The sequence below is a fragment of the Rhodobacter maris genome (assembly GCF_900217815.1).
In the GTDB taxonomy this organism is placed as follows: domain Bacteria; phylum Pseudomonadota; class Alphaproteobacteria; order Rhodobacterales; family Rhodobacteraceae; genus Rhodobacter; species Rhodobacter maris.
The window spans coordinates 113,696-154,431 of the sequence record NZ_OBMT01000009.1 but is presented as its reverse complement, the minus strand read 5'-3'; the positions used below and the strand labels follow the sequence as shown (position 1 = coordinate 154,431).

Sequence of the window (40,736 nt, the reverse complement as noted above, 5' to 3'; positions counted from 1 at the left end):
CTCGTCCGTGCCCCGCATCATGATCCCCTCTCGCCGTGAGAAGGGGTGAATCATGTTCTGCATCCAAGGTCGAGGCCGACTATTTCAGCGACCTGCTAATACAAGCACTCCTCAGTTCTGAATGCACCCATAGTGCCAATTAGGACGTCAACTGCAACACATGACTTTCGTGAGACGCAGAAAATGGGAGGTGTCAACGTCCTTATGGCAGCAATAGTGGACGGCTTGACGGGCCGTGATGCTGCACCCGTGTCCTGCGTCTGTTTCGGGGAAGCTGCGCTGCAGCGCATCATCAACGCCGACGGACAGTGAAGGGCCGGGGATGTGGATTTGCGCTGCTCGTCACCGGAGCTCCGCAAGGGCAGCAAACTGCGCATTGCAGTGGCTTCCGTACGGCTCACGAAGGTCCGCAATGCTCCGTTTCATCGGGCGCAATGTCACGGCATCAGGTGCGTCTTTCAGCCCGTGGCAGTGCGGCCAAGGTCTCCTACAGCTCTTAGCCTGCTTTCGAGAACGTCAGTGAGGTGCTGTAGCTCAGGGCATCCCGAAACGAAGGCATCTGTTGAAGTCTTCAAGCGTTCTCACGGCAAAGAGATGGGGCACAAACATGTGTGGGAGACATGTATGGAAAACATGTGTGGGAAGGGCGAGCACGATTCCCCTAAGTCATTGATTTTAAGAAAAAATCTATGTGGCGAGGGGAGTGGCGGAGAGACAGGGATTCGAACCCTGGGTCGGCTCACACCGACAACGGTTTTCGAGACCGCCGCATTCGACCACTCTGCCACCTCTCCGCGTCAGGGGTCTTCGTGAGGCGGGGATTTATCGTGCTGCTTCGGGGCTTGCAACCGCTTTTTTCAACATTTTGCGACAGCCCGTCCGGAAGTCGCAGCAAAGCCTGCGGCAGGAGGGCCTTTCGGGGGGCGACACGGAATATTTCCGGTTTTGATCCCCTGAACGGCCCGAGTTCCGCGATCTGTCCGGTGCTGCAAAAATTCCCCTTGAATGCCCGCTGGTGGCGGACATGATCCGGCCAGTGACACAATTAGCCGGCTTGAAATCGATGATCGACGATATAGACAGAAAGATTTGTGCCCTTCTGAGCGCCGATGCGCGCCAGTCGATGGCGCAGATCGGTGCGCAGGTGGGGCTCTCCACCTCCGCGGTGAACGACCGGCTCAGGCGGCTCTCGGAGCGCGGCATCCTGCGCCGGATGCGCGCCGATCTCGATGCGGCGGCGCTCGGGCTGCCGGTCACCGCCTTCGTCTGGGTCGCGCTCGCCGATGCGGCAGACGAGGCAGGGTTTCGCGCCGCCATCGCCGCGCGCCCCGAGGTGACCGCCTGCCATCATGTCACCGGCCCTTGGTCTTACCTCGTGCAGGTGCGGATGGGCTCGCTGGCCGCCGTCGAGGCGTTTCTGGGCTGGCTGAAAGCGGCAGGCTGGATTGCGCGGTCCGAAACCATGCTGGCGCTTTCGACCGTGGTCGAACCGTCGTTTCAGCTGCGGGAGTGACAGATGCTGGGGGTGATACTGTTTTTCAAAGGGATGGCGATCGGTCTTGCGATTGCCGCGCCGGTCGGGCCGATCGGCGTGCTGTGCATCCAGCGCACCCTGGCGCGCGGTTTCTGGGCCGGGCTCGCGGGCGGGCTCGGCACGGCGCTGGCCGATCTCACCTTCGCCACGGCGGCGGCGGCGGGCTTTGCGGTGTTTCGGGATCTGGTGGCGCGGATCGCGCTGCCGCTCGGGCTGATCGGGGGTGCCTTCCTGATCTATCTCGCGGTGACGGGCTGGCCGCGTGGCCCTGCCGCGTCCCCGCGCGCGGCAACGGCACCCGAGGTGCGCAGCCTCTGGCGCACCACGCTCGTCACCTACGGGCTCACCATCACCAACCCGCCGACGATCCTGCTCTTTGCCGCGATCTTCGCCGGGCTCGGTCTGGCCGAAGGCTCGGCCCCCCTTGCCACCGCGGCGCTGGTAGTCGGCGTTTTTCTGGGTTCGATGGGCTGGTGGGCCTTCCTCTCGGGCCTCGTGGCGGCGCTCCATCACCGCCTGCCGCCCGCCTTCGCGCTCTGGACCGCGCGGGTCTCGAGCCTGACGATGGCAGGCTTCGGGCTCTGGGCTTTTGCCACGGCGCTCCTTTAATCGGGCGCGATCAGCCCGAGCCCGCGCAGATAGACGCCGATGCCGCTTTCCAGAAGGTCTTCGGGCGAGAAGGGGGACTGGCCACCGGGCGTGCCGCGGGCGTAAAGCTCGACCACGCCATGGGAGAGCGCGCGGATATGCGCGGCCACCATCGAGGGCGGCGGGCGACGCGCCTCGGCGATATGGGCGGAGAGCGCCTGGGTGGCGCGCAGCACCACCGCCTCGGCGCGCGCGGCTCCGCTTGCAAGCTCGGGCGAGCGGTTGGGCGAGAGGCCGCTTTCAAACATCGCCATGTAATGGCCGGGAAATTTTTTCGCAAAGGCAAGATAGGCACGACCGATGGCGCCAAAGGCTGCGAGCGCCGAGGGTTGGCCTCCGTTCCAGGCATGCTCCATCAGATCGGCATAGATCGCATAGCCCTGGCGCGCGCATTCCGCGATCAGGTCTTCGCGGCCGGCAAAATGGCGATAGACAGCGGCGGGGGTCACGCCCGCCTCCTTTGCCGCCTCCGAGAGCGTGAACCCCTGCGGCCCGCGCGCGGCGATGAGCTCAAGCGCAGCCGAAACCAGCGCCTGCCGCAGGTTGCCGTGGTGATAGCCCTGTTTAGCCATCGACGAGGTTGATCCCGCCGCAGATCTCGGGATCCACATCGCCGATCGCAGCCGCATCCTTGCCCGGGTAGTCGACCCGGAGCAGCACGGTGCGGATCGCGGCGAGGCGCGCGCGGTCCTTGTCATCGGAGCGCACCACCGTCCAGGGAGCATGCACCGTGTCGGAGCGCTCGAGCGTTTCCGCGATCGCCATCGTGTATTCGTCCCATTTCTTCAGCCCCTCGACATCGATCCAGCTCAGCTTCCATTGCTTGAGCGGATCCTTTTCGCGGTCAAGAAAGCGTTTGAGCTGCTCGGCCCGGTCGACCGAAAGCCAGAGTTTGATAAGCACGATCCCCTCGTCGACGAGCATTTTTTCGAAGCCCGGGAGCTGGTTGAAAAAATGGCCGCGCTGCTCGGGTGTGCAAAAGCCGAACACATGTTCCACCACGCCGCGGTTATACCAGGAGCGGTCGAACAGCGTGATCTCGCCCGCGGCGGGGAGACGCTCGACATAGCGCTGGAAATACCATTGCGTCGCCTGCCGCTCGGTGGGTTTGGGCAGCGCGACGATGGAACATTGCCGCGGGTTGAGGTTCTCGCGCAGCCGCTCGATCGTGCCGCCCTTGCCGGCCGCGTCGCGCCCCTCGAACAACACAACGAGCCGCTGCCCGGTCTTTTGCAGCCCCCAGCTCATTTTCACGAGCTCGACCTGCAGCTTTTCCATCGCCGCCTCGTAATCCTTCTTCTTCATCTCCGCACGATAGGGATAGGAGGGAGAGAGGATTTCGTCCTTCTTCGCCCCTTCGATCGCCTTGCGGACCGCCTCGGGGGCCGCGTCGCGCAGATATGCGGAGATCGCACCGAGATAGGGAATGTCGAGCACGTCCGGATTCTTCGCTTCGGCCTTGTCCTTGCTCATGCGTGCCCTCCGGGTCGATGTGATGGGGCTTTACTATAGCCGGAGGCGTGCGGGCGGCAAGCGGGCGGGGGCTCTTACCGTCCGATCTGCGCCAGATCGTAGGGCGTGTCCTGATAGATCGCGTTGATCCAGTTGCCGTAAAGAAGATGCGCGTGGCTGCGCCAGCGGTTTTTCGGCGCGCGGGTCGGGTCGTCCTCGGGATAGTAATTTGCCGGCACTTCGATCGCCTTGCCCGCGGCCACATCGCGGTCGTATTCGTCCTTCAGCGTGGTGCTGTCATATTCGAAATGGTTGAACACATAGAGCGCGCGGTGGCAGGGGTCTTCGACGAGGCAGGGCCCGGTGCGGCGCGAGGCGATCAGCGTTTTCAGCCCCGCAGCGTCAAGCTCGTCCTGCCGCATCTCGGTCCAGCGGCTCACCGGCACCAGCACCTCGTCGGAAAAGCCGCGCAGGAAGGGCGAGGTCGGGGCGAGGTTGCGCTGCCGAAAGCAGCCGAACGCCTTTTCGGCCAGCATGTGCTTGGCAACATTGTGGAAATGATAGGCCATCGCCATGCCGCCCCAGCACACGCCGAAGGTGGAAAACACATGCGTCTGGGTCCAGTCAAAAACGCGCTGTAGCTCGTCCCAATAGGTGACCTCCTCGAAGGCGAGATGCTCGATCGGCGCGCCCGTCACGATCAGCCCGTCGAATTTCTCGCCCGAGGCCTCGACCTCGGCAAAGGGGCGGTAGAAGGTCTCCATATGTTCGGCGGCGGTGTTTTTCGTCTGATGCTCGGTCATCCGGATCAGCTGGAAATCGATCTGGATCGGCGTTGCGCCGATCAGCCGCGCGAACTGGTTTTCGGTCTGGATCTTCTTCGGCATCAGGTTGAGCAGGCCGATCCGCAAGGGCCGGATCTCCTGGCGCGCCGCGCGCTCGGGGCTCATCACCATCACGCCTTCCTTCGACAGGATTTCGAAGGCGGGGAGGGATTCCGGGAGCGTGATGGGCATTTTATTTCCGATACTTGCGAGACGGTCTTGAGGTTGCGGCCTCAGCCGGGCAGGGCCGCGGCTATCAGCGATGTAAGATCTTTCTCGTCGCGCACAAGGGCGATGTCGGAGGCGGTGACCTTTATCCCCCAGTTGCGCGCCATCGCGGCATAACGCGGCTGGCGATGGTCGAGCGCCTGGGCATAGGTCCAGCGGATGAAATCGTCGGGGTTGACCTCGTCTTCTTTCAGCCCGCGTTCGACGCGATATTGCAGCCATTTCTTTTCGAGGAATTGCGGCTGGTAATACATCGGCTTCGGTGCCCGGTCGAAGCGGCGCACAAGCTCGCCCGTATGCGCGTCACTGCCCTCGATCCAGACCATCAGGAGATGCGACGAGAGCTCACGCAGGATCGGGTCGCGCGGGTCGTCCGGCTCCACCACCTCGCAGATCGAGCCGCCCGAGTCGCAGACGAAATGCGGCAGCCCGTAAATGTCACGCGAGCGCTCGATGAAATGGGTGGTGTCCATCAGCGAGGCTTGCTCGGCGGCGCGGTGCTGGTTTTGCCGGCGCATGTATTCGTCAAACGGCAGGCCGCCTTTCGGCTCGGCGCCGGGCTTGCCGAGATAGGTTGAAAGGGGCGCGAGATTGTCGAAGGTGATGTTGGAGGCGATATAGACGGAATCCGAGAGCAGCAGCGCGGCAAGGAACGGGTTTTTCATCGCCTCGCGCTTGAAATTGTCGGCGATATATTCGCCCATGTAGCGCGTGCCGATGCGGTAATCGACCGAGTAATGGAACCAGCCCGAGGGGGCGGCGCGCAGCATCGAGGAGACATGGGTCTTGCCCAGCCCCGACATGCCGAAGAACAAAAGCCGCTTGCGGCTTGCCGCCAGCCAGTCCGCGCGATTGGCGTAGATCATCGATACCCCCTTGCCACGTCGCGCCGGTTCTAGCGCGGGGGGGCGGCCCCGTCACGCGGTTTTGGCGCGGGGCTTTGGCGCAGCGTTGAGCAGCGCGAGGCCTGCGGCGAGCACGGCAAAGCCCGCCCATTCGCGCAGGCCCAGCCGCTCGCCATAGACGGCCCAGCCGGCGAGGATGGCGACGGGCGGGATGAGCAGCGTGACAAGCGAGAGATTGCCCGCACCGGCGCGCGCGAGGATGCGGTAATAGATCAGATAGGCCAGTGCCGAGCAGCCAAGCGCAAGCCAGAGCATGCCCGCCCAGGCCTCTAGCCCCCAGTCGAAGTTTGGAACGCCCTCGACCAGGAGCATCGCCGGAATGAGCCAGACCATCGCGCCGGTGAGCATTCCGGCGGCGGCAACTTCGGGGGCGAGGCCGTGGATCGCGCGGCGCGCATAGGCGCCCGCGAAGCCATAGGAGAGCGAGGCGCCCACCACCGCCCATTGGCCCGCCGAAGCGAGGGTGAAAGTGGAGAGCGCCTCGGGCCCGATTGCGAGCGCCACCCCCGCAAGCCCGATCAGCACGCCGCCGAGCCGCGTCGCGCTGAGCCGCTCGTCGGCGAAGGCGGCGGCGGCGACGAGCACGCCGAAAAGCGCGGTTGCGGCATTCAGGATCGCGGCGAGGCCGGAGTCGATCTGGGTCTGGCCCCAGACGATGAGCGAGAAGGGGATCGCGTTGTTGAGCGCCCCCATGACAAGGAATGTCCAGAGATAGCGGGGGTTTGCGGGGAGGGGCAGGCGCCGGGCCCAGACCCAGAGCCAGAGCGCCAACGCCCCGAAGCTGACGCGGAAAGTGACCACGGTGAGAAAACCCGCGCCGGAAAGCGCGGCGCGGTTCGACAGGAACGAGGTCCCCCAGACGAGCGCAAGCGCGGCAAGGAGTATCCAGACGAAGGGGGTGATGCGCGGAGAGGAGGCTGTCATGATGGCGCGAGGCTAGCGATGCCGCGCCTGCCCCGCCACCCGGATCTTGTGCCAAGCACAATCCGCCAATGGCGTGCAGCAAAAGGCCCCGCGGAGCGGGGCCTTCGTGATGTTTGACCGGTTCAGAAGTTGATGCCGACGCGCACGCCCGCACCCCAGCCCGAGTTGCCGGTGAAATCGCCGTTGATCGGCAGGTTGGTCCGCGCATCGCCGATATCGACATAGCGCACCGCGCCGGTGACCTTGACATTGTCGCTGACCTTGTAGGTCGCCGCGAGCGCGATGGAGCGGAAGCCGTCGGTCGGGCCGAGGTTGCCGGTGCGGGTGCCGGTGTGCTTCTCGTAGCCGACGATCGCGGCCCCAGACCATTTTTCGCTGAACTTGCGGCCAAGGCCGAGCGAATAGGTGGTGGTGTTCTCGGTGTAATCCACCAGCGCCCCCTGACCCATCGTATTCGCATAGTGATCCGGGGTGATGTCGAACTGCGTCCAGTGCACCCAGCGCACCGAGCCGAACACCAGCGTGTCCTTGGCGACGCCGGTCTGGAATTCGAGGTTCACGGATTCCGGAATCGTCACCGTTTCGACCGTGTTGAGCACCGCGCCGCCGGTAAAGAGGCTCGATTCATGATAGGTGAAATCGTGGTCGATCTTTGAGTTATAGGTCAGCGCCACGCGGGCGGCGATTTCCGGCTTTTCCCAGGCAACGCCGACGAGATAGCCGTAATCGGTCTCTGTCGTGGAATTCATCGAATAGCTTCCCACGCTCGGCAGGCTGACCTTGCCCGAAGTGCGCAGCCCGCGCACGCCGCCGATCACCGAGAAATTCTGCGGCAGCTTGTAGCGCAGCATCGCGGTGAGTTCAGTGTTGGAGATCGTCGCATTGGAGCCTTGCAGGAAATAGCCACTGCCGGAGGGGTAGTGGATATTGGCGCCGATCGCGCTGTCGAGCACGAGGGCGAAATCGAGCTTTTCGTTGATGGCCATTTTCACCGCGATGCTCGGCGCGCCGTAATCACCCGCCATGTCGCCCGAGGCGGTGGTGCCCGTCATCGTGCTGTTCAGTCCGGAGCCTGAAACATCGGGGCGGAATCCGCCGATACTGAATTCGGCGTAATTGCCCTGTTCAAACAGGATCCCCACCGACTGGCTGGAGCGTTCGATCCCGCCTGCGGTTGCGGCGGTGGCGCCGAGCACAAGGGCGCTCGCCGTCAGCATAAACTTTTTCATGTGTGTCTCTTCCCTCGAGTGTACGGAACTCTCTCTCCCGTGATCACCCTAGCATGACGCAAAGGTGAATCAATTCATGCCGCGGCCTTACGTCACGTCCGCGTGAGCGCCGGGTTGTAAGAATGTTGCGCAAAGGTCACGAACGCAAGCAAACTCAACGGTTTGGTTTAGGTAATATGCGCCGACGGCGGCCCGATACCCCGTCTCGGGGCGGGTTGACAGTGCCGTAAACGGGCAGGGGAAGGGTGAGTCGCACCGCGTTTAACCGAGACCGAGAAGCCGCATCCAGCCCCAGATCGCGAAAGCGGTGAGCCCGAACCCGGCCAGCACGATTGCAACCCCGATCCCTGCGAGCCCCCAGGCCCAGAGCCGTCGATTTGGCTCTGATGCGGTAAAATGCGTGTGCACCGCCGAGGTTTGAACCACCGAGGTTTGCGCAAACCGGGGCGGCGCGAAACCGGATGCGGCAAAACGGGGAGACGCGACACAGGCCTGCGCGGCTTGTGGGACCGGGGGGATCATTCTTCACTCCTGCTGCTCGTTTTGCGTCATTAACCAGCGTCAGGGTAAACACAGTCTTAACGGCGAGGCAGTTTGCCGCAACAGAGTGAAGAGCAGGCACAAAAAAACCGGGCCAGGCCCGGAGTGTTCGAATCTTTGGCGCAGGCGAGCCGCCGCCGATCACCCGATCGGCGGCGCAAGCTCAGCCGGGAGCGCTCAGAACCATTGGATCTCTCCGGTGTCCTCTTCCTCGATCACGACGCGCTGAGCATCGGGGTCAAGGTTCTGGGCCAGCTCGTGCAACCGCAGCCGCGACAGGATCGGCACCGCATGCAGTTTTACATCCTGGGGCATCTCTGTGGACACGGCCGCCATCAACCGGCCCAGATCCTCGAGCGCCTGGGTGATCCGGTCGATCCCCTGCAGGCCGCGGATCGCCTCGATATCGGTGTGCTCGGCGAAATGGCACATCGAAAGCGCGCGCTGCACCTCGGCCGAGAGCCGCGCCAGCGTGTCGAGCTCGTCGCCGATCCGCCCGGCCAGCGCATCGAGCGGCAGATCGCGATGCTCGAGCGCATGGGACATCATCTCGGGGGAGAGGTTCATCACAGCCGTCCCACCACCGCTTCGATACAGGCCTTGAGCTCCTGCGGCGTGAAGGGTTTCTTGAGGAAGTTGTTCATCCCCAGACGCTTACCGTTTTCGATGATCTCGCGATCAGCGCGGCCGGTGATCAGGATGAAGCCCAGCCCCTTGGTCTTGGCGTTGGTGCGCAGCGCATGCAGCAGTTGCAACCCGTCCATGCCCGGCATGTTGTAATCCGAGATCACAAGATGCACCGGCGTTTTGTCCAGGATTTGCAGCGCGCCGGGGCCGTCGGTGGCATAGCCGACCTGACGGATCCCCATCGCGTCAAGCGCCTGGGTGATCAGGCCGCGCGAGGTGGACATGTCGTCCACCACCATGATTCGCAATTGGTCTCTCAGTGCCATTTCGGGCCTCCGTTCGGGCTGACCGTTTCGGGCAGCCGATAGGTTGTGATGCCGGCTGTCCCGAGTGCGGTGCCGCCATCGAGTGGCACCCGTTCGGAATGGCCGACGAACAGCCAGCCCCCAGGGGCAAGCACGGATTCGAAACGCCGCCAGAGCTTGAGCTGGTCTTCCGGGCTGAAATAGATCACGACGTTACGGCAGAAGATGATGTCGAAACGGCCTTTCATCGGCCATTTCTCGTGCAGGTTCAGTTCGTTGAAGCTGACGATCCCACGCAGCGCGGGCGCGATGCGCACCCCGCCCGCCTCCACCGAAATGAACCGCTGCATCGGCTGCGGGATCGTGTTCAGCGTGGCCGCATCATACAGCGCCTCACGGCCACGCTCAACCATCCGCGGGTCGATATCGGTGGCGAGGATCTTGATGTCGAGCCGCGCCAGATCCTGCGCCATGTCAGCGAGCACCATGGCGATGGTAAAGGCTTCCTGCCCGTTCGAGCTGCCCGCCGACCAGATCCGCACCTTGCCGCCCGCCCGCGCCTTTGCCAGCAAAGGCGGCAGCGCGTCCTTGCGCAGGGTCTCGAAGTGATGATTCTCGCGAAAGAACTGCGTCACGTTGGTGGTGAGCGCCGAGATCATCTCGCGCCGTTCGTCGAGCCCGGCGTCCGAGGTGACGAGCCGGATGTAGCTTTCATAGTCCTTCAGGCCAAGCGCGCGCAGCCGTTTGCCAAGCCGCGATTGCACCATCGAGGCCTTGCCCGGCGCGAGCACGATCCCGGCGTGTTCATAAAGAACCCGCGCGATCGTCGAGAGCTCGTTCGCCGTCGGGGCCATGGCCCCGCTGATGGGAAGCGGACTGTTCATGCGGCCTCGGCATTGTCATCGGGGAGGACGGCCGCCAGATCGAGCACGCGGATCATCCGCCCGTCGACGATGGTGAGCGCCTCGATGAAGCTGTGGGCGCAATCAGCGGCCAGCTCCGGCGGCGGTTGCAGCTCGGTGCGCGGCAGCGCAAGAATGTCGGAGACGGCGTTGACGAGCAGACCAGCTGTCTGGGTGCCGACCTGCACAACGATGATGACGTTGCGCGCATCGCCTTCGACCGGCTCCATGCCGAGCCGCACCGAAAGGTCGACCACCGGCAGCACGGTGCCGCGCAGGTTGATCACGCCGCGCACATGATGAGGCGCATGGGGCAGCGGTGTCGCGCGGGTCCAGCCGCGGATCTCGCGCACTGACATGATGTCGACGCTGTATTCTTCTTCCGCAAGCCGGAACGACAGGAGTTCGAGTTCGGACGAGTTTTGCGAGCTTTTTTCCAGTGCCATGGCGGTTATCCTGCAAGAGCGAAGCTTTGGCTCCGGGTGCGACCGGAGGCGTTTGAGACAAGATCGGCGGGGTCGAGGATCAGGGCGATCTGACCATCGCCGAGGATGGTGGCGGCGGCAACGCCGGGGATATGGCCGTAGCTGCGTTGCAGCCCCTTGATGACGACCTGACGCTGTTCGAGGATCGAGTCGACGACAAGCGCGGAGCGGGTGCCGTTCTCCTGTGCCGTGAGCAGCACGATGCCGCCCGCATAGCTCGATTTCGGTGCCCGGTAGCCCAGTTCGGCGCCCAGGTCATAGAGCGGCACGAAGGCACCTCGGACATGGATCACGTTGGTATTGGGACCAAGCGCGCGGATGTCCTCGTCGGTCAATGTCGCGGTCTCGAGGATCGAGGAGAGCGGCACCACGAGGGTTTCGTTGGCCACATTCACCACCATGCCATCGAGCACGGCGAGCGTGAGCGGCAGCGAGATCGAGAAGCGCGTGCCCTTGCCGGGCTCCGAGTGGATCGTGATCCGGCCGCCAAGGCCCTGGATCGCCTGCCGCACCACATCCATGCCGACACCGCGGCCGGAGAGGGCGGAGACCTGATCCGCGGTCGAGAAACCGGGCAGGAACAGCAGGTTGTCGATCTCGCCGTCGGAAAGCTGGGCGTCGGGGGCAATCAGCCCCTTCTCGATCGCTTTCGCACGGACCTTCGGGCGGTTGATGCCGGCGCCGTCGTCGGTGATCTCGATCACCACGCGACCCGAGCGATGCTGTGCCGAGAGGGTGATCACACCTTCGGGCGACTTGCCCGCGGCCACCCGTTTTTCCGGAGTCTCAAGACCATGGTCAACCGAGTTGCGGATCATGTGGGTGAGCGGATCGGCAAGCCGTTCGATCACCGTCTTGTCGACTTCGGTCGCTTCGCCCTCGGTTTTCAGTCGCACTTCCTTGCCGACCGCGGCCGAGGCTTCGCGCACGATCCGGGCCATGCGCTGGAACAGCGGCTTGACCGGCTGGGCACGGATCATCATCACCGAGTCCTGGATGTCGCGGGTCAACATCATGAAGGCTTCGAGCCCGGTCATAACTGCAGAATTCGGCGGCAGCCCGGCTTCGGCCACGCTTTGTGCAAGCATCGCCTGGTTGATCACCAGCTCGCCCACAAGGTTGACGAGCCGGTCGATACGGTCGAGATCGACGCGCACGGTCGCCTGCGGTTCGGCGCCGCCCCCACTTTCGCGGGCTTCGCGCCCACCGCCGCCTGTCGCAGCCGCTGCGACCGGAGCCGCAGGTTCGGGCGTCGGTGCGAGCGCGCTCGGCGCAGGCAGCGGGGCCTGTTCGACCGGCGCAGGCTCATCCACTCGCGTCATCGGCGCCGCCTCGGCCATCGGCATCACGACCTGCGGCGCTTCCGGGAAAGGGGAGCTATCTGCCCCTTCCAGCGCCGCCAGCCCGGACATGTCGAGCGTCGCCTGCGCGGTGTTGGCGCTGGTGATCTCGATTTCGCAGACATCCTCGACGAAGTCGAACACTTCGCGGATGTCGAAATCGGTCACATCGCCGCTGATTTCGCTGATCCATTCAAAATAAGACGCTTCAGGTTCAAGCGTGTCGAGATCGGGCAGGGCGCCCATCTCGCAGCGGGTCTTGCACTCGCCGAGCTTGCCGAGGGCGCGCAACAAATGCAGCGGTTCGTTGCCCGAGGCGTAAAGCGCGGCGGAAGGCTTGAAGCGCACGGTCCAGGCCGGGCGGGCCGGAGGCGCTTCATCATCAACCGGGCCGAAATCGAAAGCGAGCCCCATCGGCTGGAAATCTGAAACATCCTCTTCTTCTTCCGCCGCCTTGGGGGCGCCGCCCATCAGCGCCTCAAGCGCGACAAGGCAAGGCTCCGAGCCGTCGGGCGGCGGCGCGCCGTCGCGGGCGGCGCGCACCTGGTCTTGCAGCAGGTCGGCGGCCTGGAAGAACAGCTTCATCGCATCGGGGGTGATCGACAGCCGACCCGAGCGGAGTTCGTCAAGCACGGTCTCGTAGCGGTGCGCAAATCCCACCAGCGCGTTCAGACCGAACGCCCCGGCGCCACCCTTGATGGAATGGACCGCACGGAAGACGACGTTGATCGTCTCATTGTCTTGGTTGCCCTCGTCCATGTCGGAGAGCGCATCTTGCAGACTTTCGAGCAGTTCTTCACATTCGATGAAGAAACTTGCCCGGATTTCCGCCATCGGGTCCGTTGCCATTCCTGCCTCCTCAGCCCGCAACCATCTGCAAAGCCTTGACCAGCTTCGGCGGGTCGAAAGGCTTCACGATCCAGCCCGTGGCGCCGGCGGCACGGGCGCGCGCCTTCAGCTCGGGGGCGGATTCGGTGGTGAGCACCAGAATCGGGGTGCCGCGGTGCTTGTCTTGCTGGCGCACAGCCTCGATGAAGCCGAACCCGTCGAGGCGCGGCATGTTGATGTCGGAGATGATCGCATCCGGGGCGATCCCTTCGAGCACTTCAAGCCCGTGCACGCCGTCTTCGGCCAGATGGAGGGTGATGCCCGCTTCAGTCAGGGCGAGTTTCAGCATGTCGCGAATCGTGCGGCTGTCGTCGACGGCCAGGACAGTCAGGCTCATTCGGCCTCTCCGGTTTGCAAATCCGCGGGCACGAGGCCGAAGGTTTCGAGCGCCTCGTCGAAGGCTTCGGACCGCGGAGTGATGGTGAAGGAGGTGCCTGCGGTGCGCGCGCCCTGCGCGGCCGAGGCGAGTACTTGCAACGCGAGCCCACCGAGATGAGTGACCGCGGAGGCATCGAGAACGAGATCGGTCCCTCCGGCCTGCCGCAGCGCGGTGGCGAGCGGGGAGGCCTGCGAAAGATCGAGGCGGGGGGCAAGGGCAATGGACTGCATCACGGCCTCGCAAAAAGTTGGTTGTGAAGAAGGATCACGCGTTCCCCTTTCATTCCTGCATGCAAAAGACTTAGCCTGTGCGGGTTAAGATTGACTTGACAGGAAACCGAATTTCGCGGCCGGGGCACAGCCATGCAAAACCGCCCGAAACCGGGGGAAACGGGGCTTTCGGGCTTGGGGCAGGGGCCGGGCGCGGGCTTACAATTGTGGCGCGCGGGCGTGGATATAAGCGGCGCAGCCGACGAGCGCCGCGTAATCGTCCTCGATCACCGAAACCGGAAAGGCGCGCAGGAAATCACCAAAGCGCCCCTTGGCGCAAAAGGCCTCGGCAAAGCCGAATTCGGCAAACAGCGGCGTGAAGGCGCGCGCCACGCCGCCGCACAGATGGATGCCGCCGAAGGGCAGGTGGGTGAGCGCGAGATCTCCCGCCACCGCGCCCAGATGGCGCACGAAGATCCGCGCGGTCTCGCGCCCCGCCGCCGTGCGCGCCGTGATCTCTGCCATCACATCCGCGGCGGCGCGCCGCTCGGGAGCGCCTGCGCGCGTGGTGACAAAGGCATGCACCCGTTCAAGCCCACGCCCCGAGAGCACATCCTCGACCGCGGCGAACCCGTGCACCTCTTCGACAAACCGCATCAGGGCGATGTCCTCGTCGCTTACAGTTGGCAAGGTGATGTGGCCACATTCGGAGGCGGCGACGATCCGACCCCCGGGGCCTTCGTGCACGGGCGCCGCGTTGAAGCCCGTGCCGACGCCGATCACAAGCTGGCTCGATCCGGGACGGGCTTCGGCGCCGGGCAGAAGCCCGCGCACGGCATCGGGGGCGAGATACCCCAGCGCATGACCCTGCGCCTGCAGATCGTTGAGCACCGCCACCGTCTCGGCCTTCGTTACATTGGCAATCGCGTGATCCTCGATCACCCAGGAGAGGTTCGTCATATGCGCCACCCCGTCGCGTACCGGCCCGGCCGCCGCAACACAGGCGCCCGCGAGATCGCTCACGCCCTCGGTCTGCATGTAATCGACGAGGATCGGTTCCAGCGCCGGGCGCCCTGCATTGGCATAACGGCGGATCGTTTCCGGCAGCAGCCGCCCCGCCTCGGCCAGCGCCACACGGGTATTGGTGCCGCCGATATCGGCCAGAAGCGTGTAGCGGTCGGGGGTGGACGAGATCATCTAGCGCTCCAGAGCTTGCCTGAAGGCGTGATAGGATGCCTTCGGGGTCCGCTGCAAGCTTTCGAAATCGACATGGACCAGCCCGAAACGTTTTGAGTAGCCCTCGGCCCATTCGAAATTGTCGAGCGCCGACCAGGCGATGTAGCCCGCCAGCGGCACGCCCGCCGCGATTGCGGCGCGGCAGGCCTCGAGATGCGCGGCATGATAGGCGATGCGGGGGCTGTCGTCACAGGCGCCCTCGCGCGTCACATCCGCAGTAGCAATGCCGTTTTCGGTGATCAGCAAGGGCAGCGCACCGGTATAGTCGCGCGCAAGCCCGATCAGCAGATCGCGCAATCCTTCGGGGCGGATCTCCCAGCCCATCGCGGTTTTCTCGCCCGGCCCGGCGATCTCCTGCCATGCGGGCCAGGGGCCGGTTGCGGCGGCGATGCGCTTGCAGGTGTAGTAATTCACGCCGAGCCAGTCGAGCGGCGCGGCAATTCCGTTCATGTCCTCGGCCCAGCCGCGCGGCAGATGGGCTTCGAGTCGCTCAAGCGCATCTTCGGGGTAGCGTCCCTTCAGCATCCCCTCGATAAAGAAACGGTTGAAGATCGCATCGTAACGCTTTGCTGCAAAAAGGGAAGATGGCGCAGGATCGGCCGGGATGGCAGGTTCGAAATTGCACACGGCGCCAAGGTTGGTCATCCCTTCCGCGCGCCAGGACGCAATCGCGTGGCCATGGGCGAGCCCGGTGTGATGCATGGCCCGCGCGGCGGCGCGGATGTCGCGCAGACCCGGTGCATGCAGGCCGAGAAAATGGCTCAGCCAGCTCACGCACCACGGCTCGTTGATCGGTGCAGCCGACCAGATCCGGTCACCGAGCCGGCGCGCGATCACCTGCGCGAAATCGGCGAGCCAACCCGCAATGTCGCGGTTGCACCAGCCGCCAAGGTCGGCAAGCGCGGCGGGCAGTTCCCAATGGTAGAGGGTCAACGCCGGCTTCAGCCCGCGGGCCAGCATGCCATCCACCAGCCGGTCGTAAAAATCTAGCCCCTGCGCGTTAACTGCGCCGCGCCCCTCCGGCATCACCCGGGCCCAGGAGGTAGAAAAACGATAGATATCAAAGCCTGCCGCGGCGACGAGATCGAGATCCTGCGCCCAGAGATGATAATGTTCGCAGGCGCGCGCGCCGTTTTCCGCGTGCAGCACATTGCCGGGCGTGGCGGCGAATGTGTCCCAATGCGTCGGCCCGGCGGCGCCGAGCCCGTGCCCCTCGATCTGATAGGCCGAGGTCGCAAGCCCGAACAGAAAGCCGGGCGGGAAGGCGGATCTTGCGGGCAGGGCGCTCACGGGGGGGCGCCCGGGGCGGGGCCCGTCGAGGCGCCGACAACCAGCACCGCCTCGATCAGCTCGGCCACCGGTGGCGCGCCCGGGGTTGCGATCTGCGCGAGCAACAATTCGGCGCAACGCCGCCCCGCAATGCGGACGGAGGCGCGGGTGGCGGTGAAAATCGGTTCCTCGGCCCCGTTGCGGAAATAGCCCAGCTCGTCGTCATGGGTGAGGATCGAGACATCGCGCCCCATCTCGAGCCCGAGATCCCAGAGTGCGCGCCGCACACCCATTGCCGACAGAAGCGAGCTTGTCAGGAAGGCGGAGGGGGGATCAGCGCGCGCCAGCAGGCGGCGCGCGGCATCATAGCCCTGTGCTTCGGTCATCTCCCCGGAAATCAGGAGCCGCGGATCGGGCACGATTGCGCGCTCCACCAATGCGCGCTCATAGCCGCGCCGCCTGCGCAAGGCGAAATCCATCTCCTCTAGCCCGTTGACAAGTGCGATCCGCCGGTGCCCGAGGTCGAGCAGGAACCGCGTCGCCCGCTCGAAGGCACGGGCACTGTTCACATCGACATGGGCATAAGGCAGATCCACCCCCGAGGCGCGCCCGTGCACGACAAAGGGCAGGCCGAGATCGGTGAGCAGCGCGATGCGCGGGTCGCCCGCACGTGGCCCGTGCACGATCACCCCGTCAACATTGCCCTGCGCGCGCAGGGCCCGATAGGCGCGCGTCTGGTCGGCATCGGCGACAGCGATCAGCACCATGTCATAGCCCGCCCGGGCATAAACCGCGCTCGCCCCGGCGATGAAATCGGCAAAGACCGGGTTCACCATCTCGTGCTGGGTCGAGAGCGGGATCACATGGCCGATCGCCATCGCCCGCCCGGTGGCCAGCCGCCGGGCCTGGCTGTTGGGCCGGTAGCCTTGCGCGGCGGCCGCGGCCTCGACCCGCCGCCGCGTCGCCTCGGCCACTTCGGGAAAGCCGTTGAGCGCCCGGCTCACGGTCGTCGGCGAAAGGCCAAGGAGCTGGGCGAGATCCTTCAGAGTCATGAGGCCGGTCCGGCAGTCGTTTCAAAGCGCTTTGACAAAACAGAGGCTACTCTCGCGTCCCGGAAGCGTCAATTCCCGTGCGGTCTTCGCCAGAATTGCTGCGGATGCAGCATTTTCAGGGAAATCTGGTGGCTTGCCTCGGGGCTGGTTGACATTGAACCGGGGCTGGAGGAGGCTTCGCGTGTCAAAGCGCTTTGGGGCAGAACCGCTGCGCAGGCGATCCGACCCCGGCCCCTGACTCGGGAGGACGGCATGAAAAACAATATTCTTTGTGCGCTGATGGGGGGGATCTGTGCCGCCTCCGGAGCGCTCGCGCAGGATCTGAAATTTCCGCCGGGCGTGGATGACCGTTTCGACTGGGCCTCTTACGACGCGCTCAAACAGATCGATCTGAGGGGACAGCGCCTCACGCTTCTTGGCCCCTGGCTCGGCCCGGACAAGGCGCTGGTGGAAAGCGTGCTCGCCTATTTCGAAGCCGCGACCGGCGCGGAAGTGGTCTATTCCGGCTCCGACAGTTTCGAGCAGCAGATCGTGATCGATGCAGAGGGAGGCTCACCCCCCGATATTGCGATCTTTCCCCAGCCCGGCCTGGCTGCCGATCTGGCGAAAAAGGGGCGGCTCGTGCCCTTGCCGGAGGGCACACGCGACTGGATCAAAGCGCATTACGCGGCCGGAGAAAGCTGGGCCGCCTATGGCAATTATGAGGGGCCGGAGGGCGCCCGGCATCAATATGCCTTCCCCTTCAAGGCCGATGTGAAATCGCTTGTCTGGTATGTGCCTGAAAACTTTGAGGACGCAGGCTATGATGTGCCGCAGACGATGGAGGAGCTGAAAGCGCTCACCGAACAGATCGTGGCGGATGGCGGCACACCCTGGTGCATCGGGCTCGGCTCGGGGGGGGCAACCGGCTGGCCCGCGACCGATTGGGTCGAGGACTTCATGCTGCGGCTGAACCCGCCCGGGGATTATGACGCCTGGGTCGCAAACCGGCTCCGGTTCGACGACCCGAAAGTGATCGCGGCAATCGAGGATTTCGGCTGGTTCGCCCGCGATGACGCCTTCGTTGCAGGGGGGGCGGGGGCCGTCGCCACCACCGATTTCCGCGACAGCCCGAAAGGCCTCTTCAGCGCCCCGCCGCAATGCTACCTGCACCGGCAGGCGAGCTTCATTCCCTCCTTCTTCCCCGAGGGCGTGGTAGTTGGGCAGGATGCCGATTTCTTCTATTTTCCGGCCTATGCAGACAAGGATCTTGGCCAGCCCGTACTCGGTGCGGGCACAATGTTTGCCAAGCTCACCCGGAACCCTGCCGCCGATGCGTTTCTGAAATTCCTCGAAAGCCCGATCGCGCATGAGGTCTGGATGGCGCAAACGGGCTTTGTTACGCCCTTCAAATCTGTCAATACCGATCTCTATGGCGATGAAACCCTTCATAAAATGGGGGATATTCTGCTCAATGCCACGACCTTCCGGTTTGATGGATCCGACCTGATGCCGGGGGCGATCGGTGCGGGCGCTTTCTGGACCGGCATGGTCGATTACGTGGGCGGCAAACCGGCCGAGGCGGTCGCGCATCAGATCCAGACCACTTGGGACACGCTGAAGTGAGCCGCCGCGGGGGGACAGGATGGAGGCGTTGATCCTAGCCGGGGGCACGATCCTTGCCGGGGTCTTTGCCTGCACCGCCTGGTTCTGGGGCGCAAACCTCGCGCTTGACCTGATCTGCCCGGCCCGTGGCCCCCAGGCGGGGCGCAACATCTTGCGCGCGAACATGGTCCGCCCCTGGCTCTTCATTGGCCCCGCCGTGCTGTTTCTGGGCCTCTATCTGGTTTACCCGGTGCTCAAATCCACGCTGATGAGTTTTCAGGACGCGAGCGGCGCGCGTTTTGTCGGCCTTGCGAATTATCGCTGGCTCGCGGGCGATGCCAAATTCCGCGAGGCGATCCTCAACAACTTCCTTTGGCTTCTCGTCGTGCCCGCGACCGCGACTTTCATCGGCCTTGTCGCCGCCCAGATCACCGACCGCATCCGCTGGGGGAAGTTCGCGAAATCGATGATTTTCATGCCGATGGCGATCTCCTTTGTGGGTGCCGGGGTGATCTGGAAATTCATCTATGATTTCCGTGCCGAAGGGCTCGCGCAGATCGGGCTTCTCAACGCTTTCTGGGTCTGGCTCGGACACAGCCCCCAGACCTGGCTCACGCTGCCCTTCTGGAACAATTTTCTGCTGATGGCGGTGCTGATCTGGATCCAGACCGGCTTTGCGATGGTGATCCTCTCGGCGGCGCTCCGCGGCATCCCGGAAGAGACGGTGGAGGCGGCGATCCTCGACGGGGCAAACCCGTGGCAGCTCTTCTTTCGCATCAAGGTGCCGCAGATCTGGGGCACGATCGCAGTGGTCTGGACCACGATCACCATCACCGTTCTCAAGGTTTTCGACATCGTCTTTGTCATGACCAACGGCGAATGGGGCACGCAAGTACTCGCCAACATGATGTATAACTGGATGTTTCGCGGCGCGCCCGATTATGGCCGGGGGTCTGCGATCGCGCTGGTGATCATGGCACTCGTGACGCCGATGATGATCTGGAATATCCGCGCGGCACGCCGGGAGACGGGCTGATGGAGGGGATGGCGGGCAGGAGCGCACGGCTCACCTGGGCCGTCAATCTCGCGGCAGCCTTGCTCGTGGTGCTCTGGGTGGTGCCGACGCTGGGGCTGCTCGTCTCGTCCTTCCGTGACCGCGACCAGATCGCCGCCTCGGGCTGGTGGCGTGCGGCTTTTCCGGCGACGGCGTCCAGCTTCGTACGCGCGGGCACCGCCGCCGATCAGGTCGAGATGAACGGTCTCTGGGTGATTGCCGGCTCTGTTCTTGCGCCGGGGCAGGGGTTGCAGGCATGGGGCACTTCCGCGCGCGCGCCAGAGGCTTATGCGCCGGGGGACGTGGCGGATCTGAAGGCGGGCGCGGCGCTCACAGTGGCCGCCGATGGCCGCTACCAGCTGACATCGCCGACCCCCTTCACCGAAAAACGCGGGCTGCGGATCTTTGTAACCACCATTGCGCCGCCGCGTGCCACATTTGAAAACTACGCGCGGGTGATTGGCGCCGAGGGGCTGGGGCGGGCATTTCTGAACACGATGACGGTGACGATTCCGGCCACCGTCATTCCCATCCTGATCGCCGCCTTCGCTGCCTATGCGTTGGCCTGGATGCAGTTTGCCGGCCGCGCGCTCCTTCTTGCCGCCGTGGTCGGCCTTCTGGTCGTGCCGCTGCAACTCGCGCTGATCCCGCTTTTGCGCCTTCATAACGAGATCGGGCTCGGCAAGGGGTATCTTGGCATCTGGCTTGCGCATACCGGCTTTGGCCTGCCGCTCGCCATCTATTTGCTGCGCAACTACATGGCAGGCTTGCCAAAAGAAATCATCGAGAGCGCCCGCGTCGATGGCGCCACCGAGTTCCAGATCTTCATCCGCATCATCCTGCCGCTCTCCTTCCCGGCACTGGCGAGCTTTGCGATCTTCCAGTTTCTCTGGGTATGGAACGATCTGCTTGTCGCCACCGTTTTTCTGGGCAACCGCCCCGATCAGCTGGTGATGACCGGGGTCTTGCGCGAACTTCTGGGCTCGCGCGGAGGCGACTGGGAGATCCTCGCGGCCTCGGCTTTCATCTCGATCGCCGTGCCGCTTCTCGTCTTCTTCGCGCTGCAAAAATACCTCGTGCGCGGCCTTCTGGCCGGCTCGGTGAAAGGAGGCTGACCGATGAACCTGCTCAACAAGGCGCCGGACTGGTGGCGCGGTGCGGTGATCTACCAGATCTATCCGCGCAGCTTTCAGGACACCAACGGCGACGGGGTGGGCGACCTTCTGGGCATCGTGCAGCGCCTGCCGCATGTGGCCTCGCTTGGCGCCGATGCGGTCTGGATCTCGCCCTTCTTCACCTCGCCGATGAAGGATTTCGGCTATGACGTCTCGGATTACTGCGATGTCGATCCGATGTTTGGCTCCTTGGCCGATTTCGATCAGGTGATCGCCACTGCCCATGCTCTGGGGCTGAAGGTGCTGATCGACCTTGTGCTGAGCCACACCTCCGACCAGCATTCCTGGTTCAAGGAAAGCCGTTCAGGCCGGGAGAATGCGAAGGCCGACTGGTATGTCTGGGCTGACCCCAAACCCGATGGCACGCCCCCCAACAACTGGCTCTCGATCTTCGGCGGGCCTGCCTGGCAATGGGATTCGCGCCGCGAGCAATATTACCTGCACAATTTCCTCACCGCGCAGCCCGACCTCAATTTCCATTCGATGGAGGTGCAGCGGGAATTGCTCGGAGTGGCCAAGTTCTGGCTCGACCGCGGGGTGGATGGCTTCCGCCTCGATACGATCAATTTCTACATGCATGACGACGAGTTGCGCGACAATCCGGCGCTGCCGCCCGCCGAGCGCAACGACCAGACCGCGCCGAAGGTGAACCCCTACAACCACCAGCGCCACATCCACGACAAGAACCACCCGCGCAATGTGGAATTCCTGCGCAAGCTGCGCACGCTGATGAACGGCTACAATGCCGCCGCCGTGGGCGAGGTGGGCGACAGCCAGCGCGGGCTCGAAATCCTTGGCGAATATACCTCGGGCGAGGACAAGATGCAGATGTCCTATGCCTTCGAGCTTCTGTCGGGCCATGCGCCACTGAAGGCAAGCTTCATCAAGGAGACCTTTGACCATCTGGAGCGCGTTGCCGCCGAGGGTTGGGCCTGCTGGGCCTATTCCAACCACGATGTTGTCCGTCACATCACGCGCTGGGGTCTTAACCCAGCGTCTTCAAGGCTCTATGCGACGCTTTTGATGTGCCTCAAGGGCTCGATCTGCCTGTATCAGGGCGAGGAACTCGGCCTGCCCGAGGCGGATCTTGCCTATGAAGATCTGCAAGACCCCTATGGCAAGGAATTCTGGCCAGAGTTCAAGGGCCGCGACGGCTGCCGCACGCCGATGGTCTGGCGCAAGGATGCCGCCTATGGCGGCTTCACCTCTTCGAAACCCTGGCTGCCGGTTCCGCCCGGCCATTACAACCTCGCCCCGGATGCGGCCGAGGCCGATCCGGCAGCGCTGATCCATCATTACCGCCGTGCCATCGCCTTTCGCCATCACCACGGCGCGCTCAAGGCGGGCGCAATGACCCAGGTGCTGGCGCAGGACGATGTGCTGAGTTTCCACCGGATCAATGAGGCGGAGGAACTCCTGTGCATTTTCAACCTCTCCGACCATCCGGTCGACACGACCGTGCCCGCGGGCGACTGGGTAACGATCGGCGGAGAGCTGGGTTCGATCCGGCCGCAGCCCGACCACACGCTCCATCTCGGCCCCTGGCAGCCCTCGCTTCTGCTTCTGAACCGCGGGGGCCGCAATGGCTGACCTGACCCTCGCCGGGCTGACGAAACGCTACGGCGAGGTCACCGTGCTCTCGGGCATCGACCTTGAGATCAGGGCAGGCGAGCTGATCGTTTTCGTCGGCCCGTCGGGCTGCGGGAAATCGACGCTTCTGCGCATGATCGCGGGGCTTGAGCGGATCAGTTCGGGCGATCTGATCATTGACGGGCTCAGGGTGAACGACATGCCGCCCGCGCAGCGCGGCATCGCGATGGTGTTTCAGAGCTACGCGCTCTATCCGCATATGACGGTGCGCCAGAACATGGAATTCGCACTGAAAATCGCCAAAAAGCCACGCGCCGAGATCACTGCCGCGGTCGAAAAGGCGGCGCGGATCCTGCAGCTCACCCCCTATCTCGACCGGCTGCCCAAAGCGCTCTCGGGCGGGCAGCGCCAGCGCGTGGCGATCGGCCGGGCGATCGTGCGCGACCCGAAAGTCTATCTCTTCGACGAGCCCCTTTCCAATCTCGATGCGGCTTTGCGTGTGGCCACCCGGATCGAGATTGCCCAACTCAAGGAAGCGATGCCGGGGCGGACGATGATCTATGTCACCCATGATCAGGTCGAGGCGATGACGCTGGCAAGCCGCATCGTCGTGCTCGCAAACGGCGGCATTGCCCAGGTTGGCACGCCGCTCGCGCTTTATGAACGACCCGAGAGCGAATTCGTCGCGCAGTTCATCGGCTCGCCGCAGATGAACCTGCTGGCAGGCAAGGTGGTGGAGACCGGCGCACGGACGCGGGTGCAGCTCGAAGCGGGCGGCACCGCCTGCTCGACCGTGCCCACGGCCCCGGCCGATCTCGGCCTTGCCGTCAATATCGGCGTGCGGCCCGAGGATCTGACCCTCACGGAGGGGCCGGGCCTCTTTACTGGCACGGTGGAGATCGTTGAGGCGCTCGGTGAAGTGACGTTGCTCTATTTCGGTCGCGCGCCGGGGGCTGGTCAGATCATCGCGAAACTCCCGGGGGGCCATGCCGATCTGCGCCACGCCCGTGTGACCCTGACGACAGCACCCGAAAAGGTGCATCTCTTTCATGCCGGACAGTCGCTTCTTTATCGCTGATGTCGCAATCCGCGCACGCGCGGGGCTTGCCATGGGCTAGAAGCGGGGAAAGCCAGAGTTAGGTCCAGTCGGAGGCCGCGATGAACGAGACAGTGGAACAGGCGAGCAGCGGGCGTCGCGCACGGGGTGGTGGCGGCGCGGCGCGGCGCGCCGAACGCACCGCGGTGCGGGTCGAATTTGCCAAATACATCGAGCGCAACATTCCCAACCTCGAGATCCTGAACGAGGAAGCGCTGTCGATCATCGAGGCCAATGCCGAGACGGTGCTCGAAGAGATCGGCGTGAACTTCGTCGACAACCCGGCAGCGCTGGCGCGCTGGCGCGAGGCGGGCGCCGATGTGCAGGGTGAGCGGGTGCGCCTGCCCAAGGGGCTGGCGCGGAAGCTTTGTGCGACTGCTCCTTCCAGCTTCGTGCAACATGCCCGCAACCCTGAGCGCAATGTGACGATTGGCGGAAAAAGTCTTGTTCTTGCACCGGTTTATGGCCCGCCCTTCGTGCGCGACATCCATGGCGGGCGGCGCTATGCGACGATTGCCGACTTCCGCAATTTCGTCAAACTCGGGCAGATGTCGAAATGGCTGCACCATTCGGGCGGCACCGTCTGCGAGCCGACCGATGTGGCGGTGAACAAGCGCCATCTCGACATGCTCCACGCCCATATGACGCTTTCCGACAAGCCCTATATGGGCTCGGTCACCGAACGCTCGCGCTGCGTCGATTCGATCGAGATGTCGAAGATCCTGTTTGGCGACGCGTTCGTCGACCAGAACACGGTGATGACCTCGCTTGTCAACATCAACTCGCCGCTGACCTTCGACCCGATCATGATGGATGCGCTCGAGGTTTATGCGGCGGCGAACCAGGCCTGCATCATCTCGCCCTTCATCGTCGGCGGCGCGATGGCGCCCGTCACCGTGGCGGGCACGCTCACGCAGGTTCTGGCCGAGGTGCTGGTGGGCGTGGCCTACAGTCAGCTCATCCGCCCCGGCGCGCCGGTGATCTTTGGCGCCTTCGTCACCTCGATCGACATGAATTCGGGCGCGCCCACCTTCGGGACGCCGGAAGCCGCGCAGATCACGCTTGGCGCGGGGCAACTCGCCCGGCGGCTTGGGCTGCCCTACCGTTCGGCTGGCGCCTTCTGCGGCTCGAAGCTTCCTGATGCGCAAGCGGCTTACGAGACCGCGAACACGCTCAACATCGGGCTTCTGTCGGGCGTGAACTTCATGCTCCACGCCTGCGGCTGGCTCGAAGGCGGGCTCGTGTCCTCCTACGAGAAATATGTGATGGATGCCGATCAGCTCGGCGTGTTGCACCGCCTTGCTGCCGGCGTCGACATGAGCGCGAACGGGCAGGGGATGGAGGCCTTGCGCGAAGTGGGGCCGGGCGGGCATTTTCTCGGCTGCGATCACACGCAGGCGAACTTCAAGAGCGCGTTCTGGAAAACCGATCTCTTCGATTACAAGCCCTTCGAGACCTGGGACGAAGAGGGCGCGCGCGACACCTCGCAACTCGCGGCGCGCCGGGTCGAGAAGATGCTGGGCGAGTATCAGGCCCCCGCGCTTGACCCCGGTATCAATGAGGCGCTCGCCGACTATATCGCGAAAAAGAAAGCCTCCGTGCCGGACGCGTTTCTCTGAGCGTGCAAGGGGGGCCGCGCCCCCCTACTCCTGTGCCAGAAGCGGGCGAATTTTAAGCTGGGTGATGCGGTTGTCCTTGCGGCCCGCGACCTCGAAGCGAAAGCCGTGGAAGGCAAAGACCTGCCCCACCTCGGGGATCGTCTGCGCCTCATGGATCACCAGCCCCGCGACGGTATTGGCCTCATCATCCGGCAACGCCCAGTCGGTTTCGCGGTTGAGGTCACGGATTGTCATCGCACCTTCCACCAGATAATCGCCGTTGCCGGTGGGCTTCAGTTGCCGCTCGCCCTTCGGATCGAATTCATCGGTGATCTCGCCGACGATCTCTTCGAGAATATCTTCGAGCGTGAGCAGCCCCTTCAGATCGCCATATTCATCGACCACGAGCGCAAAATGCGTGCGGCGCTTGAGAAACTCGCGCATCTGCTCGTCGAGCGGCGTGGTTTCGGGGATGAAATAGGGCTTCATCGCCACTTTCATGATGTCGAGATCGGAGACGGAATCAAGCGTCCCGTCACCGGTGCGCAAAAACCGCTCGACCGCGCGCAAAAGATCTTTGGAATGCAGGATCCCCACCACATTCTCCCGCTCGCCCCTGTAGAGCGGCAGCCGGGTGTGGGACGAGGCCAGCACCTGCGCGAGCAATTCGTTCGGGTTCTCGTCGGCGTCGATCATCTCGATCTGGCTGCGGTGGCGCATGATCTCCTCGACCGTGCGGTTGCCCAGATCGAGCGCGCCCAGAAGCCGGTCGCGATCATCCTTGTCGACCGTCCCTTCCGAGGCCCCGAGCGCGATCGCGCCCGCAATCTCGTCCTGAAAGGAGAACATGTTCTGGCTGGCATCGGTGCGCAGCCCGAAGACCCAAAGGATCGCGCGCACGATCACGCGCACCACAGTGACGATCGGCGCAAGGATCTTGGTCAAAATCCCGACCGGCCGCGCCACGCGCGCTGCAAAGCTCTCGGCGTTGGTGATGGCATAAGTCTTTGGCAAGACTTCCGAAAAAATCAGGACAAGGGCAGTCATCACCAGGGTCGCGAGCGCCACGCCGGATTGCCCGAAAAGCCGGGTCAGCAGGGCCGTGGCGAGCGAGGCGGAGAGAATGTTGACGACATTGTTGCCCAAGAGCAGAGCGCCGATCAGCCGTTCGGTATCCTCGGTGATGTCGAGCGCGCGTTCGGCGCCCGTTTCGCCCTTGTCGGCGCGGGCACGCAGTTTCGGGCGCGACGCGGCGGTGAGCGCGGTCTCCGACCCCGAGAAGAAGGCCGAGAGCATAAGCAGGATGATGATGGCCGCGGCGTTGAGCCAGAAGGCAGTATCGAGAAGGGCTGTGATGTCGCTCATGATGTCAGATAATGGGCTGTTGCCGGGCAGGCTTCAAGGCTTGTGGGCAAGCGGGTGATGGCCCAGCACCAGCTCCTTGAGCCGGATGTCGAGCACATGGGTATAGATCTCGGTGGTGGAAAGGTCGGCATGGCCCAGAAGCGTCTGGATCACCCGCAGATCGGCGCCGCGTTGCAGCAGATGGGTCGCAAAGGCATGGCGCAAAACGTGCGGCGTGACGCGGGCAGGCGAGATCCCGGCCGCAATCGCGATGTCTTTTAAAAGCGCATGAAAGCCCTGGCGGGTGAGGTGGCCTTCTTTGGCGCAGGACGGAAAGAGGTAGCGCGACGGGGGCGTGCGGCGTTCGATCCGCGCCGCCTCCTCGGCCGCATCGCGGGTCTTGAGCCAGAGCGCGAGTGCTTCGCGCGCGGGCGGAGAAAGCGGCACCATGCGCTCCTTGCCGCCCTTGCCGCGCACCAGAAGCATTGCCGGATTGCCGCGGGCAGCGGCGACGGGAAGGCCGACGAGTTCGCTCACCCGCATGCCGGTGGCATAGATCAGCTCCATCAGGGCGCGATTGCGGATCTGCTCGGCCGCCGTGCGGCCCTGGTCCCGCCCGGCCTCCAAAAGCGCCTCGACCTCTTCGATGGTGAGCGTTTTCGGCAGACGTTTGGCCTTGCCCGGCCCGGAGATCTGCAGCGCCGGATTGTCTGCCCGCCAGCCCTCCTCATAGGCGAAACGGAAGAACTGCCGGATCGCCGAGAGCCGACGCGCGCGGGTCGATTTGGCGAGCCCCTCAGCCTCGAGCCGGATCAGGAAGCTTTCAATATCGTCCCGCGTGAGGCTGAGGACATCGAGTGCCTTTGCTTGAAGAAAGCCGGCGAAGTCATTCAGATCACGCTCATAAGCGGCGATGGTGTTTCTGGCGGCACCGGCCTCGGCAGCTTCGGCTTCAAGAAAGACGGCAATCCGCTCTTTGAGGGAAAGCCGGATCATCCTCGCCGCTCCAGGATCATCAGCTCAAGCGCGGTGCGCCGTGCGAGGCTCTCCATCCCCACCTTGCGCAGCAAGCTCAGCCCCGCCTCGACCCGGCGCGGATCGCCCTTCGCGCCCTCGGAAATATCGTCGATCGCGCTCAGGATCGCCTCGCCCAGCCGATCGGGCAACAGGGCGGCATAGGCCTCGGGAACGGGCTGATCGGCTGGGGGCGTGTCAAAAACGCGCTTGAGCATCATCCCCTGCGCGTCCGAGGAGGCTGCCGCAGCGGTATTTCCCCGCGCGAGCGCTGCCAGAAACAGCGTCTCGGGCGCGCGGTCGGGGGGGGTGAGGGCGGCAGTCTCAAAGTCGGAGGTCAGCAGAGCGAGGCGGAAAGCGAGCGGTGCCGCGCTGCCCAGATCGAGGCCGGCAAGCCGCGGTGCGGCCAGGGCCGCGAACGGGGCCTCGAGTTCCTGCGCCTGCATCGCCTCCCAGGCCTGCGGGAGAAGTTGGGCAACGCGCGCGCTGCGCCCCGAGGTGAGCGCCGCATCCAGATCCGAGATCAGCGACACGCGGTCCCACACCCCGCCCGAGGCGGAGGCGCGCTCCTGTGTATAAAGGCCGAACAGCTGGTTCGGATCGAGCACACCCATTTTCGCCAGCCGCTCGGCCGCCTCGAGCTGCGCCTTCCAGCCGGAATTGGAACGCAGATCGGCCTGGGCGAAGGCGACGGGCAGGGTCGTGGTGGCCATCGGCTGGCCGATTGCTTCCATCAGCCGGAAAGTGAGTGGCGAGGGGCGGCTGGGCAGCGGCAGGTCGGGCACATCTTCGGCCAGAGCCGGATCGAGGAAGCGCTCGAGCAGATCGGCCTTGTCGGGCTCGATCTGGCCGAGCGCGCGCCCGGTCGAGAGCGCGAGCGCCGCCGCCTCCCAGTCGCCGCGCCGCGCAAGGCAAAAGATCCGCGCCGGAAAGGAGGGCGCAACCGTAGGGCTTTTTTCCATGATCTCGCAGGCGTGGTCTTCCTGCCCCAGAAGCAGCGCCACGTCGAAGCGGCGTCGGAAGATCTCCGCATCATCGGCATCGGCCTCCTCGAGAAGGGCCATCGCCTGTTCGAGCGCGCCAAGATCGAGCAACCGGTCGATCCGCGCCAGAAACAGCATCTCGTTCCCCCCCGGCGCCCGGTTTTGCGGCGGGTCCAGTTCGGCGAGCATGAGTTCGAGCAGGAAGCCCTGCACCGAGGGCAAAGTGTCGAGCCGCTCCTTGCGCAGCGCCGCGGCCAGCACAAGCTCGGGCGTCGCCCCCCAGAGCGCAGGTGGCAGGCCAAGCCGGGCTGCGGGGATCAGCCCCAAAGCATCGGCGGTGGGGCGGTCGAGCGAGTCGATCGCCACTTGTTCGACCGGGCCGGTGCCGGTTGCGGGGGTCTCGCCGGGCACGGGCGGGAGCACGGCATCCGAGCCGCGTTGATAGCCCACCGAGACCGAGGAAGAAAGCCAGTCGATCGCCGACATCGGCGCCTCTGCCCGCGCGGGACCGGCTGCGATGCCGCCGGCAAGCAGAGCCGCCGCAAGGGCGCGATCAATTGCCACCCGCGGCCTCCGCAGGGGCGGCAGGCGTGCCGCCAAAGACCGGTGCGCTTTCGGGTACCGAAGGGGCCGCAGGCGCGGCGGGGAGCGCCGCGGCCGGCGCCTCGGGCACCAGCCCGGGCAGGGTGACGGGCGCGCGGGTCTGGACCGGATCGGCTTCCATATCGCCAAAATAGGCATAGCCCAGCACGCCCAGCGCCGCGAGCGCCACAAGAACGATGACAGCCTGAAGGATACGCCCCATAGTCTCGCTTTCTGCTTGTTGGTCTCTTTTTGCTCGAGTCTTCGTGCGCTAAGAGGCTCCAGAACCGCCCCTGCCGAGGCTGTTTCCTGAAGCCGAAACGTCGCGCGTGCAAGATTATATATGGCTTTTCGGGAAACTTCACGCCATTGAGGGGCGCGAAGATCACGATTGCGCAAGGGCCTGCCGCGCGGCGGCGGGGCGAGGGAGGATCGCGTGGAGGGCGAGCAAGGCACGACACAGCGGCTGCGCAAGACGGTCGTGCTCGTGGGCATGATGGGCGCGGGCAAGACCGCTGTCGGCACCGCGCTTGCGCGTGCGCTCGCCGTACCGTTTCAGGACAGCGACGAAGAGATTGTGCGCGCGGCGCAGATGTCGGTCGCGGAGATTTTCGAACGCGACGGCGAGCCGTTTTTTCGGGCTCGCGAATCGGAGGTGATCGAGCGGTTGCTCACGGGGCATCCTTCGGTGGTTTCGACGGGGGGCGGGGCCTTCATGTCGGAAGCGAACCGGGAGATGATCGCGCGGCTCGGTGTGTCATGCTGGCTCAAGGCCGATCTTGAGCTGTTGTGGAGTCGGGTGAAAGGCAAGAACACAAGGCCGCTTCTGCGCACTGCCGACCCGCGCGCGACCCTCGCCGGGCTGATCGAGAAGCGCTATCCGGTCTATGGGCTGGCGCAGGTGACGGTGACGGCCGAGCCGGGGCTGAGCATCGAGGCGATGGCGCAAAAGGTGATCGCGGCGCTCAAACCCCGACCGGGGCTCTTTGCGGAGGAAGCATGAAAGAGGTGGTGAAGGTTGAACTCGGCGCGCGCGCCTATGAGGTGCGCATTGGCACCGGGCTTCTGGCACAGTCGGGGGCCGAGATCGCGCCTTTGCTGCGCCGCCCGCGCGTTGCTGTGGTGGCCGACGAGACGGTGGCCGGTCTGCACCTTGATGCGCTCCGCGCCGGGCTTGGCGCTATCGAGATGGTGGCGCTGCGGCTGCCGCCGGGGGAAGGCACGAAATGCTGGACGCATTTTGAGCGCACCGTGGAATGGCTGCTTGAGCAAAACGTCGAGCGCAAGGACGTCGTGATCGCCTTTGGCGGCGGGGTGATTGGCGATCTGGTGGGGTTTGCGGCGTCGGTGCTGCGCCGCGGGGTGCGGTTCGTGCAGATCCCGACCTCGCTTCTGGCGCAGGTCGACAGTTCGGTCGGCGGCAAGACCGGGATCAACGCGCCACAGGGCAAGAACCTGATTGGCGCCTTCCATCAGCCGAGCCTTGTGCTTGCCGATATCGACCTGCTGGGCACGCTGACGAAGCGCGATTTTCTGGCGGGTTATGGCGAGGTGGTGAAATACGGGCTTCTGGGCGATGTCGATTTCTTTGGCTGGCTTGAGGTGAATGGCCCCGCGCTTGCGGCCGGCGATACGGCGGCGCAGCTCCATGCGGTGAAGCGGTCGGTCGAGATGAAGGCCGAAATCGTCGCGCGCGACGAGACCGAAGAGGGCGACCGCGCGCTACTGAACCTCGGCCACACCTTCTGCCATGCGCTTGAGGCGGCGACGGGCTATGGCGACCGGCTGCTGCACGGAGAGGGCGTGGCGATCGGCTGCGCCTTGGCCTTCGAGCTGTCGCAACGGCTTGGCCTGTGCAGCCAGGAGGCGCCCTCGCGCGTGCGCGCGCATCTGCGTCACATGAAGATGAAGGTCGATCTTGCTGATATAGAAGGTGATCTTCCCGATGCAGACGGGCTGATCGCGCTGATGGGGCAAGACAAGAAGGTGCTCGACGGCAAGCTGAGGTTCATTCTCGCGCGCGGCATCGGCGCAGCTTTCGTGACCTCGGAAGTGCCGCGTGAGTTGCTGCATCGCGTCCTCTCCGACGCGCTCGCGCAAAGATAACTGGCGCGAAAGAGAGCCGGCGGGGGCCATGCCTCTCGCCTGGCCAGAGCGCAACAAGGCGGTTGGAGCGTCAGCGAAACTGCAGCCGCAGATCCGGCTGATGCGGATTGCCGGGACGATCGAGCGGGTGGGGCAGTTGCAGCGCCGGCCCCTCGTGAGGCGCATCCGCGGCGGCAGAGCTTGAAAAGGTCAACTCGACCAGATCCGGCACGCCGTCGGCGGAGATATGGGCGCCGTTTTGCGGGTGCAGATGCACAAGGCGCAACGGAAAGCGGCAGACAAAATCCACCAGCGTTGCGCAGCGCGTTTCCAGATCGTGAAACTCGACAACAAGCCCCGAAATCTGGTCCGCATGGGTGACAAGCGCGTCCAGACACTCGTATTCGAACCCTTCAATATCCATCTTGAGGAAGACCTTCCCGCCAAGGCTGCGGGCCTCGGAAAGGATGGAGTCGAGCGGCATGTAGAGATCGGCCGCACCATGCCCGACGAATTTCCGGATATGCACGCGGTTTCCGGTGAAGAAGGTCTTGTAGGTCTTCCATACCGCGCGGCGCTGCCGAAACCGGCCCGGCCGGTGCAGGTGAAACAGGGAGCGCAGCATCTTGTTGCGGAAATGGCGCTCCCCCATCGAGGCGTCATAAGCCCGGAGCGGGACCGGACGCAAGCGGAGGAAGTCTTCCTCGAAGCTCCAATCGCTGGCGATGCCCATGGCGAGCAGCCCCTCGGAACGCGCCAGATCGCGCATATCGACCAGATAGCCGCCGTCGAAATCGCGCCCGAGCCGGCGCAGATGCGCCGAGGGGCGGGGCCGAAGGGCTTCTGGCAGATGAACGTCGATCGGCTGGGCGTTCAGCAAGGGCTCACTCCCATTCGATCGTGCCCGGCGGTTTTGAGGTGATGTCATAGGTCACCCGGTTGATGCCCTTGACCTCATTGATGATCCGCGTCGCGGTCTCGCCAAGGAAGTCATGGCTGAAGGGGTAGTAATCCGCCGTCATCCCGTCCACGCTCGTCACCGCACGCAAAGCGCAGGCGTAATCATAGGTGCGCCCGTCGCCCATCACGCCCACTGTGCGCACCGGCAGAATTGCCACGAAGGCCTGCCAGATGTCGTCGTAAAGCCCGTGTTTGCGGATCTGGTCGATATAGACCGTATCCGCCTTGCGCAGGATCTCGAGCTTCTCGCGGGTGATCTCGCCCGGGCAGCGGATCGCGAGGCCCGGCCCCGGGAAAGGGTGGCGACCGATGAAGCTTTGCGGCAGGCCAAGCTCGCGCCCCAGCGCGCGGACCTCATCCTTGAAGAGTTCGCGCAGCGGCTCGACAAGCTTGAGGCCCATTTTTTCGGGCAGGCCACCGACATTGTGGTGCGATTTGATCGTGACCGAAGGTCCGCCCGAAAAGCTCACCGATTCAATCACATCCGGGTAGAGCGTGCCCTGGGCGAGGAACTCGGCATTCTCGATTTCATTGGCGTATTTCTGGAACACGTCGATGAAGAGCTTGCCGATTGTCTTGCGCTTCACCTCGGGGTCGGACACGCCCTCAAGCGCGCCGAGGAAGAGGTCGCTCTCATCCGCCGCGATCAGCTTGATGTTGTAATTGTCGCGGAACATCGAGACCACTTGCTCGGCCTCGCCAAGGCGCAAAAGGCCGTGGTCGACAAAAACGCAGGTGAGCTGCTCGCCAATCGCCTCATGGAGCAGGATCGCGGTCACCGAGCTGTCCACGCCGCCCGAGAGGCCGCAGATGACATGGGCATCGCCAACCTGCGCGCGGATCTGTTCGATCGCCTGCTGGCGGTAGCCCGCCATCGTCCAGTCGCCGGTGAAGCCGGCAAGGCGGACGAAATTCTCGTAAAGCTTCGCGCCGCGCGGGGTGTGGTGCACCTCGGGGTGGAACTGCACGGCATAGAAATTGCGCGACACGTCGGCGGTGATCGCGAAAGGCGCGCCGGGCGAGGTGCCATAGACCTCAAAGCCGGGCGCGATCTTGCTGACGTGATCGCCGTGGCTCATCCAGACCTGTTCGCGACCCTCGTCAAACCAGCCTTCCAGCAGCGGCAAGTGCCCCGCGGGCGTCACATAGGCGCGGCCAAATTCGGCGGTGTGGCTCTGGCCCGCCTCAACGCGGCCACCAAGATCCTGCATCATCACCTGCTGGCCATAGCAGATCCCGAGGATCGGCACGCCGAGCGTGTAAGCGGATTGGGGCGGACGGGGCGAGCCCTCCCGGGTGACCGAATCCGGGCCGCCCGAGAAGATGATGGCTTGGGGCGCGAAATCGGCCAGAAACGCATCGGTGACGTTCTGATAGGGGTGGATTTCGCAATAAACATTCAGCTCGCGCAGACGCCGCGCAATGAGCTGCGTCACCTGAGAGCCGAAGTCGATGATGAGAAGGCGCTGATGCTGGGTCATGGCTCGGCAATAGGCGGGGATCTGAATGAAAGCAAGAGGCGAGGGGCGCTGCCCCCGCACCCCCGGGGATATTTTCACAAAGCCGAAGGGGATGGGGCTCTGTGTCCGATTGTCTCGTGACGCTAGGGCAGCACGCGGCGGCGCTTGCGTGCGGCCCGCGCCCGGCTAATTTAACCTTTGTTGACGCGCCCGCCGCGCCGTTTGAGGGCACGATGCATTTCAGAGCTTTGGTATCAGCCGCGCTAGCGGTGGCTTGTCTTTTCTCCCCGGCTTTCGCGCAGGATCAAGGGGCGCTTGACGCGCCGATGCGTGACATCGCGCCTCTGCTTGGTCTGGTTCCTGCGGGGGCAGCGCCCTTGCAGAGTTATGCCTGCTGCAAACATTGCTCGAAAGGCAAGGCCTGCGGCGACAGTTGCATCAGCCGCACGAAAACCTGTCGCAAGGTGCCGGGCTGCGCATGCGACTAAAGCGGGTGCGCGAAAGCGGCTTGCTTTCGACTTTCTCCAAATATTCCGGGGGTGAGGCCGCAGGCCGAGGGGGGGCGCGCCCCCCTCTTGCTCATTTCTCGGGCAGCAACCCGCGCGGGCTGAAGCGCAGCACGAGAAGCAAGATCGCCCCCATGATCACCAGCCGCATCTGCGGGGCGGCATCGAGAAGGTGATCCTTGACGCTGCCCTCGGAGAGCCCGGTCGCCACGATGCCCATCAAAAGCGGCCCCCATTCACCGGCCTTGATCCAGACGAACCAGATCAGGAGCCCGCCGAGCACCGCCCCCCAGTTGTTGCCCGATCCGCCCACGATCACCATCACCCAGATCAGGAAAGTGTAGCGCAGCGGGTTGTAGCTTGAGGGCGTCATTTGCCCGTCGAGCGAGATCATCATCGCGCCCGCCAGCCCCAGCACGGTGCAGCCGAGAATGAAGATCTGCAAATGCCGTCCGGTGACGTTCTTGCCCATGGCGCTCGCGGCCACCTCGTTGTCGCGGATCGCGCGCATCATCCGCCCCCAGGGGGAGTTTAGCGCCAACTGCGCCGCCCACATCAGCACTGCCAGAACCCCGACGAAAAGTCCGATATAAAGCAGCTTGACGAGAAGCGTCGAGCCGACCATCGGATCGAAGCCGAAGTCCGCAACACGCGCGACAAAGCCCGGATCTTGTTGCAGGTCGGTCTCGTAGGGCACGGGCCAGGGGCGGGGAATGCCGTTCACATTGAGCACACCACGTGCGAGCCATTCTTCGTTTCGCAAGATCGCGACGATGATCTCGCCGATGCCGAGCGTGGCGATGGCGAGGTAATCCGAGCGCAGGCCAAGTGCGGTCTTGCCGACGATCCAGCCCGCGCCCGCGGCGAGCGCCATGCCCAAGGGCCAGGAGAGCAGTGTGGGCAGACCAAGCCCGCCGAGGTAACCAGTGGCGGCCGGGTTGATCGCCTGAATGGCTTCCACCGCCGGGTCGAAAAGCGTGCGATAGGCCACAAAGCCCAGAACCAACACCGCGGCCACGACCCAGCCGCGCAGCTTGCCCCGTATCCGGTTATAGAGGGTGACGGCAATGATCAGCGTGACGATGGCGACGGCGAAGGCAAACAGGATCCCCCAGCCCCCCGCCGCGAAGGCGCCCTCGGTCGGCGGCATGGCGACGAGCACGGGGGCGAGGCCCCCAAGGGCCAGAAAGCCGACGACGCCGGTGTTGAAAAGCCCGGCATAGCCCCACTGGATATTGACGCCCAGCGCGAGGATGGCCGAGATCAGCCCCACGCGCAGGATGCCGAGCGCATTGTCCCAATGGCCCGAAAACATCGTATTGGAGACCGTGCCCTCGAGGATGAAAAGCACCGCGAGCGCCCCAAACATCGCCGGCGCGCGCCATTTGCCGCCCTTCGCGGCTTTCGGTTGATGCGTGCTCATACCGATTTCCCCTTGAAGAGCCCGGTGGGCTTGAACAGCAAAACGATGATCAGGATCGCAAAGCTGACGGCGAATTTGTATTCGGTCGACAGCAGTTGCAGCAGGCTCTCTGGCTCCCAGCCCGGGATCAGATACATCGCGACCTTCTTCCAGGCATAGGTGACGGCAACCTCGGAATAGGCGATCACGAAGCCCCCGGCGATGGCGCCGAGCGGGTTGCCGAGCCCGCCCACGATCGCCGCCGCAAAGATCGGAAGAAGCATCTGGAAGTAGTTGAAAGCCTTGAACGATTTATCAAGGCCGTAGAGCGTCCCAGCGATTGTGGCGAGCGCTGCGGCGATGATCCATGTCACCATCACCACCCGGTTCGGGTCGATGCCGGAGAGAAGTGCCAGATCTTCGTTATCAGCATAGGCGCGCATCGATTTGCCGGTGCGGGTCTTGGCGAGGAACCAGAACAGCGCCCAGACCACGAGCCCCGCGGCAACCAGGGTGATCGCCTGCGTCGAGCGGATCGCGAGCGGTTCGGCAAGGCCCGTCAGGGTCTTGAACTCACGCGCGGTGATCAGGAAGCGCGCGCCATCGTCAAACTTGATCTCGCCCACGCCGATGATGAAGCGGGTGAGCCCGGTCATCACGAACATCACGCCCACCGAGACCATGGTGATATAGATCGGGGCGGCGCGGATGGTGCGGTAGTAGCGATAGACCACGCGGTCTGTGCCAAGGACGAAAAGCGCAGTGCCAAGGATGCCGAAGGGCAGGGCGAGGAGCGCGGTGGGCAGCGGGCCAAAGCTGATGCCAAGCGCCTGAAAGGCCCATGTCACAAGGATCGTCAGCGCCGTGCCAAAGGCCATCGTGTCGCCATGGGCGAAGTTGGAAAAGCGCAAGATGCCGTAGATCAGCGTGACACCGAGCGCGCCAAGCGCAAGTTGCGCGCCGTAAGCGGTGGCGGGCACGATGACATAGTTCAGCACCGCGATGAATGCGTTGAGAAGATCCATCTCAGCCCCCGAGGAAAGTGCGCCGGACCTCGGGATCGGCCATCAGGGCCGCGCCGGTGTCGGTGTATTTGTTCGCGCCCTGCACGAGCACATAGCCCTGATCAGCGATCTCGAGCGCCTGCCGGGCGTTTTGCTCCACCATCAGGATCGAGATGCCGGTGCGCGCCACCTCGATGATACGGTCGAAAAGCTCGTCCATCACGATGGGGGAGACGCCCGCAGTGGGCTCGTCCAGCATCAGGAGTTTTGGCTTTGTCATCAGCGCGCGGCCCACGGCCACCTGCTGGCGCTGCCCGCCGCTGAGCTCGCCCGCGTTCTGGTGACGCTTTTCGCGCAGGATCGGGAACAGCTCATAGACCTGCTCCATCGTCTCGGAAAAATCATCCTCGCGGATGAAGGCGCCCATTTCGAGGTTTTCCTCGACCGTCATCGTCGGGAACACGTTGTTCACCTGCGGCACGAAGCCCATGCCCTTTTTCACCCGCTCCTGCGGCGAAAGCGCGGTGATGTCCTTGCCGTCCAGCGTGACACGGCCCGCGCGCAGCTTGAGCATGCCAAACACCGCCTTCATCGCGGTGGATTTGCCCGCACCGTTGGGGCCGACGATGACCGCGATCTGACCTTTTTCGACCTTGAGCGTGCAGCCGTGCAGAATATCGGCGGCGCCGTAGCCGCCCGTCATTTCAGAGGCATCGAGAAAGCTCATTGCGCGCCCCCGCGGGAGCCCATGACGCTCTGTTTGATGAGGAAAAAGCCTGTCATGCCGACGCCCCCGCCTTGATCTTGTTCTTCAAGCCCCGCCCGAGATAGGCCTCGATCACCGCTTCGTTTTGCATGATCGTTTCCGGGCTGCCCTTGGCGAGCACCTTGCCCTCGGCCATGACGATCACCGGATCGCAGAGCCGACCGATGAAATCCATGTCATGCTCGATCACGCAGAAGGTGTAGCCGCGTTCCTTGTTGAGCCGTACGATCGCATCGCCGATGGTGTTCAGAAGCGTCCGGTTCACCCCGGCGCCAACCTCGTCGAGAAACACGATCTTCGCCTCGACCATCATCGTGCGGCCCAGCTCCAGAAGCTTTTTCTGGCCGCCCGAGAGGTTCCCGGCGCGCTCGGTCTTGAGGTGCGAAATCGTCAGGAAGTCAAGAACTTCATCGGCCTTCTTCAGAAGCTCCGCTTCCTCCTCGGCAATCCGTCCGCGGCCGAACCAGGCATTCCACAGATGCTCGCCCGACTGCCCGCCCGGCACCATCATCAGATTCTCGCGCACCGTCATGGTGGGGAATTCATGCGCAATCTGGAAGGTGCGCAACAGCCCCTTGTGAAAGAGCTCATGCGGCGCGAGGCCGGTGATATCCTCGCCATCCATCGTCACCCGGCCCGATGTGGGCTTGTGCACCCCGGCGATGACATTGAAGAGCGTCGATTTGCCCGCGCCGTTCGGTCCGATCAACCCGGTGATCGAGCCGGTGGCGATTTCGAGCGAGGCACCATCGACGGCATGAAAGCCGCCAAAGTGCTTGTGCAGGTTCTCGACCCGGATCATGTTTCCCCTTGGTGGCCCGGTTCGGGCCGGTATTCGCCGTTTTCGGCCTTGTTTTCAAAGGAAACAGCCCGGATTTCTCCGGGCTGTCTCGGTCTTGGTTTCCGCCTCAGCGATAGCGGACGGTTTCGATCTTGCCGTCCTTCACCTCGATTTCGCGGAAGGTGCCAGCAGATTCGCCCGCCCCGATGAGTTCCACCGAGGACGCGCCCTGATAGTCGACGTCCTTGCCTTCGGCGATCAGCTCAAGCGCCTTGCCAAGCTCGCCGGGCAGGATTTTTTCGCCCGGAGCATTGGCGACATCCATGACCTTCTCCTTGTACACGGAGGGATCGGTGGAATTCGCGGCGGCCATCGCCAGCATGATCAGCGCGGCGGCGTCATAAGCTTCGGCAGAATAGACGCCCGACCCGTCAAAGCCCGCGGCCTTGGCCAGCTCGAGGAACTTCTCCTTGCCTTCGCCCTCGGAGGACGGCATCTGCCCGAAGGAGCCGTTCACCTCGGCACCGAAATTGGTTTCGAGCGCGGAACCAACCATGCCATCCGGGAAGACGAAGGTTTCAAACGCGCCGGTATCGAGGGCGCCGCGCAGGATGCCCGAGCCGCCTTGGTCCACATAACCCGCAATCACCAGTGCGTCGCCGCCCGCCGCCGCGAGCGCGGCCACTTCGGCCGAATAGTCCGGCTTGCCGTCGTCATGCGCGGCGTTGATGGTGATCTTGCCGCCCTTGGCCTCGAACGCCGCAGCGAAGCTGTCGGCGAGGCCCTTGCCATAGTCGTTGTTGGTATAGGTCAGCGCCACCGATTTGATGCCGTGCTCCATGATGATGTCGGTCATCACGTCTGACTGGCGCGCGTCGGAGGGCGAGGTGCGGAAGAACAGGCCGTTGTCGTCGAGCGTCGAGAGCGCGGGCGAGGTGGCCGAGGGCGAAATCATCACCATGCCCTTCGGCATGGCCACGTTTTGCAGCGAGGCGGTGGTTTCGCCCGAGCACATGCCGCCGACGATGCCTTTGACGCCATCCGCAGTGATCAGTTTTTCAACGGTGGCGGAGGCCGCGGCGGAATCGATGCAGGTGCTGTCGCCGCGCACGCCGGTGACGGTGGCGCCGCCCATGAACTTGCCGGAGTCGCTCACTTCCTTCATCGCCAGTTCGGCGCCATCGGCCATGGCCGGCGACATCGATTCGAGCGGGCCGGTGAAGCCGAGCGAGATCCCGAGCTTGACGTCATCGGCAAAAGCGCCGCCGGCCGTCAGGGCAAGAGCAGCGCTGGCCAGGAGAAGCTTCTTCATATGTTCACTCCCATGTTGGAACATTGTCCTGGCCGCGCAGGTTAAAACCGGAGACTGGAAAAGAAAATAGGCCAGTTGGTCAGGTTTTGCCCTGAAGGGCCCGTTCGCAGCGCGTTTTCGTCGCGCCCCGGGCCATTCAGGGGCCGCTCATTCCGGCAAGTCATCATCGAACTCCGGGTCGAAATCCGTCTCCGGGTCGAAATCGAGTGCCGCGATCAGGGTCGGGTCCAGAGTGCCGGGCTCTCCCGGCGCGCCCGACGTGCCGCGCTCGCGATAGGGCGTGGTGCGGTAATGCGCGCGGTAGCATTTGGAAAAATGCGAGGGGCTGGCAAAGCCGCAGGCGAGCGCGACGTTGATCACGCTCATTTCCGTTTGCATCAGCAGGTTGCGCGCCTTCTGCAGGCGGATTTCCATGTAGTAGCGCTTGGGTGAGCGGTTCAGGTAGCGGCGGAACAGCCGTTCGAGCTGCCGCGTCGACATGCCAACCTCTTCGGCGAGTTTCGAGGGGCTGATCGGCTCCTCGATATTGGCCTCCATCCGGCCGATCACCTGCGCAAGCTTGGGGTGCCGCACGCCGATCCGGGTCGGGATCGAAAGGCGTTGGCTGTCCTGGTCGGTGCGGATCGAGTTGTAGATGAGCTGGTCGGCGACGGTATTGGCGAGGCTCTCGCCATAGTCGCGCGCAATCAGCTTCAGCATCAGGTCGATCGAGGCGGTGCCGCCCGCCGAGGTGAGCCGGTTGCCATCGATCACGAAGACCGATTTGGCGAGTTTAACCCCTTCGAAATCTTCAAAAAAGCTGTCCTGGTTTTCCCAGTGGATGGTGGCGCGCTTGCCTTCGAGGAGCCCCGCCTTCGCCACCGCCCAGGCGCCGGTGCAAAGCCCCCCCATGGTGGCGCCGCGCCGCGCCTCGCGCCGGAGCCAGTTCAGGATCGGCTTCGTCGTTGCCTCGGACACGTCAATGCCCCCACAGACAAGCACCGTATCGTCGCGGGTCACTTCATCAAGGCCCATGTCGACGCGTAAAACCGTGCCGTTCGAACAGGTGACATCCTGCCCGTCTTCGGACGCGAGCTTCCAGTCGTAGATCTTCTGGCCAGAAACCTGGTTGGCGAGCCGCAAGGGTTCGATCGCAGAGGCGAAGGCCATCATCGTGAAGCGATCGAGCAACAGGAAGATGAAACGACGCCGGCGCTCGGGCGTATCGAGCCGGATCGTGCCCTGAGAGGGCGCGGGGCGGGAGTGGGTGCGGGGAGTAGTGGAGGGCAGCCGCATTTGCGACCTCGGGTTCGTCGTTTTTTGCACAGATACAGGCTTTCTGCGCGCACGCAAGCCCCCTGTGACAGAACGGTGAAATTCAGCCGCTCTGCGGCTGCGCCGCCCGGATTTCGGGCGCCCGCGGGGTGAAAAACGGGTTTGCCTTGCGCCGCGCGGGCTTTATAAGCCGGGCGATCAAGAGCTCGG

39 protein-coding genes and 1 tRNA gene are annotated in these 40,736 nt (G+C 64.2%); 10 read left to right on the top strand and 30 right to left on the bottom strand.

What is annotated here, in order from left to right; all coding sequences use genetic code 11:
• Positions 1–704: 704 nt before the first annotated feature.
• A tRNA-Ser gene (locus CRO22_RS13020) sits at positions 705–794 on the bottom strand.
• A 269-nt stretch (positions 795–1,063) separates the two neighbouring features.
• On the opposite strand from CRO22_RS13020, the gene CRO22_RS13015 reads away from it, so the two are divergent.
• Positions 1,064–1,513, top strand: coding sequence for an Lrp/AsnC family transcriptional regulator (locus CRO22_RS13015; protein ID WP_097070600.1), 450 nt, complete (start codon positions 1,064–1,066; stop codon positions 1,511–1,513).
• A 3-nt stretch (positions 1,514–1,516) separates the two neighbouring features.
• Positions 1,517–2,143: a LysE family translocator gene (locus CRO22_RS13010; protein WP_097070586.1), complete on the top strand. Its 627-nt coding sequence runs from the start codon at positions 1,517–1,519 to the stop codon at positions 2,141–2,143.
• On the opposite strand, the gene CRO22_RS13005 is transcribed toward CRO22_RS13010, so the two are convergent.
• From CRO22_RS13005 to CRO22_RS12925, 17 genes are all read right to left on the bottom strand, one after another.
• Positions 2,140–2,754 carry a TetR/AcrR family transcriptional regulator gene (locus CRO22_RS13005; protein ID WP_097070585.1) on the bottom strand — a complete coding sequence of 205 codons (615 nt, stop codon included), beginning with the start codon at positions 2,752–2,754 and terminating at the stop codon, positions 2,140–2,142. The genes CRO22_RS13010 and CRO22_RS13005 overlap by 4 nt on opposite strands.
• Positions 2,747–3,655: a polyphosphate kinase 2 gene (ppk2, locus tag CRO22_RS13000; protein WP_097070584.1), complete on the bottom strand. Its 909-nt coding sequence runs from the start codon at positions 3,653–3,655 to the stop codon at positions 2,747–2,749. Before ppk2 ends, CRO22_RS13005 begins: the two co-directional genes overlap by 8 nt.
• Positions 3,656–3,729: 74 nt before the next feature.
• A complete protein-coding gene (locus CRO22_RS12995) occupies positions 3,730–4,650 on the bottom strand; it encodes a homoserine O-succinyltransferase (protein ID WP_097070583.1) in 921 nt (306 codons plus the stop codon).
• 41 nt (positions 4,651–4,691) lie between these two features.
• Complete coding sequence (locus CRO22_RS12990) at positions 4,692–5,552, bottom strand: ATPase (RefSeq protein ID WP_097070582.1); 861 nt, start codon at positions 5,550–5,552, stop codon at positions 4,692–4,694.
• A gap of 51 nt (positions 5,553–5,603) precedes the next feature.
• Positions 5,604–6,515: a DMT family transporter gene (locus CRO22_RS12985; RefSeq protein WP_097070581.1), complete on the bottom strand. Its 912-nt coding sequence runs from the start codon at positions 6,513–6,515 to the stop codon at positions 5,604–5,606.
• A gap of 122 nt (positions 6,516–6,637) precedes the next feature.
• A complete protein-coding gene (locus tag CRO22_RS12980) occupies positions 6,638–7,744 on the bottom strand; it encodes an OmpP1/FadL family transporter (protein ID WP_097070580.1) in 1,107 nt (368 codons plus the stop codon).
• A gap of 261 nt (positions 7,745–8,005) precedes the next feature.
• Positions 8,006–8,266, bottom strand: a complete 261-nt coding sequence (locus tag CRO22_RS12975) for a hypothetical protein (protein WP_097070579.1) — start codon at positions 8,264–8,266, stop codon at positions 8,006–8,008.
• Between the two features lie 195 nt (positions 8,267–8,461).
• On the bottom strand, positions 8,462–8,851 hold the full coding sequence (locus tag CRO22_RS12970; protein WP_097070578.1) for a hypothetical protein: 390 nt from the start codon (positions 8,849–8,851) through the stop codon (positions 8,462–8,464).
• Entirely contained in the window at positions 8,851–9,237 is a 387-nt protein-coding gene (locus CRO22_RS12965; protein ID WP_097070577.1) for a response regulator, read from the bottom strand. The genes CRO22_RS12970 and CRO22_RS12965 overlap by 1 nt, the downstream gene beginning before the upstream one ends.
• Complete coding sequence (locus tag CRO22_RS12960) at positions 9,228–10,070, bottom strand: CheR family methyltransferase (protein ID WP_217991902.1); 843 nt, start codon at positions 10,068–10,070, stop codon at positions 9,228–9,230. The genes CRO22_RS12965 and CRO22_RS12960 overlap by 10 nt, the downstream gene beginning before the upstream one ends.
• A gap of 26 nt (positions 10,071–10,096) precedes the next feature.
• The gene (locus CRO22_RS12955) at positions 10,097–10,564 is read right to left on the bottom strand and encodes a chemotaxis protein CheW (RefSeq protein WP_097070575.1); all 468 of its coding nucleotides are present in this window, start codon (positions 10,562–10,564) and stop codon (positions 10,097–10,099) included.
• Positions 10,565–10,569: 5 nt separating this feature from the next.
• Entirely contained in the window at positions 10,570–12,792 is a 2,223-nt protein-coding gene (locus tag CRO22_RS12950; protein WP_097070574.1) for a chemotaxis protein CheA, read from the bottom strand.
• A gap of 10 nt (positions 12,793–12,802) precedes the next feature.
• Complete coding sequence (locus CRO22_RS12945) at positions 12,803–13,168, bottom strand: response regulator (protein ID WP_097070573.1); 366 nt, start codon at positions 13,166–13,168, stop codon at positions 12,803–12,805.
• Positions 13,165–13,440 (bottom strand): STAS domain-containing protein, encoded by a 276-nt coding sequence (locus CRO22_RS12940; protein ID WP_097070572.1) that lies wholly within the window; start codon positions 13,438–13,440, stop codon positions 13,165–13,167. The genes CRO22_RS12945 and CRO22_RS12940 overlap by 4 nt, the downstream gene beginning before the upstream one ends.
• 198 nt (positions 13,441–13,638) lie before the next feature.
• Positions 13,639–14,616, bottom strand: a complete 978-nt coding sequence (locus tag CRO22_RS12935) for a glucokinase (protein WP_097070571.1) — start codon at positions 14,614–14,616, stop codon at positions 13,639–13,641.
• Positions 14,617–15,945, bottom strand: coding sequence for a GH1 family beta-glucosidase (locus CRO22_RS12930; RefSeq protein ID WP_097070570.1), 1,329 nt, complete (start codon positions 15,943–15,945; stop codon positions 14,617–14,619).
• Complete coding sequence (locus CRO22_RS12925) at positions 15,942–16,976, bottom strand: LacI family DNA-binding transcriptional regulator (RefSeq protein ID WP_097070569.1); 1,035 nt, start codon at positions 16,974–16,976, stop codon at positions 15,942–15,944. The genes CRO22_RS12930 and CRO22_RS12925 overlap by 4 nt, the downstream gene beginning before the upstream one ends.
• Positions 16,977–17,228: 252 nt before the next feature.
• Between CRO22_RS12925 and CRO22_RS12920 the strand changes: the two genes are divergently transcribed.
• From CRO22_RS12920 to CRO22_RS12895, 6 genes are all read left to right on the top strand, one after another.
• The gene (locus CRO22_RS12920; RefSeq protein WP_097070568.1) at positions 17,229–18,581 is read left to right on the top strand and encodes an ABC transporter substrate-binding protein; all 1,353 of its coding nucleotides are present in this window, start codon (positions 17,229–17,231) and stop codon (positions 18,579–18,581) included.
• A gap of 19 nt (positions 18,582–18,600) precedes the next feature.
• The gene (locus CRO22_RS12915) at positions 18,601–19,596 is read left to right on the top strand and encodes a carbohydrate ABC transporter permease (RefSeq protein WP_097070567.1); all 996 of its coding nucleotides are present in this window, start codon (positions 18,601–18,603) and stop codon (positions 19,594–19,596) included.
• Positions 19,596–20,729: a carbohydrate ABC transporter permease gene (locus tag CRO22_RS12910; protein ID WP_097070566.1), complete on the top strand. Its 1,134-nt coding sequence runs from the start codon at positions 19,596–19,598 to the stop codon at positions 20,727–20,729. The genes CRO22_RS12915 and CRO22_RS12910 overlap by 1 nt, the downstream gene beginning before the upstream one ends.
• A 3-nt stretch (positions 20,730–20,732) precedes the next feature.
• Positions 20,733–22,379 carry an alpha-amylase family glycosyl hydrolase gene (locus CRO22_RS12905; protein ID WP_097070565.1) on the top strand — a complete coding sequence of 549 codons (1,647 nt, stop codon included), beginning with the start codon at positions 20,733–20,735 and terminating at the stop codon, positions 22,377–22,379.
• Positions 22,372–23,457 carry an ABC transporter ATP-binding protein gene (locus CRO22_RS12900; RefSeq protein WP_097070564.1) on the top strand — a complete coding sequence of 362 codons (1,086 nt, stop codon included), beginning with the start codon at positions 22,372–22,374 and terminating at the stop codon, positions 23,455–23,457. The genes CRO22_RS12905 and CRO22_RS12900 overlap by 8 nt, the downstream gene beginning before the upstream one ends.
• A gap of 80 nt (positions 23,458–23,537) precedes the next feature.
• Positions 23,538–25,094 carry a trimethylamine methyltransferase family protein gene (locus CRO22_RS12895; protein WP_097070563.1) on the top strand — a complete coding sequence of 519 codons (1,557 nt, stop codon included), beginning with the start codon at positions 23,538–23,540 and terminating at the stop codon, positions 25,092–25,094.
• A gap of 24 nt (positions 25,095–25,118) precedes the next feature.
• Here the strand turns inward: CRO22_RS12895 and CRO22_RS12890 are convergent, their stop codons facing one another.
• The 4 genes from CRO22_RS12890 to CRO22_RS12875 are packed head-to-tail and all read right to left on the bottom strand — an operon-like array spanning position 25,119 to position 29,219.
• On the bottom strand, positions 25,119–26,438 hold the full coding sequence (locus CRO22_RS12890; protein ID WP_097070562.1) for an HlyC/CorC family transporter: 1,320 nt from the start codon (positions 26,436–26,438) through the stop codon (positions 25,119–25,121).
• 33 nt (positions 26,439–26,471) lie between these two features.
• A complete protein-coding gene (locus tag CRO22_RS12885; protein ID WP_097070561.1) occupies positions 26,472–27,413 on the bottom strand; it encodes a site-specific tyrosine recombinase XerD in 942 nt (313 codons plus the stop codon).
• Positions 27,410–28,978 (bottom strand): hypothetical protein, encoded by a 1,569-nt coding sequence (locus CRO22_RS12880; protein ID WP_097070560.1) that lies wholly within the window; start codon positions 28,976–28,978, stop codon positions 27,410–27,412. The genes CRO22_RS12885 and CRO22_RS12880 overlap by 4 nt, the downstream gene beginning before the upstream one ends.
• Positions 28,968–29,219, bottom strand: coding sequence for a hypothetical protein (locus tag CRO22_RS12875; protein WP_097070559.1), 252 nt, complete (start codon positions 29,217–29,219; stop codon positions 28,968–28,970). Before CRO22_RS12875 ends, CRO22_RS12880 begins: the two co-directional genes overlap by 11 nt.
• Before the next feature lie 213 nt (positions 29,220–29,432).
• Between CRO22_RS12875 and CRO22_RS12870 the strand changes: the two genes are divergently transcribed.
• Both CRO22_RS12870 and aroB read left to right on the top strand, forming a co-directional pair.
• Complete coding sequence (locus tag CRO22_RS12870; RefSeq protein WP_097070599.1) at positions 29,433–29,999, top strand: shikimate kinase; 567 nt, start codon at positions 29,433–29,435, stop codon at positions 29,997–29,999.
• Positions 29,996–31,102, top strand: coding sequence for a 3-dehydroquinate synthase (gene aroB, locus CRO22_RS12865; protein WP_097070558.1), 1,107 nt, complete (start codon positions 29,996–29,998; stop codon positions 31,100–31,102). Before CRO22_RS12870 ends, aroB begins: the two co-directional genes overlap by 4 nt.
• A 70-nt stretch (positions 31,103–31,172) precedes the next feature.
• On the opposite strand, the gene CRO22_RS12860 is transcribed toward aroB, so the two are convergent.
• The 8 genes from CRO22_RS12860 to CRO22_RS12825 form a co-directional block, all read right to left on the bottom strand.
• A complete protein-coding gene (locus tag CRO22_RS12860) occupies positions 31,173–31,961 on the bottom strand; it encodes an FkbM family methyltransferase (RefSeq protein WP_097070557.1) in 789 nt (262 codons plus the stop codon).
• A 4-nt stretch (positions 31,962–31,965) separates the two neighbouring features.
• Positions 31,966–33,522, bottom strand: a complete 1,557-nt coding sequence (guaA, locus tag CRO22_RS12855) for a glutamine-hydrolyzing GMP synthase (RefSeq protein WP_097070556.1) — start codon at positions 33,520–33,522, stop codon at positions 31,966–31,968.
• A 558-nt stretch (positions 33,523–34,080) separates the two neighbouring features.
• Positions 34,081–35,430, bottom strand: a complete 1,350-nt coding sequence (locus tag CRO22_RS12850; protein ID WP_097070555.1) for a branched-chain amino acid ABC transporter permease — start codon at positions 35,428–35,430, stop codon at positions 34,081–34,083.
• Positions 35,427–36,434 (bottom strand): branched-chain amino acid ABC transporter permease, encoded by a 1,008-nt coding sequence (locus tag CRO22_RS12845; protein WP_097070554.1) that lies wholly within the window; start codon positions 36,432–36,434, stop codon positions 35,427–35,429. Before CRO22_RS12845 ends, CRO22_RS12850 begins: the two co-directional genes overlap by 4 nt.
• Before the next feature lies 1 nt (position 36,435).
• Positions 36,436–37,140 carry an ABC transporter ATP-binding protein gene (locus CRO22_RS12840; RefSeq protein WP_097070553.1) on the bottom strand — a complete coding sequence of 235 codons (705 nt, stop codon included), beginning with the start codon at positions 37,138–37,140 and terminating at the stop codon, positions 36,436–36,438.
• 52 nt (positions 37,141–37,192) lie between these two features.
• Positions 37,193–37,981: an ABC transporter ATP-binding protein gene (locus CRO22_RS12835; RefSeq protein WP_097070552.1), complete on the bottom strand. Its 789-nt coding sequence runs from the start codon at positions 37,979–37,981 to the stop codon at positions 37,193–37,195.
• Between the two features lie 106 nt (positions 37,982–38,087).
• Complete coding sequence (locus tag CRO22_RS12830; RefSeq protein ID WP_097070551.1) at positions 38,088–39,272, bottom strand: ABC transporter substrate-binding protein; 1,185 nt, start codon at positions 39,270–39,272, stop codon at positions 38,088–38,090.
• 147 nt (positions 39,273–39,419) lie between these two features.
• Complete coding sequence (locus tag CRO22_RS12825; RefSeq protein WP_245860975.1) at positions 39,420–40,547, bottom strand: GlxA family transcriptional regulator; 1,128 nt, start codon at positions 40,545–40,547, stop codon at positions 39,420–39,422.
• Positions 40,548–40,736: the final 189 nt, after the last annotated feature.

What these genes read in the sequence shown, in the direction of transcription:
- CRO22_RS13015 (WP_097070600.1), top strand. Translation starts at nt 1,064, where the DNA reads ATGATCGACGATATAGACAGAAAGATTTGTGCCCTTCTGAGCGCCGAT.
- CRO22_RS13010 (WP_097070586.1), top strand. Translation starts at nt 1,517, where the DNA reads ATGCTGGGGGTGATACTGTTTTTCAAAGGGATGGCGATCGGTCTTGCG.
- CRO22_RS13005 (WP_097070585.1), bottom strand. Translation starts at nt 2,754, where the DNA reads ATGGCTAAACAGGGCTATCACCACGGCAACCTGCGGCAGGCGCTGGTT.
- ppk2 (WP_097070584.1), bottom strand. Translation starts at nt 3,655, where the DNA reads ATGAGCAAGGACAAGGCCGAAGCGAAGAATCCGGACGTGCTCGACATT.
- CRO22_RS12995 (WP_097070583.1), bottom strand. Translation starts at nt 4,650, where the DNA reads ATGCCCATCACGCTCCCGGAATCCCTCCCCGCCTTCGAAATCCTGTCG.
- CRO22_RS12990 (WP_097070582.1), bottom strand. Translation starts at nt 5,552, where the DNA reads ATGATCTACGCCAATCGCGCGGACTGGCTGGCGGCAAGCCGCAAGCGG.
- CRO22_RS12985 (WP_097070581.1), bottom strand. Translation starts at nt 6,515, where the DNA reads ATGACAGCCTCCTCTCCGCGCATCACCCCCTTCGTCTGGATACTCCTT.
- CRO22_RS12980 (WP_097070580.1), bottom strand. Translation starts at nt 7,744, where the DNA reads ATGAAAAAGTTTATGCTGACGGCGAGCGCCCTTGTGCTCGGCGCCACC.
- CRO22_RS12975 (WP_097070579.1), bottom strand. Translation starts at nt 8,266, where the DNA reads ATGATCCCCCCGGTCCCACAAGCCGCGCAGGCCTGTGTCGCGTCTCCC.
- CRO22_RS12970 (WP_097070578.1), bottom strand. Translation starts at nt 8,851, where the DNA reads ATGAACCTCTCCCCCGAGATGATGTCCCATGCGCTCGAGCATCGCGAT.
- CRO22_RS12965 (WP_097070577.1), bottom strand. Translation starts at nt 9,237, where the DNA reads ATGGCACTGAGAGACCAATTGCGAATCATGGTGGTGGACGACATGTCC.
- CRO22_RS12960 (WP_217991902.1), bottom strand. Translation starts at nt 10,070, where the DNA reads ATGGCCCCGACGGCGAACGAGCTCTCGACGATCGCGCGGGTTCTTTAT.
- CRO22_RS12955 (WP_097070575.1), bottom strand. Translation starts at nt 10,564, where the DNA reads ATGGCACTGGAAAAAAGCTCGCAAAACTCGTCCGAACTCGAACTCCTG.
- CRO22_RS12950 (WP_097070574.1), bottom strand. Translation starts at nt 12,792, where the DNA reads ATGGCAACGGACCCGATGGCGGAAATCCGGGCAAGTTTCTTCATCGAA.
- CRO22_RS12945 (WP_097070573.1), bottom strand. Translation starts at nt 13,168, where the DNA reads ATGAGCCTGACTGTCCTGGCCGTCGACGACAGCCGCACGATTCGCGAC.
- CRO22_RS12940 (WP_097070572.1), bottom strand. Translation starts at nt 13,440, where the DNA reads ATGCAGTCCATTGCCCTTGCCCCCCGCCTCGATCTTTCGCAGGCCTCC.
- CRO22_RS12935 (WP_097070571.1), bottom strand. Translation starts at nt 14,616, where the DNA reads ATGATCTCGTCCACCCCCGACCGCTACACGCTTCTGGCCGATATCGGC.
- CRO22_RS12925 (WP_097070569.1), bottom strand. Translation starts at nt 16,976, where the DNA reads ATGACTCTGAAGGATCTCGCCCAGCTCCTTGGCCTTTCGCCGACGACC.
- CRO22_RS12920 (WP_097070568.1), top strand. Translation starts at nt 17,229, where the DNA reads ATGAAAAACAATATTCTTTGTGCGCTGATGGGGGGGATCTGTGCCGCC.
- CRO22_RS12915 (WP_097070567.1), top strand. Translation starts at nt 18,601, where the DNA reads ATGGAGGCGTTGATCCTAGCCGGGGGCACGATCCTTGCCGGGGTCTTT.
- CRO22_RS12910 (WP_097070566.1), top strand. Translation starts at nt 19,596, where the DNA reads ATGGAGGGGATGGCGGGCAGGAGCGCACGGCTCACCTGGGCCGTCAAT.
- CRO22_RS12905 (WP_097070565.1), top strand. Translation starts at nt 20,733, where the DNA reads ATGAACCTGCTCAACAAGGCGCCGGACTGGTGGCGCGGTGCGGTGATC.
- CRO22_RS12900 (WP_097070564.1), top strand. Translation starts at nt 22,372, where the DNA reads ATGGCTGACCTGACCCTCGCCGGGCTGACGAAACGCTACGGCGAGGTC.
- CRO22_RS12895 (WP_097070563.1), top strand. Translation starts at nt 23,538, where the DNA reads ATGAACGAGACAGTGGAACAGGCGAGCAGCGGGCGTCGCGCACGGGGT.
- CRO22_RS12890 (WP_097070562.1), bottom strand. Translation starts at nt 26,438, where the DNA reads ATGAGCGACATCACAGCCCTTCTCGATACTGCCTTCTGGCTCAACGCC.
- CRO22_RS12885 (WP_097070561.1), bottom strand. Translation starts at nt 27,413, where the DNA reads ATGATCCGGCTTTCCCTCAAAGAGCGGATTGCCGTCTTTCTTGAAGCC.
- CRO22_RS12875 (WP_097070559.1), bottom strand. Translation starts at nt 29,219, where the DNA reads ATGGGGCGTATCCTTCAGGCTGTCATCGTTCTTGTGGCGCTCGCGGCG.
- aroB (WP_097070558.1), top strand. Translation starts at nt 29,996, where the DNA reads ATGAAAGAGGTGGTGAAGGTTGAACTCGGCGCGCGCGCCTATGAGGTG.
- guaA (WP_097070556.1), bottom strand. Translation starts at nt 33,522, where the DNA reads ATGACCCAGCATCAGCGCCTTCTCATCATCGACTTCGGCTCTCAGGTG.
- CRO22_RS12850 (WP_097070555.1), bottom strand. Translation starts at nt 35,430, where the DNA reads ATGAGCACGCATCAACCGAAAGCCGCGAAGGGCGGCAAATGGCGCGCG.
- CRO22_RS12845 (WP_097070554.1), bottom strand. Translation starts at nt 36,434, where the DNA reads ATGGATCTTCTCAACGCATTCATCGCGGTGCTGAACTATGTCATCGTG.
- CRO22_RS12840 (WP_097070553.1), bottom strand. Translation starts at nt 37,140, where the DNA reads ATGAGCTTTCTCGATGCCTCTGAAATGACGGGCGGCTACGGCGCCGCC.
- CRO22_RS12835 (WP_097070552.1), bottom strand. Translation starts at nt 37,981, where the DNA reads ATGATCCGGGTCGAGAACCTGCACAAGCACTTTGGCGGCTTTCATGCC.
- CRO22_RS12830 (WP_097070551.1), bottom strand. Translation starts at nt 39,272, where the DNA reads ATGAAGAAGCTTCTCCTGGCCAGCGCTGCTCTTGCCCTGACGGCCGGC.
- CRO22_RS12825 (WP_245860975.1), bottom strand. Translation starts at nt 40,547, where the DNA reads ATGCGGCTGCCCTCCACTACTCCCCGCACCCACTCCCGCCCCGCGCCC.